The sequence below is a fragment of the Pseudomonas sp. GW822-FHT02E03 genome, assembly GCF_058802325.1.
Map to the genome: position 1 here is coordinate 56,493 of NZ_JBXAOA010000008.1, position 55,568 is coordinate 112,060.

Annotated in this window: 57 protein-coding genes, 1 tRNA gene and 1 riboswitch (2 of these 59 cut by a window edge); of the genes, 26 read left to right on the plus strand and 32 right to left on the minus strand. The window is 57.8% G+C overall.

Annotated features, from left to right (window positions below; genetic code table 11):
* The 4 genes from AC1RQB_RS08735 to AC1RQB_RS08750 form a co-directional block, all read left to right on the plus strand.
* A protein-coding gene (locus tag AC1RQB_RS08735) for a LysE family translocator (protein ID WP_007903290.1) crosses the window boundary here: on the plus strand, positions 1–10 show its 3' portion. Its footprint begins 629 nt before the window's first position; 10 of the gene's 639 nt are visible here — the last part of the coding sequence; the start codon falls outside the window, past its left edge; its stop codon occupies positions 8–10.
* A 102-nt stretch (positions 11–112) separates the two neighbouring features.
* Positions 113–1,462: a sensor domain-containing protein gene (locus tag AC1RQB_RS08740; protein ID WP_032830594.1), complete on the plus strand. Its 1,350-nt coding sequence runs from the start codon at positions 113–115 to the stop codon at positions 1,460–1,462.
* A gap of 116 nt (positions 1,463–1,578) precedes the next feature.
* Positions 1,579–1,734 carry a KGG domain-containing protein gene (locus tag AC1RQB_RS08745; protein WP_008014777.1) on the plus strand — a complete coding sequence of 52 codons (156 nt, stop codon included), beginning with the start codon at positions 1,579–1,581 and terminating at the stop codon, positions 1,732–1,734.
* 73 nt (positions 1,735–1,807) lie between these two features.
* Positions 1,808–2,311 (plus strand): DUF4142 domain-containing protein, encoded by a 504-nt coding sequence (locus AC1RQB_RS08750; protein ID WP_008074522.1) that lies wholly within the window; start codon positions 1,808–1,810, stop codon positions 2,309–2,311.
* A 56-nt stretch (positions 2,312–2,367) separates the two neighbouring features.
* Here the strand turns inward: AC1RQB_RS08750 and AC1RQB_RS08755 are convergent, their stop codons facing one another.
* Positions 2,368–2,766, minus strand: coding sequence for a low affinity iron permease family protein (locus tag AC1RQB_RS08755; protein ID WP_063342743.1), 399 nt, complete (start codon positions 2,764–2,766; stop codon positions 2,368–2,370).
* 324 nt (positions 2,767–3,090) lie between these two features.
* On the opposite strand from AC1RQB_RS08755, the gene AC1RQB_RS08760 reads away from it, so the two are divergent.
* Positions 3,091–4,176 carry a type I restriction endonuclease gene (locus AC1RQB_RS08760; protein WP_063342744.1) on the plus strand — a complete coding sequence of 362 codons (1,086 nt, stop codon included), beginning with the start codon at positions 3,091–3,093 and terminating at the stop codon, positions 4,174–4,176.
* A 202-nt stretch (positions 4,177–4,378) separates the two neighbouring features.
* Here AC1RQB_RS08760 and AC1RQB_RS08765 read toward each other — a convergent pair whose 3' ends face one another.
* Both AC1RQB_RS08765 and AC1RQB_RS08770 read right to left on the minus strand, forming a co-directional pair.
* Positions 4,379–4,918 (minus strand): AidA/PixA family protein, encoded by a 540-nt coding sequence (locus AC1RQB_RS08765; protein WP_063342745.1) that lies wholly within the window; start codon positions 4,916–4,918, stop codon positions 4,379–4,381.
* Between the two features lie 126 nt (positions 4,919–5,044).
* The gene (locus tag AC1RQB_RS08770) at positions 5,045–5,548 is read right to left on the minus strand and encodes an inclusion body family protein (protein ID WP_008074518.1); all 504 of its coding nucleotides are present in this window, start codon (positions 5,546–5,548) and stop codon (positions 5,045–5,047) included.
* Between the two features lie 389 nt (positions 5,549–5,937).
* Between AC1RQB_RS08770 and tam the strand changes: the two genes are divergently transcribed.
* Positions 5,938–6,708: a trans-aconitate 2-methyltransferase gene (gene tam, locus AC1RQB_RS08775; protein WP_063342746.1), complete on the plus strand. Its 771-nt coding sequence runs from the start codon at positions 5,938–5,940 to the stop codon at positions 6,706–6,708.
* Between the two features lie 56 nt (positions 6,709–6,764).
* On the opposite strand, the gene AC1RQB_RS08780 is transcribed toward tam, so the two are convergent.
* The 3 genes from AC1RQB_RS08780 to AC1RQB_RS08790 all read right to left on the minus strand — a co-directional run bounded on the left by AC1RQB_RS08780 (position 6,765) and on the right by AC1RQB_RS08790 (position 7,989).
* A complete protein-coding gene (locus AC1RQB_RS08780) occupies positions 6,765–7,172 on the minus strand; it encodes a type II toxin-antitoxin system HicB family antitoxin (protein WP_063342747.1) in 408 nt (135 codons plus the stop codon).
* Between the two features lie 36 nt (positions 7,173–7,208).
* Positions 7,209–7,388 carry a type II toxin-antitoxin system HicA family toxin gene (locus AC1RQB_RS08785; protein ID WP_048394018.1) on the minus strand — a complete coding sequence of 60 codons (180 nt, stop codon included), beginning with the start codon at positions 7,386–7,388 and terminating at the stop codon, positions 7,209–7,211.
* Positions 7,389–7,653: 265 nt separating this feature from the next.
* Positions 7,654–7,989 (minus strand): hypothetical protein, encoded by a 336-nt coding sequence (locus AC1RQB_RS08790; protein ID WP_008074515.1) that lies wholly within the window; start codon positions 7,987–7,989, stop codon positions 7,654–7,656.
* Between the two features lie 401 nt (positions 7,990–8,390).
* Between AC1RQB_RS08790 and AC1RQB_RS08795 the strand changes: the two genes are divergently transcribed.
* From AC1RQB_RS08795 to AC1RQB_RS08815, 5 genes are read left to right on the plus strand one after another with little or no spacing between them, the layout of a single operon-like run.
* A complete protein-coding gene (locus tag AC1RQB_RS08795; RefSeq protein ID WP_063342748.1) occupies positions 8,391–9,857 on the plus strand; it encodes a cytochrome c oxidase subunit II in 1,467 nt (488 codons plus the stop codon).
* A gap of 50 nt (positions 9,858–9,907) precedes the next feature.
* The gene (ctaD, locus tag AC1RQB_RS08800; protein WP_063343923.1) at positions 9,908–11,683 is read left to right on the plus strand and encodes a cytochrome c oxidase subunit I; all 1,776 of its coding nucleotides are present in this window, start codon (positions 9,908–9,910) and stop codon (positions 11,681–11,683) included.
* Positions 11,680–12,372: a cytochrome c oxidase subunit 3 gene (locus AC1RQB_RS08805; RefSeq protein ID WP_063342749.1), complete on the plus strand. Its 693-nt coding sequence runs from the start codon at positions 11,680–11,682 to the stop codon at positions 12,370–12,372. Before ctaD ends, AC1RQB_RS08805 begins: the two co-directional genes overlap by 4 nt.
* Before the next feature lie 6 nt (positions 12,373–12,378).
* On the plus strand, positions 12,379–13,092 hold the full coding sequence (locus AC1RQB_RS08810; protein ID WP_063342750.1) for a heme-copper oxidase subunit III family protein: 714 nt from the start codon (positions 12,379–12,381) through the stop codon (positions 13,090–13,092).
* A 13-nt stretch (positions 13,093–13,105) separates the two neighbouring features.
* Positions 13,106–13,423 carry a cytochrome C oxidase subunit IV family protein gene (locus AC1RQB_RS08815; RefSeq protein WP_008074510.1) on the plus strand — a complete coding sequence of 106 codons (318 nt, stop codon included), beginning with the start codon at positions 13,106–13,108 and terminating at the stop codon, positions 13,421–13,423.
* A gap of 38 nt (positions 13,424–13,461) precedes the next feature.
* On the opposite strand, the gene AC1RQB_RS08820 is transcribed toward AC1RQB_RS08815, so the two are convergent.
* Positions 13,462–14,022, minus strand: coding sequence for a hypothetical protein (locus AC1RQB_RS08820; protein ID WP_008074509.1), 561 nt, complete (start codon positions 14,020–14,022; stop codon positions 13,462–13,464).
* 681 nt (positions 14,023–14,703) lie between these two features.
* Between AC1RQB_RS08820 and AC1RQB_RS08825 the strand changes: the two genes are divergently transcribed.
* Positions 14,704–15,099, plus strand: a complete 396-nt coding sequence (locus tag AC1RQB_RS08825; RefSeq protein ID WP_259333057.1) for a hypothetical protein — start codon at positions 14,704–14,706, stop codon at positions 15,097–15,099.
* Between the two features lie 282 nt (positions 15,100–15,381).
* Here the strand turns inward: AC1RQB_RS08825 and AC1RQB_RS08830 are convergent, their stop codons facing one another.
* From AC1RQB_RS08830 to AC1RQB_RS08890, 13 genes are all read right to left on the minus strand, one after another.
* Entirely contained in the window at positions 15,382–16,554 is a 1,173-nt protein-coding gene (locus AC1RQB_RS08830; RefSeq protein WP_131816024.1) for a hypothetical protein, read from the minus strand.
* Between the two features lie 361 nt (positions 16,555–16,915).
* Positions 16,916–18,481, minus strand: a complete 1,566-nt coding sequence (locus tag AC1RQB_RS08835) for a Fic family protein (protein WP_063342752.1) — start codon at positions 18,479–18,481, stop codon at positions 16,916–16,918.
* A 330-nt stretch (positions 18,482–18,811) separates the two neighbouring features.
* A tRNA-Gly gene (locus AC1RQB_RS08840) sits at positions 18,812–18,885 on the minus strand.
* Positions 18,886–19,066: 181 nt separating this feature from the next.
* Entirely contained in the window at positions 19,067–19,951 is an 885-nt protein-coding gene (locus AC1RQB_RS08845) for an alpha/beta fold hydrolase (protein ID WP_007898567.1), read from the minus strand.
* A 314-nt stretch (positions 19,952–20,265) separates the two neighbouring features.
* A complete protein-coding gene (locus AC1RQB_RS08850) occupies positions 20,266–20,958 on the minus strand; it encodes a pseudouridine synthase (protein WP_063342753.1) in 693 nt (230 codons plus the stop codon).
* A gap of 32 nt (positions 20,959–20,990) precedes the next feature.
* Positions 20,991–21,209, minus strand: a complete 219-nt coding sequence (locus AC1RQB_RS08855) for a cysteine-rich CWC family protein (RefSeq protein ID WP_063343924.1) — start codon at positions 21,207–21,209, stop codon at positions 20,991–20,993.
* Positions 21,210–21,301: 92 nt separating this feature from the next.
* Positions 21,302–23,080, minus strand: coding sequence for an allophanate hydrolase (gene atzF / locus AC1RQB_RS08860; protein ID WP_063342754.1), 1,779 nt, complete (start codon positions 23,078–23,080; stop codon positions 21,302–21,304).
* 15 nt (positions 23,081–23,095) lie between these two features.
* Complete coding sequence (gene uca, locus AC1RQB_RS08865) at positions 23,096–26,737, minus strand: urea carboxylase (protein WP_063342755.1); 3,642 nt, start codon at positions 26,735–26,737, stop codon at positions 23,096–23,098.
* Between the two features lie 305 nt (positions 26,738–27,042).
* Entirely contained in the window at positions 27,043–27,684 is a 642-nt protein-coding gene (locus AC1RQB_RS08870) for an urea amidolyase associated protein UAAP2 (RefSeq protein ID WP_063342756.1), read from the minus strand.
* Positions 27,685–27,695: 11 nt separating this feature from the next.
* Positions 27,696–28,421, minus strand: coding sequence for an urea amidolyase associated protein UAAP1 (locus AC1RQB_RS08875; RefSeq protein WP_063342757.1), 726 nt, complete (start codon positions 28,419–28,421; stop codon positions 27,696–27,698).
* A 12-nt stretch (positions 28,422–28,433) separates the two neighbouring features.
* Positions 28,434–29,222 carry an ABC transporter ATP-binding protein gene (locus tag AC1RQB_RS08880; RefSeq protein WP_063342758.1) on the minus strand — a complete coding sequence of 263 codons (789 nt, stop codon included), beginning with the start codon at positions 29,220–29,222 and terminating at the stop codon, positions 28,434–28,436.
* Entirely contained in the window at positions 29,219–30,034 is an 816-nt protein-coding gene (locus AC1RQB_RS08885; RefSeq protein WP_063342759.1) for an ABC transporter permease, read from the minus strand. The genes AC1RQB_RS08880 and AC1RQB_RS08885 overlap by 4 nt, the downstream gene beginning before the upstream one ends.
* Positions 30,035–30,051: 17 nt before the next feature.
* On the minus strand, positions 30,052–31,119 hold the full coding sequence (locus AC1RQB_RS08890; RefSeq protein ID WP_008014821.1) for a putative urea ABC transporter substrate-binding protein: 1,068 nt from the start codon (positions 31,117–31,119) through the stop codon (positions 30,052–30,054).
* A gap of 62 nt (positions 31,120–31,181) precedes the next feature.
* A riboswitch (guanidine-I (ykkC/yxkD leader) is annotated at positions 31,182–31,282 on the minus strand.
* Positions 31,283–31,566: 284 nt separating this feature from the next.
* Here AC1RQB_RS08890 and AC1RQB_RS08895 point away from each other — a divergent pair.
* Positions 31,567–31,806, plus strand: coding sequence for a hypothetical protein (locus AC1RQB_RS08895; RefSeq protein ID WP_007898589.1), 240 nt, complete (start codon positions 31,567–31,569; stop codon positions 31,804–31,806).
* 215 nt (positions 31,807–32,021) lie between these two features.
* On the plus strand, positions 32,022–32,513 hold the full coding sequence (locus AC1RQB_RS08900) for a hypothetical protein (RefSeq protein ID WP_081235283.1): 492 nt from the start codon (positions 32,022–32,024) through the stop codon (positions 32,511–32,513).
* 50 nt (positions 32,514–32,563) lie between these two features.
* Here the strand turns inward: AC1RQB_RS08900 and dspII are convergent, their stop codons facing one another.
* Positions 32,564–33,676: an enoyl-CoA hydratase/isomerase DspII gene (gene dspII / locus AC1RQB_RS08905; RefSeq protein WP_063342761.1), complete on the minus strand. Its 1,113-nt coding sequence runs from the start codon at positions 33,674–33,676 to the stop codon at positions 32,564–32,566.
* Between the two features lie 132 nt (positions 33,677–33,808).
* Here dspII and ung point away from each other — a divergent pair, with 132 nt between their 5' ends.
* The gene (gene ung, locus AC1RQB_RS08910; protein WP_063342762.1) at positions 33,809–34,501 is read left to right on the plus strand and encodes a uracil-DNA glycosylase; all 693 of its coding nucleotides are present in this window, start codon (positions 33,809–33,811) and stop codon (positions 34,499–34,501) included.
* A gap of 115 nt (positions 34,502–34,616) precedes the next feature.
* Here ung and AC1RQB_RS08915 read toward each other — a convergent pair whose 3' ends face one another.
* From AC1RQB_RS08915 to AC1RQB_RS08935, 5 genes are read right to left on the minus strand one after another with little or no spacing between them, the layout of a single operon-like run.
* On the minus strand, positions 34,617–35,657 hold the full coding sequence (locus AC1RQB_RS08915) for an AbrB family transcriptional regulator (RefSeq protein WP_007898602.1): 1,041 nt from the start codon (positions 35,655–35,657) through the stop codon (positions 34,617–34,619).
* Positions 35,650–37,164 (minus strand): tripartite tricarboxylate transporter permease, encoded by a 1,515-nt coding sequence (locus AC1RQB_RS08920; RefSeq protein WP_008074482.1) that lies wholly within the window; start codon positions 37,162–37,164, stop codon positions 35,650–35,652. Before AC1RQB_RS08920 ends, AC1RQB_RS08915 begins: the two co-directional genes overlap by 8 nt.
* A gap of 1 nt (position 37,165) precedes the next feature.
* Positions 37,166–37,624: a tripartite tricarboxylate transporter TctB family protein gene (locus AC1RQB_RS08925; RefSeq protein WP_008074480.1), complete on the minus strand. Its 459-nt coding sequence runs from the start codon at positions 37,622–37,624 to the stop codon at positions 37,166–37,168.
* 58 nt (positions 37,625–37,682) lie between these two features.
* Entirely contained in the window at positions 37,683–38,660 is a 978-nt protein-coding gene (locus AC1RQB_RS08930) for a Bug family tripartite tricarboxylate transporter substrate binding protein (protein ID WP_007898608.1), read from the minus strand.
* A 38-nt stretch (positions 38,661–38,698) separates the two neighbouring features.
* Complete coding sequence (locus AC1RQB_RS08935; RefSeq protein ID WP_063342763.1) at positions 38,699–39,991, minus strand: OprD family porin; 1,293 nt, start codon at positions 39,989–39,991, stop codon at positions 38,699–38,701.
* Between the two features lie 221 nt (positions 39,992–40,212).
* On the opposite strand from AC1RQB_RS08935, the gene AC1RQB_RS08940 reads away from it, so the two are divergent.
* Positions 40,213–40,884 carry a response regulator gene (locus AC1RQB_RS08940; protein WP_063342764.1) on the plus strand — a complete coding sequence of 224 codons (672 nt, stop codon included), beginning with the start codon at positions 40,213–40,215 and terminating at the stop codon, positions 40,882–40,884.
* Complete coding sequence (locus tag AC1RQB_RS08945; RefSeq protein ID WP_063342765.1) at positions 40,877–42,265, plus strand: sensor histidine kinase; 1,389 nt, start codon at positions 40,877–40,879, stop codon at positions 42,263–42,265. The genes AC1RQB_RS08940 and AC1RQB_RS08945 overlap by 8 nt, the downstream gene beginning before the upstream one ends.
* Positions 42,266–42,424: 159 nt before the next feature.
* Here AC1RQB_RS08945 and AC1RQB_RS08950 read toward each other — a convergent pair whose 3' ends face one another.
* Both AC1RQB_RS08950 and ygfZ read right to left on the minus strand, forming a co-directional pair.
* A complete protein-coding gene (locus AC1RQB_RS08950; RefSeq protein ID WP_008014843.1) occupies positions 42,425–43,246 on the minus strand; it encodes an HDOD domain-containing protein in 822 nt (273 codons plus the stop codon).
* Between the two features lie 35 nt (positions 43,247–43,281).
* Positions 43,282–44,223, minus strand: a complete 942-nt coding sequence (gene ygfZ / locus AC1RQB_RS08955; protein ID WP_063342766.1) for a CAF17-like 4Fe-4S cluster assembly/insertion protein YgfZ — start codon at positions 44,221–44,223, stop codon at positions 43,282–43,284.
* A gap of 147 nt (positions 44,224–44,370) precedes the next feature.
* Here ygfZ and AC1RQB_RS08960 point away from each other — a divergent pair, with 147 nt between their 5' ends.
* Positions 44,371–44,625: an FAD assembly factor SdhE gene (locus AC1RQB_RS08960; protein ID WP_007898624.1), complete on the plus strand. Its 255-nt coding sequence runs from the start codon at positions 44,371–44,373 to the stop codon at positions 44,623–44,625.
* Entirely contained in the window at positions 44,609–45,061 is a 453-nt protein-coding gene (locus AC1RQB_RS08965) for a protein YgfX (RefSeq protein ID WP_063342767.1), read from the plus strand. The genes AC1RQB_RS08960 and AC1RQB_RS08965 overlap by 17 nt, the downstream gene beginning before the upstream one ends.
* Here the strand turns inward: AC1RQB_RS08965 and nadB are convergent.
* Entirely contained in the window at positions 45,030–46,646 is a 1,617-nt protein-coding gene (nadB, locus tag AC1RQB_RS08970) for an L-aspartate oxidase (RefSeq protein WP_008074472.1), read from the minus strand. The genes AC1RQB_RS08965 and nadB overlap by 32 nt on opposite strands.
* Positions 46,647–47,203: 557 nt before the next feature.
* Between nadB and rpoE the strand changes: the two genes are divergently transcribed.
* From rpoE to AC1RQB_RS08990, 4 genes are all read left to right on the plus strand, one after another.
* Complete coding sequence (rpoE, locus tag AC1RQB_RS08975) at positions 47,204–47,785, plus strand: RNA polymerase sigma factor RpoE/AlgU (protein ID WP_003172477.1); 582 nt, start codon at positions 47,204–47,206, stop codon at positions 47,783–47,785.
* A gap of 30 nt (positions 47,786–47,815) precedes the next feature.
* The gene (locus tag AC1RQB_RS08980; RefSeq protein ID WP_007898648.1) at positions 47,816–48,403 is read left to right on the plus strand and encodes a sigma-E factor negative regulatory protein; all 588 of its coding nucleotides are present in this window, start codon (positions 47,816–47,818) and stop codon (positions 48,401–48,403) included.
* Between the two features lie 8 nt (positions 48,404–48,411).
* The gene (locus AC1RQB_RS08985) at positions 48,412–49,374 is read left to right on the plus strand and encodes a MucB/RseB C-terminal domain-containing protein (protein WP_063342768.1); all 963 of its coding nucleotides are present in this window, start codon (positions 48,412–48,414) and stop codon (positions 49,372–49,374) included.
* 243 nt (positions 49,375–49,617) lie between these two features.
* Positions 49,618–51,048, plus strand: coding sequence for a DegQ family serine endoprotease (locus AC1RQB_RS08990; RefSeq protein ID WP_008014849.1), 1,431 nt, complete (start codon positions 49,618–49,620; stop codon positions 51,046–51,048).
* A gap of 77 nt (positions 51,049–51,125) precedes the next feature.
* Here AC1RQB_RS08990 and AC1RQB_RS08995 read toward each other — a convergent pair whose 3' ends face one another.
* Positions 51,126–52,559 (minus strand): M48 family metalloprotease, encoded by a 1,434-nt coding sequence (locus tag AC1RQB_RS08995; protein WP_063342769.1) that lies wholly within the window; start codon positions 52,557–52,559, stop codon positions 51,126–51,128.
* A 97-nt stretch (positions 52,560–52,656) separates the two neighbouring features.
* Here AC1RQB_RS08995 and AC1RQB_RS09000 point away from each other — a divergent pair, with 97 nt between their 5' ends.
* Together AC1RQB_RS09000 and AC1RQB_RS09005 are read left to right on the plus strand one after the other, a co-directional pair.
* Complete coding sequence (locus AC1RQB_RS09000; protein ID WP_008074470.1) at positions 52,657–52,896, plus strand: sulfurtransferase TusA family protein; 240 nt, start codon at positions 52,657–52,659, stop codon at positions 52,894–52,896.
* A gap of 31 nt (positions 52,897–52,927) precedes the next feature.
* Positions 52,928–53,998, plus strand: coding sequence for an AI-2E family transporter (locus tag AC1RQB_RS09005; RefSeq protein WP_008074469.1), 1,071 nt, complete (start codon positions 52,928–52,930; stop codon positions 53,996–53,998).
* Between the two features lie 112 nt (positions 53,999–54,110).
* On the opposite strand, the gene AC1RQB_RS09010 is transcribed toward AC1RQB_RS09005, so the two are convergent.
* Together AC1RQB_RS09010 and AC1RQB_RS09015 are read right to left on the minus strand one after the other, a co-directional pair.
* Positions 54,111–54,584, minus strand: coding sequence for a peroxiredoxin (locus AC1RQB_RS09010; RefSeq protein ID WP_007898660.1), 474 nt, complete (start codon positions 54,582–54,584; stop codon positions 54,111–54,113).
* 10 nt (positions 54,585–54,594) lie between these two features.
* The gene (locus AC1RQB_RS09015) at positions 54,595–55,155 is read right to left on the minus strand and encodes a glycine cleavage system transcriptional repressor (protein ID WP_007898662.1); all 561 of its coding nucleotides are present in this window, start codon (positions 55,153–55,155) and stop codon (positions 54,595–54,597) included.
* A gap of 326 nt (positions 55,156–55,481) precedes the next feature.
* On the opposite strand from AC1RQB_RS09015, the gene dapA reads away from it, so the two are divergent.
* Positions 55,482–55,568: the start of a 4-hydroxy-tetrahydrodipicolinate synthase gene (dapA, locus tag AC1RQB_RS09020; RefSeq protein ID WP_007898664.1), read on the plus strand. 792 nt of this gene lie beyond the right edge of the window; 87 of the gene's 879 nt are visible here — the first part of the coding sequence; the start codon lies at positions 55,482–55,484; its stop codon lies off the right edge, out of view.

The window sequence follows — 55,568 nt, forward strand, 5'->3', positions numbered from 1 at the left end:
CAAGGCTTGAGGCTGATCGCAGGGAAGCGACAGCGTACAGTCAACGCTCGGGCGTATGACCGGTCAGGGAGGGTTGTTCAATGTTGCATTGTCCGGACACGCGCTCGGCATTATGGAAACCAGAAATTCCGCCCCACTGGCGAGCTACATTGACCTCTTGCTGGACGCCGTCTGTGCGGTGGATAAACAAGGTCGCTTCGTATTTGTCAGCGCGGCCTGCGAGCGCATTTTCGGTTACACCCCCGACGAGCTGATCGGCCAGCCGATGATCGATCTGGTACATCCCGCCGACCGACAGCGTACCCTCGACGCCGCACGGGAGATCATGGGCGGCGAGCCCAAGCTCAATTTTGAAAATCGTTACCTGTGCAAGGACGGCCGGGTGGTGCACATTCTCTGGTCGGCGCGCTGGTCGGAGGTCGATCAGTTGCGCATTGCCGTGGCGCGTGACATCACCGAGCGCAAGCAGGCCGAGTCCCGGCAAGCGGCGCTGTATGCAATCTCCGAAGCGGCCCACGCGGCGGAAGATCTGCTGGCGCTGTTCAAACGCATTCATTCGATCATCGGTGAATGGCTTCCGGCGTTGAATTTCTCCGTGGCGCTGCATGACGAGCACTGTGCGCAGCTGAATTTCCCCTATCACGTCGACGACCATGAACCGCAACCCGAAGAGCCCGGGACTGTGACCGGGCGTCTTTGCAGTGAAGTGATTCGCAGCGGCTTGCCGATCCTGCTGACTCCGGATCAGGACAATCCGCCGGCGGGGTTTGCGGCACTGGTCGCGGGCCAGGATTCGCCCTGCTGGCTGGGTGTGCCATTGAGTTCGAAGAACGGCACCATTGGCGCGTTGATCGTTAAAAGCGTACCGGGCGGCGAGCGTTATACCGAGCAAGACAAGGAACTGCTGCAGTATGTTTGCGCACAGGTCGCGACCGCTATCGAGCGCAAGCAATTGCATGCCCGGCTCCAGCGCATGGCTCAATACGACCAACTGACTCAGTTGCCCAATCGCGAATTGCTGCGCGAACGCCTCAAAGCCTCGCTGGAGCTGGCCCGAACAGGCTCCGGCCGAATGGCTTTACTCTACGTCGACCTCGACCGCTTCAAGCATGTCAACGACACCCACGGTCATACGGTTGGCGACATGCTGCTACAAGCGGTCGCCAATCGGCTCAAGGGCTGCGTGCGTGAAAGCGACACGGTGGCGCGCATCGGCGGTGATGAATTTGTGGTGTTGTTGCACAGCATCCATGCCGCGGAGGATGCCGAGCGTGTGGCGGGAAAAATCCGTCAGGTACTGGTTCAGCCCCTGCGCCTGGATGGGCATAACCTGAGCATCCAGCCGAGCATTGGCGTTGCGCGCTACCCCGAACACGGGACCGAAGAAAATCAGTTGTTCAGGCATGCCGACGAGGCGATGTACAGCGCCAAGCGCCAGCATCACCTGCGTCTCGGGGCCTGAAAGCCCGTCACCGTTCGTCGCGGCGTTGCCAGTTTTTCTAAACCTTTTTGACGATGGAAATTCTTATTCTATGCGGGCGGCTGCTCGCTGCTCTCATCATCAAGAGGATGAAAACCATGCCTACTTCAAAAAATCCGAGTCCGGGTAGTGCCCATGATCGAACGAAGGCGTCTGAAGCCGGTCGCAAAGGTGGGAAAACCACCACGACGACCGTTGATAAAGATTCCGCGAAAGGCGGCATGGGCCGCAAAGGTGGTCAGAAATCCCGGTAATAGTGAAGTTGGTTTTATTAAAAGACGGGGGCGAAAGCTCCCGTTTGAATTTTCAAAGAAGGAGGGCGCGACCATGAGCCGGATGGCCACCCGTTTACGCAATGCCAGTTTTGTCACGTTACTAGGGCTGTTTGCCAGCAGTGCCTTTGCCCAGTCAGCCACAGAATTCATCAACGAAGCGTCAGCCAAAGGCATGGCTGACATCGAAGCCAATCGCCTGGCGCACCAGAAAACCGAGTCCAAAGAGGTCAAGGATTACACCATCGTGGTAATCAACGACCTCACCACCGCCAACCAGCATCTGGCGAAAATTGCCAAGCAACTTGATTTACCGGTCGCGCCACGCGAAGAGGTGATGGATAAGGCCAAAACGTTGATCCCGGAGGTGAAGGACGACGCCTCCTTCGATCAGGCATACGCTGCTAACCAGGTGAAAACCACACAAGAATCCATCGAGCAGCTTCAACAACAAGCGCAGACCACGGACGTACCGCAAATCAAAGCGTTCGCCGAAGAAACCTTGCCCAAACTGCAAAACCACCTGCAAATGGCCAGGGCGCTGCAAGCCAGTCGTTAGCACCAATGGCGCGGGTGACGTCGCCGGTCACCCGCGGGGCTTGGATCAACATTCATTCAATCCTGTTCCTTTGTTTCAGGGACGACAGTGCCGTCCAGAGGAATCGTTTCGCCCTCGCCGAGGTTGCGATATTTCTTTCTCAATTCTTCCAGCTGTTTGAGATCCAGTGATTCGAGCCCCAGCATCGCGTTCTGCGCTTCTTTCGTTACTCGCAATAACTCATCGATCTTCAAGTGCAAAATGTCCGTGTCGCGGTTCTGGGTGTTCTGGATCAGGAACACCATCAGGAAGGTGATGATGGTGGTCGAGGTGTTGATGATCAGCTGCCAGGTATCGTCGAAATGAAAAATCGGCCCGCTCAAACCCCACAGGATAATCAGAACGATCGCTCCCAGAAATGTCCGGGGCAGGCCGGCCCACAGGGAGAGTTTCTGTGCAATTTTTGCGAATTTCATTGCCGTGTTCCTCGTAGGGATGCGCCTGATTTTCAGACAGCACGGGCATAACGAAAATTCTGCTGAATATTGGCTGCGGGATGGAAGGCTGGTGTGGCTGAAGCCTCTGTCAGTGCTCGTCGCTCGGGGTTGAGTAGGTCGCAACCATTTCTACTGCCGAGGGAGTTGATCGATCGCGCTTTTCATCGGAATGCGGCCTATGGCTTGCCGCGTCTGGAATCTTTGGTTGGAATCTTTCTTTGTGCCGGTTTGTGTCTAGTATCAAATGGTGGTCAATTTGCCAGCATGCAAACACACGGATCGAAACCAAGTAAGAGGTCACTCATGGAATTCTTTGAGAAGTTAGCAAGCCTAGCCGCCAAGGTTCGTTTGCAAAGCGCAGCAATTCAGACGGAGGAGGCGACCAAGAATGCTTTCGTCATGCCTTTCATCAGTACGGTGCTGGGCTATGATGTCTTTGATCCGAGTGAGGTGACTCCAGAATTCGTTTGCGATATCGGAACGAAAAAAGGAGAAAAAATTGACTACGCAATCATGAAGGAAGGGGAGGTACAGATCCTCATCGAGTGCAAAAAAATAGGCGAATCGCTGCACATCAATCACGCCTCCCAGCTATTTCGCTATTTCCATGTCACCAGCGCTCGAATCTCTATCCTCACCAACGGCCAGGTCTATAAGTTCTTCACCGATCTGGATGCGCCCAACAAGATGGATGAGAAACCGTTTCTTGAACTCGATCTTCTGGATATCGATGAGTACTCCGTCCCCGAATTGATCAAGCTAACCAAGTCTGCATTCGACGTGGATTCGATCATCAATGCTGCAGGTGAGCTGAAATACGTCAGTCAGATCAAAAAGGTCATTGCTTCGCAGGTCATCAAACCTGATGACGACTTTGTAAAAGTCTTCGCCTCCCGAGTGTACGACGGGGTCATAACTCAGAAAGTCCGTGAGCAGTTCCACGAGCTGACGAGAAAAGCAGTCGTGCAGTTTCTCAATGATCAGATCAATGACCGACTCAAATCAGCTATGAGTGGTGCCATTCAGCCTGCGCTGGCATCGAGATCGGTTCCTGCCGGCGGCGGTGATCCGACAGATCAGCGTGACGAATCAGAGGATAAAGTGCTGACGACCCTGGAAGAATTGGAGGGTTATCACATTGTCCGTGCGGTGGTTCGTTCGGTTGTGGACGCTAAACGGATAGTGCAGCGCGATACGCAAAGCTATTTTGGGATCTTGCTCGATGACAACAATCGCAAGCCGATTTGTCGCCTTCATTTCAATCGTTCACAAAAGTACATTGGGATTTTTGACGAAGAGAAAAATGAAACGCGGCATCCGATTGGCTCGGTTGATGAGATTTACGATTATTCTGATCACTTGAAGAAGACAGTTGGATACTACGACTGACCTAAACAGCGTACAAAGAACCGGCTCCTTGAGGCTAATGCCAGTCAGTTAAGGACAAATCGGACCTGTAGGAGCCAGGCTTGCCGGCGAAAGCGCACTTAAGGACGCCTTCGCCGGCAAACCTGGCTCCTACGAAAAGCGGTTTGCTCGCTTAACTGAGCGGCATTAGGCCCTTGAGGCCGGTTTTTTTGTGCATATCTATTCACGCCGACAGCGTCACCTCAGTCTTCCATCTGAAGTACCCCACCGCTTCACAGCGCTGGTTGATCAGCATGAAATTCAGTTCGCAGGCTGTCACGCCCGTGCTCAGTTGCGAACACTCCCAATAATGATCATCGGCGCTGTGGCTGCCAGGCTGGGTCGGGTTGGCGGGGTCGGGTGCGGGGACTGTCTGGTCGCTGTGAACGATCAGTTTGGGCGGCGAAAGAACCCCGGCGTCGTCCACCGTCAGGTCGTGAAATACCACCGTATGTTCGGTCAGCAGGCTGACGGTTCTGCCGCGAATATGGAAGACCTTTCCGTTGCTGGCGGTCAGCGTTATTTTACTGTCATTTTCAGCACTTTGTGTCGTCGTGCTACTAGTCACGGGGAAGATGAAACCATCTTCAATCACCGTCGGCTTTTGCGGTTCAAGGCTGGGTTGCGGGTAGCGGGAAAGCAGCGATTCGGCATCGACGATCAGCAGCACGCTATTGGCTGTCACAGTACTCGCCGAAGGGGAGGTAATCGGTTCGGAAGTCATCATGGATTCCTTTCATGATGTTGACGCAAAACGGTAGCCGCTTCGGTTTCAAGCAAGACATCCTGTTCCGGCCGAGGCGGCAACGAACTGGGGTGACCCCTCGTTGCCAAGGGGTCGATTCCATCATCAGTTATGGATGGAAATGAACGGGTCCCACGAGCAGCAGCCGATAATCTGGCAGTTGCGGTCGACGATCAGGAAGTTGAAGTGATAGGTCACACGACCACACGCCAGGGTTTCCGAGGACCAGTAATGGTTGTCGACTTTCTGGCAGCTAGGCACTGACGGATTGCTGGTGTTGGGTACCGCAACGCAAGCGGTAGCGCGGCGCGGTGAAGGTGGGGAGATCAGCTCGTTGCCTGCGTTGCCGATGAACTTGTAGAAAATCACCGCGGTTTCGAAGCTCTGGGACAGGCTGGTTTCACGCCAGCGAATCAGATCGCCGACCTGGGCCTTGAGGTCCAGTTCGCCACCGGCCTGGCCGCTGACCACGTTATCCTGATTGGTGACCATGTAGACGTGCTTCCAGTCGATCAGCGTCGGCGAAGCAGGGTTTTTGCTGATGTTCGGGTAGTTTTTCAGAATGGTTTCGGTGTCGATGGAAACAAGTACATCCGTGACTCGAGACATAGTAAAGCTCCTTTGATAGTGATTACCTGGCTACCTACCAGGCACAACGCTTTGCCTTGCGGCCGTTGCGAACACACTACTGGGGGAACCCACTCGATCACGGGATACGAGCTGGCCTTGCTCCTTGCCTTGAAATGACGGGTTGGGTTCCTTCCAACAGGCCGCGAGTAGGACTATAGATGTCATTTTTATACTGTCAAAATCGCTTTGCTTGTCTGTCGACGAACGGTCCTTTCGGTTATTACTTTCACTGAATTGGCGATAAGAAAATGGCCATTCAGATTCCTGTGCCCTCCGAAGTCGGGTTAGGGCAGAGTTCATCGCTCGATGTATCGTAGCGAACCGGTTGTCTGCCGCTGGCGACAACCATGCACCAGCAGGAGAGCGATATGAGTTGGTCCGCCAAACAATACGTAGCGTTTGAAGATGAGCGCACGCGCCCGGCGCGTGACTTGCTGGCCGCCATCCCCCCGATGGACGTCCAATCGGCAATCGACATCGGTTGCGGCCCCGGTAATTCCACCGAGCTGCTGGTGCAGCGCTTTCCCAATGCCGCGGTGCGAGGGGTGGACAGTTCACCCGATATGATCGAGGCCGCTCGCAAGCGCTTGCCTCACCTGCGTTTCGACACTGCAGACATTGATGCCTGGAACGAGACCGGCCCGTTCGACGTGATTTTCGCCAACGCCGTGTTGCAGTGGCTGCCCGATCACGCCCGGTTGCTGCCGTCATTGGTGGCCAAGCTCGCGCCCGGCGGCAGCCTGGCGATTCAGATGCCCGACAACCTCAACGAACCGTCGCACAGGTTGATGCGCGAGATCGCAGCGAACGGCCCTTGGGCTGACAAACTGGCAAGGGCCGCGGGCCTGCGAACGGAAATGGAGGATGCGGGTGGTTACTACTCGATGCTGCGTGCCCATTGCACCCGCGTCGATGTATGGCGCACCACTTACTATCATCCCCTCGCGGACGGCGCATCGGGCGTGGTCGAGTGGTTCAAGGGCAGCGGTTTACGGCCTTTTCTTGAGCCGCTGAATGAAGCGGAGCGGGTGGAGTATCTCAAGCAGTATCAGGCGGCGATCGAGCAGGCCTATCCGGCGCTGAGCGATGGTTCGGTACTGTTGCCATTTCCGCGGTTGTTCTTGGTGGCGACGCGCTGACCTACAAAGGGACATTCGTGGTCGTTTGTCCCTTTGATTGATCAACCTCCGAACCATCAGCCCTGCTGCAAAACCTTGAGCGCCGCCGAGGCCAGAAACCCGGAGCGACTTTTCTCTTCCGGATGATGCAGTACGTATTCGTCGATACGGTTGAGCAAGTAGCCGGGCAAGGTGATGTTGAGTTTCTGGGCCTTGCCCAGGTATTTGGTGACATCGATGTCCACCACAGCCCACGTACACCCTGCGTACTGTGGATTGGCCGCATGCAGGGTCACTTTGTTGGCGGGTGGAATCGGTGATCCGTCTTCGGCCAGTATTTCGAAATGGCCTTCGATGGCTTCGCGCGCCATGGCCATGGCGTCATCCAGATCCTCCCCAGCGGAGAAACAACCCGGAATATCCGGTACGTCAACACCCCAGGCGTGTTCATCATCGCCCATGGAGATTGCAATTGGGTAAAGCATGTTCGTCATTCTCCGAAGGCGCTGTCCATCGACTCGTCATAGCAGCGCCTGTTGCAAAATACTGATGGCCGTTTTTTTGAGCAGATCCTTTTTCGGATGGGGAACCGTTACCAGTCCCGGCTTGGTCGGGTGCTTGAAATGGTGATGGCTCCCCTTGATTCGTACCAGATACCAGCCATCTGCAACGATTTGGCTTATCAAAAACCGGCTATTCACATCACCTCCCTGTGGTGTGCTTGTGGTTACTATACCTACTGAAATCCACTAATCAACACTATAACCACCAATGCATCCTGAGCACTGATGTGTTAACGGCGTGAAATGAGTCTAGGAGGGCAATTGGCGATGGCTTGGGGAGGTGCGGCTTTCTGTATTGCAGGGTTTTGCCACGGTGCTGAAGAGCAAGAGGCGCTCAAATTTCAGGTATAAAAAAACCGGCCACTTCGGACCGGTTCTTGTGTTCCCTGACACGCAGTAGCTTCTAAATCAGCTGATCAATCAAAACCGCGTTGGTATAGATCAAGCTTCCATCGCTCGCTCGATGCCCGACCAAATGGAACTGACCGCGACCGTGCTGCAAGTAGACGCGCATTTGGCAGTCGGACAAGGGGTCGTATCCCTCTGGCAAGACCAAATCCATTGAGCTCATGTCGACATCGACCATGGCTTCAGGCTCATGGGTTTTCTGTAGGCGTTCTTCAGCTTCCTCCAGACGCAGATGGAGGGGGCCATCGACATCAAAACTGATCTCACCCACCGGGGTGGACTTTGGGGCGCCGCTGGGTTTGCACCAGCCTTCGATCGTCAGGTTACTCATGACGAAACCTCCGTCGTGGACTGCTGGACTCTGTAGCTCTTGTCTCTTCTCAAGCCATCCGCTTCTGGCCAGTTCTGCCATCCGTCATCAGAATTGAGTATAGCTGGCAACCCGGCCTCGCTTGCGGTACCCGTGTCAATTCGCTACGCCCATTTAGTCTTGAGAGACGTAATGCTGAATATCCATAGTTATATGTAGCGAATAGCTTTAAACGATTAACTTAATGTTCGAATTGGAATATCTGGCCAACAGGTTTTTCAGAAAAAGCGCGTGTTCCGTCCGTGCACTATACTTCCTGCTGACTTTACCGTCGGAATGGATGGTGTTTGTCTGCCCTGCTTGGACGTCAGTGGCGATGCGCTTGCATAACCAGTGAACAACAGGAATAGGATGAAGAGAAAATGGCAATAGCAATTATCTTGATACTAATCGTTATTGCATCAGTGTTGTTCCATGTACTAGCGCCTTGGCATGCGACACCGGCAGCCTCCAACTGGGGGTCCATAGACACCACCCTGTTCATCACCCTGATCATTAGCGGAATATTTTTCATCGCCATCACGGTATTTATGGCGGTAGCCGTGATGCGTTATCGTCACAAGGAGGGTTCCAGGGCGCACTACCAGCCAGAAAGTAAAAAACTGGAAACATGGTTAATTATCGTGACCTCGATAGGGATTGCCGCGATGTTGGCGCCAGGTCTGGTTGTTTACAGTGATTTCATCAATGTGCCGAAAAATGCTTATGAACTTGAAGTGGTCGCCCAGCAGTGGCAGTGGGCCTTTCGTTTTGCCGGCCAGGACGGGAAGCTGGGGAAATCGGATATCAAGTTTGTTGATTTCACCAACCCCCTCGGCCTTGATCCCAAGGACCCTGTCGGGCAGGACGATGTGCTTATAAAGAGCAATGAAGTTCGCCTTCCGCTCGATCAGCCAGTTAAAGTTTTACTGCGCTCTAAAGATGTGCTGCACAATTTTTATATCCCGCAAATTCGCAGCAAGATGGACATGGTGCCGGGGATGGTGTCGTACTTTTGGTTTACACCAACTAAAACCGGGAAATATGAAATCCTTTGTGCTGAATATTGTGGTTTAGGTCATTACAACATGCGCGGCCAGATGATCGTGGAAGAGCAGGGCGCCTTCGATCAATGGCTGAACAGCCAACCGACTTTTGCGCAGACATTAACGACAGCTGCCAAACCCAGTCAGGACAGCGTGCTGGAAAAAGGTCGCTTGTTGGTCGAAAAATACGGCTGCGGTGCCTGCCATAGCCAGGATGGCAGTACCCGTCTCGGCCCGGGATGGAAGGGGCTTTACGGCCGCACTGAACAGTTTGCCGATGGCACCCGTGCGCTGGTCGATGAGGCTTACCTGAAAGAGTCGATCCTCGATCCGAAGGCCCGGCTGGTACAGGGCTACCCGCCAGTCATGGTGGCCTATACTCTCACTGAAGATGAACTGGGTGCTGTCGTCGCCCTGATCAAATCACTGGGTGCCGCGCAGCAAGAACCTTCTGCCAGCGAAAAACTGGACAGAGGTGATGACTTGGCGACGCAGGGGCAGCGGCTGGCCGAGTCGCTCGGCTGTCTGGCCTGCCACAGTGTCGATGGCAGCAAGGGCGTCGGCCCCAGCTGGCAGGGCCTGTATGGCGAGACCGTAACCCTTGCCGACGGCACGAGTATCAAAGCCGATGAGGGCTATATAAAGGATTCGATTCTTAATCCCGGCGCCAAAATCGTCAAAGGCTACGCAGCCGTCATGCCGGCCTTTACCCTGAGTGATCAGGAGTTGAACGCACTGATCGCTTTTATCAAATCCAAAGCGAAAGCCGACGCTGATGCGAGCAAGGCGGAGCCAGGGAAGTAGCCGTAAAGCAGCCAGGAATGCACCGAAACTTCGAACAGGAGGATGACGTGATGGCCTATGCGGAGCAAGCCGAAACAGAAGCACTACACGAGCCCAAAAGCTTCCTGACCAAATATATCTGGAGTCAGGACCACAAGGTCATAGCCATTCAATATTCCTTGACGGCTTTATTCGTGGGCGTTATCGCCGTGGTGTTGTCCGGCTTGATGCGCATACAGATTGGCTTCCCCGGCGCTTTGGAGTTCATGGACGCCAGTGCTTACTATCAGGCGATGACCATGCACGGCATGATCATGGTCATTTACTTGCTGACGGCCTTGTTTCTGGGTGGCTTCGGTAACTATCTGATCCCGCTGATGGTGGGCGCCCGCGACATGGTCTTCCCCTATGTCAACATGCTGAGTTACTGGTTCTACCTGGTAGCGGTAGTGGTGTTGCTCTCCAGTTTCTTTGTTCCTGGCGGCCCCACCGGTTCGGGCTGGACGCTCTATCCGCCGCAGTCCATTTCTCAGGGGACACCGGGGGTCGAGTGGGGCATCGTCCTGATGCTCGTCTCACTGGCAATTTTTATTGTCGCGGCCACCATGGGCGGGTTGAACTACGTCACCACGGTGTTGCAGGCGCGCACGCACGGCATGACATTGTTTCGCATGCCGCTCTCCGTATGGGGAATCTTCATGGCCTCGATTATGGCCTTGCTGGCTTTCCCTGCGTTGTTCGTCAGCGCGGTCATGATGCTGTTTGACAAGCTATTGGGCACCAGCTTCTTTATGCCGGCGATGATCTCGCTGGGGCAGCAGCTCGATCACCAGGGTGGCAGCCCGATATTATTTCAGCACCTGTTCTGGTTCTTCGGCCACCCGGAGGTCTACATCGTTGCTCTCCCTGCGTTTGGTCTGGTCTCCGACTTGATCAGCACGCATGCGCGTAAAAATATCTTCGGCTACCGAATGATGGTGTGGGCCATTATTGCGATTGGCGTACTCAGCTTTGTGGTCTGGGCGCACCATATGTATGTCAGCGGAATGAACCCTTACTTTGGCTTTTTCTTCGCCGTTACCACCTTGATCATCGCGGTGCCGACCGCACTGAAAGTCTACAACTGGGTGCTGACCCTGTGGCGCGGCGACATTCATCTGACCGTGCCGATGCTGTTTGCCCTGGCCTTTATCATCACCTTCCTGGTCGGCGGTCTGACCGGGTTGTTTCTCGGCAATGTGATCGTGGATATTCCGCTCTCGGACACCTATTTCGTCGTCGCCCATTTTCATATGGTCATGGGGGTCGCGCCGGTACTGGTGGTGTTCGGCGGTATTTATCATTGGTTCCCGAAAGTCACCGGGCGCATGTTGAACGACACCCTGGGCAAGCTGCATTTCTGGATTACCTTTCTGGGTACCTACGCCATCTTCTTCCCCATGCACTACCTCGGTTTTCAGGGCATGCCTCGCCGCTACTACGCCTATGAAAACTACGCGTTCATCCCGCAGTCGGCGCAAGAATTGAATGCCTTCATTACGGTGATCGCATTGACCGTCGGCGTTTCCCAGTTGCTGTTTCTGTTCAACCTGGCCTGGAGCGCATTCAAGGGCAGGCCTGCAGGCAGTAACCCCTGGGGTGCGGCCAGTCTGGAATGGCAAACGCCGAACACCCCGCCGATACACGGTAACTGGGGAGCGAAGCTGCCGGTCGTGCATCGCTGGGCCTATGACTACAGTGTGCCGGGGATAGAACAGGATTTCGTTCCGCAAACGGTCTCCGCCGAGGAGCTTGAGCAAATGCGGCAACTCAGTGCCGAAGCCAAGATAGCGGACGTTAAAACATGAGCAGACTGCTATTGAGAAACGCCGACGGTGCTGACCCCGGCGGCAGTTGGAGTCGCGACCCAGGAAGTCTCCAGGCCCCCGAGGGTGCCGATAGAGGCCAAATCGCAAGAGTGGGCCTGCGCTTGTTTCTGGTCGTGGTGAGTTCGTTATTCTTTCTCTTCCTTTTCGCCTTTATTGCCCGTTCACAAATGGCCGACTGGCTACCCCTGACAGACCCCTTGGCGCCGTTAGCCAATCTCTGGCAGCTATGGCTGAATTCGGCTTTTCTGGTATTCAGTTGCGTCGCACTGCAGTGGTCGCGTATGGCCGCCCGGCAGGCTCGGCTGGACGCTACGATCATTGGTTTTGCATTGGGGGGCGTGTTTGCCATCGCCTTTCTGGTGGGGCAACTCTGGGTCTGGCAGCAGTTTGTGGCCTGGGGCTACTTTGTCGCCAGCAATCCGGCCAACAGTTTCTTCTACCTGTTGACTGGCCTGCATGGGCTCCACCTGCTGGGCGGGCTGATAGCCTGGAGCATAATCGTCGCTAAATTCCTGCGTCGCGTGCCGTTGCCGCAACTGCGCGTCAGCGTAGAACTCTGTACCACCTATTGGCACTACTTACTGGGTCTTTGGTTCGTGCTATTCGCTTTGCTGGCCAGCACGCCGCAAACCTATGAAGCGATCGCCAGATTCTGCGGCCTGAGGTGAAAATCCATGGCATCGCCCCCACTTGCCCCAGTCGAATCCAGTTCATCCAATCCACCAGACTCACCGCCTGCACTGGGATGGCAGGGCATCGCCAGCGACTGGTCCTCGGATAGAGAGGCCTTCAAGCAGGTCCCTTGGGGCAAGGCGATGATGTGGATATTCCTGCTCAGCGATACGTTCATATTCACCTGTTTTTTGACCGGCTACATGTCGGTACGCATGACCATCACCACCGACTGGCCGAACCCCAGCGAAGTGTTCGCATTGACGATTGGCGGTAAAGAAATCCCGCTTATTCTGATCGCCATCATGACCTTTGTGCTGATCAGTAGCAGTGGCACCATGGCCATGGCCGTTAATTTCGCCTATCGCCGTGATCGCGCGAAAACCACTGCCCTGATGCTGGCGACCGCCGCCTTGGGTGTGACCTTCGTCGGCATGCAGGCATTTGAATGGAGCAAGCTCATCGCAGAAGGGGTGCGTCCTTGGGGGAACCCCATGGGGGCGGCGCAATTTGGTGCCAGCTTTTTCATGATTACCGGTTTCCACGGACTGCATGTGTCAATCGGCGCCCTCTACCTCAGCATTGTGGCGTTGAAAGTACTGCGGGGAGATTATGAGCGTTCCGGAAACTATCAAAACGTCGAGATAGCCGGGCTTTACTGGCACTTCGTGGATTTGGTGTGGGTGTTTATTTTTGCATTCTTCTATTTATGGTAGAGGAGCACGGGTGATGGCACATGCTCAGGGTCAGCAACATCCAATCAGCTTGTACCTTAAAATCTGGGGGCTGTTATTCGTCCTCAGCACGCTGTCGTACCTTGTCGACTACTTCCACTTCCATGGCTACCTTCGGTGGTCCCTGATTATCACTTTCATGTTGTTGAAGGCAGGTTTGATTGTCTCCATCTTCATGCATATGGCCTGGGAACGGTTGGCCATGGTCTACGCCATATTGGTGCCACCGTTATGTTTACTGGTGCTCGTCGGACTGATGGCCACCGAGGCGGACTATGTTTTCCTCAGCCGGGTCATTTCCTTCGGCCAGTAAGCAGCTTCCAGCTTTCAGATGGCCATGAGTCTTCAGGGCTAACCCGATATCACTCGCTTGAACTGATGCCATTTGTGCTGCCAGGCCACTGTCCAGTGGGGGGCTGCCGTTCCCGTGCCGGCGATCGTCAGCGTTGGATGATGTTCGATTACCCGGTCCAATATCGGTTCCTGATTCGGTTCAACATCCACGAAGAAGATATGTTTTCCCTCTTCTACCATCTGTTTAAAACTGCGGAAGTGAGCGTTCGGTACCTGGATGCCAAAAAAACCGCCTTCCCAGATGCAGAAGCCAAATATAACGATGGCCAGGAAGATAAAAGGCACCCAGCCTGCGGCGGATTCGGTCCAGCCCATCCAATAGGCGCCGCCAAGGACCAGCGCCGCGAGTGGCACGCCGACCACAGCTCCAATCTCGCCAGAGTGAACAACATCCTGTTTCATCAACGAGTTAACCTCGTGGAGGTGATGTTCTTCAACATCAGCCACTTGTTCACTGAGCACATGAATTTGTTCGGTATTGATGCCGTTGGCTTCCAGTTCATTTTCAACGGCCTCGAGATCGTCGAGATTGTCACTGATGTAATAGTGCCGATTCATGCCACACCTCCCATCTCGTGTTGGCTGTAGACCTCCTTTGTCCTGCAGCCGTTAACTGAGATTTGCAGTCGATGTCTGTGCACGTGGGGAACGCTGCACGCTTGATGCAATTCGTAGGAAGTATAGCATTCGCTAGCATGCTGAGTTGACGGCGTCAAGGTCTGGAGGATCACCAAACCCCAGACACAAAAAAACCGCCCATCAAGGCCGGTTTTTCTTTACCTGCATCCCCCGTCAAAAAACGACGTGAGACAAAAATTCGATTGGAGCGGGTGAAGGGAATCGAACCCTCGTTATCAGCTTGGGAAGCTATTATTGGCGTAATGCCATCATCTGCCGGGGAATATTATTAACCCCCCTTGGCCCAGTAGAATCTAGCCTTTCAGCGTGGTGCGGCATTCAGTACTTGTTCAGCTCGGACCAGAGTGTCCAGCGAACTGTCACCACGAACTGTCACCAACTACTAGAACGAGACATCGATGCTCACGGATAAGCAGATACGGGCGCTGCAGCCACGGGAAAAGCTATACGTCATATCGGACGGGCGTAGCGCGAGGGGAGAGGGGGTGTTGCTACTCAAGATCCGCTATCTGCAGAACAAGGTCCAGTTCGGGCTGCTAAGCAATCCGGTGGCCAGTATCCCCGTACAGGGCCGACTGGGAGCAACCGGGTAATCGGGCGTTGTCCGTTGCTGAACTCAAATCCCTATGGAATCTGCTGCCTGAACAGCTTTCCCTTGTGACGTCTGAGTTGATCAAGTTCCTGATTGCATCAGGTGGCCAGCGCCCCCAGCAATTACTGGGCACCACGCGAAAGCAATATTTCGACGATCACCTGGTCATCCGTAGTCTCAAGGGTGTCGACGGTGAGCGGATCTTGCACGCGGTGCCCTACAACAGATTGATGCGACAAAGCCTCAAGACGCTGGATGAGATCAGCGAAACGAGCGCGTATCGTTTCATGGGGAAGATGGAAGACAAGCCGCTGCACACGCAGTCATTGTCCAGGGCCGTGACTAAACTCTACAGCCGACACACAAAGCATTTCGACGGGCCGTTTACGCTGAGGGATCTTTGAAGAACTTGTAAAACACTAATGGGAGTAGCAGGTTTGGAGAAAGAATTGCGCGATCGTATTCAGGGGCACGCATTTAACGATGTGTCATCCAAACATTACGATCGTTATGACTACTTCAAAGAGAAGCAATACGGGCTGCAACGTTGGGGGGGGATGGCTTGAAAAGAATATTATTGAAGCTTAGTAATTGTCAGAGATAAAGGCTGGCTGATTGCCAAAAGTTCTTGGTGGTTATCAGCCAAATCCAGTATTTTTCTCATGGCTCGCACTATTAGGTGGTGCCTAGTTCGTTGTGTCGTTTTCAGGTTTTTTTGACTTTGAGAGTTTTTGAAAAGATTCGGCAAACTGTAGAGCTTTGTCCATCATTTTCGGATCGAACTTGTCAGGATCGTGCCCTGAAAATGCGGATGCCGAATTTATGTTCCAGTGTTCGAAAGCTTCTTTTACCTGTGACCATTCTGCGTCTACTCCGTATGACTGGAGATAGAATTTCCCAAAGTTGATAGCATGTTTGCGCTCGCCGTTTTTTATTGATTCATGCATGAATGATTGTCCGTACATAAAACAATATTTCGAGAGTGCAACAAATAATCCGATTACGATAACACCTTTAAAAGCGAAAAATACTACCTGGGACCATTCTACGATTTCTTTCCCTTCAACAGGTGATAGGCCTTTAGCACCGAAAAAAATGCCAGTAGCGACTCCCAATATCAATGCGATCGTGCCGGCGATTGACCAGTTACGAGATATTTTATGATATTTCGTTGCCGCAGAGTCTAGTGATGTAATGGATTCGTTAACGTATTCGCTGGATCTGCGTTCAATGTTTCGTCGTGTTTCCTCTTTGTATTTTTCTTTCTCACGCTCTAACTCTGCGTACTCACTAGATATTTTGGCTTGATGGGCTTCGACTTGGATTTCTAAGCTCTTTTTCTCTTCCTCTAGTATGTTGGCTCTTTGTTGGAGTACTGCCTGCTCAGCATTAAATTTATCTAGTAGAGTCAGTTCTTTTTTACGGAGCTCTTCAGTTAGATGGTTTGCCTCGTTGCTAAATTTTTTGTCTCTTGCTTTGTGTTCGGAAATCAACTTGTCTCTGAGCTGTTCTAGCTCTTTACGCTGTTGTTCTACTTGTTCTCGGTAAGTTCGCTCGCGATCATAGTTTAGTTTTTCTTGAGCTTCAAGTTCGCTAATTCTGTTTTCAAGTTCAGTCTCAAGTGCTCTAGATCTTTTAGATAATACTGACGAAGAAGAGGTTTCCAGATCTTTGTGTATTAGGACGAAATCATCAGGGTTGAAGATTTCACGGCCGTCATCGCCGAAAGCTTGCAGGCTCTCATTTTTTACTTTATATAGTTTGAGCTCGCCTAAGTTTGCGACTTCCTTGCCGGTGAATTTACATTTTAATCCATCTCTTTTTGAGATAATTGATTTAAGTTGTCTTTCACTATTCATGCTTTTCGTCGCGTAATTGGTGTGGGTTTTGGGGGCGTTACTCGAATAGCGATATGTTCGACGGTGCATTCGCACAAGTCAATGGCTCATTGCTATCAGAAATCTTTGAATTCAGCACGGGACAATGCTGAATTCAGATCGATAAGTCAGTGGGATAGCTACGATGCGGCGGTCACCGGGACTCCTGTGCTTTCCATTTTTCAGGGTTTTCCTGCCACGAAATAATCGCGGACTCTCGCCATCGGGGAAAAAGGTGACGGATTTATTTATCAGCAAACAACTAGACCGGTCACGACTCGACCAAATCCCGGGTACAAAAAAACGGCTATCAAGGCCGTTTTTTCTAATCCACCCCTGCGCCTTATCCAGATTCGCCGAAAGATCCTTCTTCGCCTGCACCCATCTCTCGATCCTCAAACGCAGAACGCACGGCCTCCACGACGCGTCCCGCCATGCGCTCATCTTCAAGCTGCGGGTACCCTTTCTTTAGCTTGCCGGACACCACCCAGCCGTTCTCCTTGAGGGAGCGGATGATGCGGTTCGCATCCAGGTCTGGCATTTCCAGTACCTCTTTCAGCTGCTCCTGAGCTCGCTGAAAGATCATCAGTACTCTGGCTTCATCCGCCATTTCCTTTCGAATCGTGTGCTCGACGACGCGTGCGGTGTACAGGACATGTTCGGTCAGATCGGGATACCGCCAGGCAAAGCACGCGTCCTCGTACTCATCGAAGATGAAGTTGCTGCGAGTCCCGTCCTCGTAGGTCACGAGTTCGCCGAACCGATAGGCCGCTGCGTAACGTCGCATGAACGGTCGCGAGAACACTTCGAGCGTACGGTCATAGCCGGCCCTGAAGTCGATCGAACTCGTGATTGTGGCTGACACCGGCAGTATCACGCCGTCGGGCACGGCCTTATCGCGAATCAGGGAGTCGTTGATCAGGAAGCGATGAATCCGGCCATTGCCATCGCGCATGGGATGGATGTACACGAAGCCAAATGCCAACACAGCGGCACGTGCCAAGGATTCCGCACCACGCGTTGCAACTTCAAACTCGTTGAGTCCTGCCAATAGCTGTGCAAGATCCGCGAAATGGGGGGCAATGTAATGCACGATGTCCTCGCGCATCGTGGCCTGCCCCACAAACACAGGGGAGCGCCGCAAGCCCAGTCCAATAGCATCACGCCCCAGAATGCCGGCTTGCAGGGAGTGCAGGCTGTCGTTGCTCAACGGGTCTTTGATATGTCCGCAATACTGGGCGATGACATGGGCAAACCGCTGGATGCGATCGGCCTGGTCGGCTTCCTTTTCGATGAGAAAGCTCGCGCGCGATTCCTTGAATGTCAGCCAACTGGCGGTACGCATCAGGATGTCGGGGCCAAAGGCCTGATCTAATTCATCCAATGCCTCGCGTAGATCGAATTGCAGGGCCTCCTGCACTGGCGCCGTACGACGAACCAAGGGGCAGAACCCAGCCGTCCCCGGCAGGTTGTTATTGACTCGCCAACGCCGCGTTCGCAGTGCCTCGCGACGAGTCAGGTAATCTTGTGGCGAAAGTACATCAACATAGCCGCCATTGGTCACGTCTGGCACATCCAGACGTTCCCCTGTCAGCCATTCGTAGAGGAATCCCGTGCGACGGGCATACTGGCCGAATGGCTCCCGTCGACACCAGTCTTCGACAGGCTGCGGACCTATGGCCGCAAACAGGCGGGCGAAGAACTCGAGATGGATCTCTTCGTATTTGAGGCCGAATTCGAAGTGTCCTGCGAAATCGTCTGCGGGCCGATAGCTTGCCGGATACCGGTTCTCCACATTTCCGTCACTTTCGCGACTGACGCGTACAGTGCCGATCATCGAGTCGACGCGTAGGGGCTGTGCCAGTGCGATGTCGTAACGGTTCGCGAGGGCCTTGAAACCGACTTGCATTGACGAAATCCTTTACTGGGGCAAGAAAAACGCTAACAGAACGTCGATCATATGCGAAAACGCTAATTTCCGTAGATATGAAAATATTAATACTTGATGAAATTCGATAATAAATCCGTGTTTTTCGAAAAAAACGCTAACAGACTTCAGGGTAGTCGCTAACGCCCCGAGAGCACTTACTCATCGATCAGTGGACAATGGACGAAAATGGGGAGATGACTCAGAGCCCGATTCCACCAAACCCCAGACACAAAAAAACCGGCCATCAAGGCCGGTTTTCCTTTACCTGCATCCCCCGCCAAAAAAACTGACGTGAGACAAAAATTCGATTGGAGCGGGTGAAGGGAATCGAACCCTCGTTATCAGCTTGGGAAGCTGGAGTAATGCCATTATACGACACCCGCTCAGAGCGGCTGACTTTGTACCAGATGTGCGCGTGAAAATGAAGTTTTTCTTTGCACGCGATGGCTTTAGCACGGGGAAAACGAAAGCAGAGACCGCATTGCGGTCATTCGCGGGCAAGCCTCGCTCCTACAGGAATGCGCTTAACGCTGCAGGGCTGAGCTTGCTCGCGATGACTCTGTTTCAGATTGCCAATGCATGCTGGTCCTGGACGTAGTGGTAACGCGGTCGGCTTTCGTGTTGCGCCGGTTTCAGGAAGCCCAGCAGTGCGTTGCGGCTGTCCCGGCAGGCGGCTTTGTGCTCCATGTCGAGAAAGTGGCCGGTGGCCTGAAGGGTGCTGAAGGTGCTGTGCTGCACGTGGCCGGCGAACAGCCTGGCATCGGCGGCGGCGGTGTACTCGTCCCATTCGCCGTTCATGAACAGCACTGGCACGTTGATTTTCTTTGCCGCATTCAGATAGCAGTTGCGATCACTGTTGAGCACGTCGCTGATGTGAAAGTGCATCTGCCCGTATTCATGTTCGGCCAACGAACTGACGTGACGGTAGTTGAAACGCTTGAACAGCGAGGGCAGGTGTTTGCCGATGGTGCTGTTCACCAAGTCACCGACCCGGTTACCGTCCCGGCTGCCGAGATAATCGACACCGCGTTCAAGGTAGTCGAGCATGTGCTCGTTGACCACCGGCGAGAACGAGCTGATCACGGCCTTTTCGATGCGCCGTGGCCGTTGGGCCAGGGCGACGAGCGTGGCGGCGCCACCAAAGGAAAACGACAGCACGTGTTCGGCGGCGAAGTGGTCGATCAACTCAAGGAGGATCTGCCCTTCGATTTCCTTGGTCAGCATTTTCTCATGCAGGTTGTGGGCCTTCGACTTGCCCGCGTAGGGCTGGTCGTAGCACACCACATTGAACTGCGGATAAAGGTTTTTCACGGTTTGGGCAAACGACGCAGTCGTGGACATCGAGCCGTTGACCAGAATAATGGTCTTCTCTGCGGCGTCTGCGCGATAGAACTCCGTGTAAACCCGGTACTGACCCTGTATATCCAGCACAGCGATTTCTGGCCTCATGTCATAAGACTCCTGGCAAGCGGGTATGCGCGCAAATCAGATTGCACGAGCTTTGTGACAGGTAGGCATACGCCTGGAATTTTGAAGGCCCATGTCGATCCATTGCTGGCTGGTCGACGGGTATTGTTATAAGCGGGCAGTTTGCCGGGGGAAGGCGGAACCTGAGGGTTCTCTGCCGGCAAAAAGTTTCTTAGAGTAGTTTTGTGACTCGTCGGTCACGTTTCGCGCCGACGTCCTGATTCAAGCAGGGGTCACGTCATCGCGCAAGTATCTTTCGTAAAATTTTCAGCGGCTTCTGCTGAGCGGTCGCCTGCTTAGATCATTCGGATCTCTTCGCTGCTCAACGGCCGGTATTCGCCGGGCTTCAACACAGCGTCGAGCGCCAGTGGCCCCATGCGCTCGCGGTGCAGGCGTATCACCTTGTTATCGAAGTGGCCGAACATCCGTTTAACCTGATGATAGCGGCCCTCGACGATGCTCAGGCGCGCAGATGTTGGCCCGAGTACGACCAGTTCGGCAGGTTGTGTGATGAGGTCTTCGAAGGCGAAATACAGCCCTTTGGCGAAGGTGATCGCGTATTCGGCAGTGATGTCCTGCTCGGTCTCGACGTAGTAGACCTTGGGCAGTTTGGTCTGCGGTTGGGTCAGGCGTCGCGACCAGTTGCCATCGTTGGTGATCAGCATCAGGCCGGTGGTGTTGAAGTCCAGGCGACCGGCGATGTGCAAGTCTTCCTTGTCCGGTTCGTCGATCAGGTCGAGCACCGTCGGGTGTTGCGGGTCGCGGGTGGCACTGACGCAGCCGGGTGGTTTGTGCAGCATGAAGTAGCGGGCCGGCTTGCCAGCTTGCAGCACCTCGTCGTCGACTTCCACGCGGCTGAATTCCAGTACCTCGGCGTGAGGGTCGCTGACGACTTCTCCGTCGACCCTGACGCGTTTTTCCACCAGCAACAGGCGTACCTGCTTACGGTTGAAGCGGGGCAGGTTGCTGAGGAAGCGGTCAACGCGCATGACGAGTGTTCGATGGAAAAGGATCGTGCATCTTAGGTGATCGGCCAGGCGGCTACTTGCAACTGCATCTCGACTTGGGCGCAGGCCGGGCACAGGCAGGACTTGTCGCGCAACTCGGCGGGCAACGCCTGGAGCACCGCCGGATCGATGCTGACGCCGTAGCACCAGCAGGCACGATCGACGGTTCGCGGGTCAGCCAGGCTGCAGTCGTTGGAGGCGCCGCAAGCCGGGCAGAGGTCAGGTTTATTCATGAAGGAGCATTCGATTACGGCCGGTTTGCTTGGCCCGAGACCGCGCATGATCGGCCGGCAAGCACTCCTGCGCAAGCCGGCGATCCTGGAAATCAACGCCGATCGTTCAGATACGCACGCCACCCGCCCAAATGACTGATATCCACCGCCCCCTCCAGCCCATAAGGCTCACAGATAAACCCACTCTCCCACCGCCCATCCGCCAGTTGTACCTTGCCCAACCCCAGCGGCGCAGGAATGGCGGTCAGGAACGAACCCAACTCGCTGCTTGGCAACTCCCATACTTCCACCGCAATCGCTGCGCCACCTTCTTTCACTCGGACCATGCCAGGGCGATAGGGTGGGCCACCGGCCAGGGCATACAGCTGATAGTCGGGGGAACTGTGAGTGGCTTCGAGCAAACGGGCTCCACGCTGCTTGAGTTGCCAGTTCAGCGCCAGCCCATCCAGATGTGCTCCGCAGACCACCAGCCGTGCGCGATCATTGCGCGCAATATTTGTCGGCGCAGGCGCGGCCAACCCTTGCTGACGTTGCAAGGTATCCGCCACGCTCAACAGATATTGATCGGTAAACACCCGTCCGAACAACGTCACGCCCCATGGCAAACCATTGCCCATGAACCCGCTGGGCACGGCGACGGCGGCGTAATCGAGCAGGTTCATGAAGTTGGTGTAGTAGCCCAGTTCCGAGTTGCGCAGCACCGGTTCGGCCGCAAGCTCCGCCCGTGTCACCGGGCGGCCGATGGTTGGCGTGACCACGCAATCAAGGCCTTCCAGAGCTTTGTCGCACAGTGCTTTCAAAGCCTGCAGACGGTATTGGGCACGGAAGGTTTGCACGCCGGTCACCGCTGGCGCCTTGTCCAATACGGCGCGAATCACCGGCAGCACGGCTTGAGGATGTTGCTCCATCAACTCGCCGGCCACGCTGTAACGCTCCGCCACCCACGGCCCTTCATAGAGCAACCGCGCCGCTTCGAGAAACGGCGACAAATCCAGTTCGACCGCTTCGCCGCCCATGGCTTTGAGCTGGTCGATGGCGTCACCGAAGAGCAACGGGCCTTCAGGACAGCCGAAGAACGCCAGATCCTGCGCACGGGGTACGCCGAAACGCAATGGACGCGGTGTGCCGAAGGCCGAACCATCATTCCACAGCGGATTACTGCGGCTGTATTCGTCCCGTGGATCGAGATGAGCGGTGAGCGCGAGCAACTGACTGGCTTCCCGTGCCGTGGCTGTGAAGGTCGTGACGCAATCGAGCGTTCGACAGGCTGGAACCACTCCGGCCGTGGAGATCAGCCCTTTGCTGGCTTTCAAACCGACCAGATTATTCAATGCCGCCGGCACGCGACCGGAGCCAGCCGTGTCCGTGCCCAAGGAAAAACTCGCCACGCCGAGTGCCACCGCCAATGAAGATCCGGCGCTGGAACCGCCCGACGGATACTCCGGCAACACGCTGTTCGGGCAAGCGCCATACGGCGAGCGGCTGCCATTGAGGCCAGTGGCGAACTGGTCGAGATTGGTCTTGCCCAACGGAATCGCACCCAGCGCCAGCAGTTGCTCGACGACGGTTGCCGAGCGCTCCGGCACATAGGCAAACGCCGGGCACGCTGCCGTGGTGGGAATGCCCGCCAGGTCGATGTTGTCCTTGATCGCGAACGGCACGCCGTACAGCGGCAGGCTGCCTGGGTCACGACCGTCGAGTGCGGCGAGGTACGGTTCCAGTTCCTCGACACTGAGCAAATGGATGAACAGGTGATAGTCCGGGTTCAGTGCCGCGGCTTTTTCCCGCAGGTTCAACAGCAGTTGCCGAGGCGTGATTTGGCCTTGGTGGTAAGCGTTGCGCAGGGCGTCGAGTTGCAGATTGATGTTCATGGCGTTAATCCTTTTCTAATGGCTTGAGTCGAGTTCCAGCACCACCACACGCTGCCCGGCGCGCACCGGCGAACCCGGTTGCACGCGAATCTCGCGCACCACGCCCGCCATGGGCGCGAGCAGCGGGATTTCCATCTTCATCGACTCCAGAATCACCAGCACATCCCCCGCCGCGACCCGGCTGCCAGCCTGCACCTGAACCTGCCAGAGGTTGCCGGCGATGTGGCTGTCGATGCTCTGCTGACCGTCGGCCAGCGGTGCATCTTCGGTCACTTCCGGAGCCAGCTCTTCGCTGTCGAAATGCGCCTGGCCGCTGGCTATCCAGCGTTCGCGCTCGGCGTTGAACGCGCTTTTTTGCTGATCCCGAAATGCCGCGATGCCCTGGGCTTCTTTCGCCAAAAACGCCTGGTAATCCGCCAGATTCAGCTGACTGTGTTCGATGTTCAGATCAAAACGCCCAAGCGGGAAATCCCGACGAATGCGCAGCAGTTCATCGGCGCTCACCGGGTAGAAGCGGATCTGATCGAAGAAGCGCAGCAGCCACGGCTTGCCGTCGAACGCTGCAACCTCACGGTAGCGGTTCCACATCTGCAAGGTGCGGCCGACGAACTGATAACCACCGGGGCCTTCCATGCCGTACACGCACATGTAGGCGCCGCCGATGCCTACTGAGTTTTCCGCGGTCCAGGTGCGGGCCGGGTTGTACTTGGTCGTCACCAGGCGATGCCGAGGATCGAGCGGGGTGGCGACCGGTGCGCCGAGGTAAACATCGCCCAGGCCCATCACCAGATAACTGGCGTCGAACACTGTGCGTTGCACTTCGTCGAGGTTCGGCAGGTCGTTGATGCGGCGGATGAACTCCAGATTGCTCGGGCACCAGGGTGCGTCCTTGCGTACGGTGGTCATGTATTTCTCGATCGCCAATTGGCAGGCCGGGTCATCCCAGGACAGTGGCAGATGGACGATGCGCGAGGGCACCTGCAGGTCTTTGGCGGCGCACACGGCGTCCCATTCGCCGGCGACAATCCCCAGCAGATCGGCCAGCGGCAGTTGCTCCGGTTGGTAGTGCACTTGCAGCGAGCGGATGCCCGGTGTCAGGTCGATCACGCCGTGCAGGTGTTTGCTTTCCAATGCCTGCATTAGCGCGTGGGCGCGAAAGCGCAAGACCAGGTCCAGTTCGGGGGCACCGATTTCCAACAACAAATGGGTGTCGCCCGACAGACGTGCAACCAGCCGCGTATCCCCCTGACCAAAATCCAACACCACAGGCGACGCAAGCCCTTGTGGGAGCTGGCTTGCCTGCGATGAAGTTGATGCGGTGTCTGGTTGGGCCTCATCGCAGGCAAGCCAGCTCCCACAGGAGTCCCATTTCAAGGCGAGATTGCGAGCGGTCTTGAGATCGACCGGGACGAACTGCACCTTGTCCCCAGCCTTGAGCTGCCCCAGCTGCCAAAGGTCCGCCTCGATCACCGTCACCGGGCAGACAAACCCGCCCAAGCTCGGGCCATCCGGCCCCAGAATCACCGGCATGTCACCGGTGAAATCCACCGCGCCAATCGCGTACGGATTGTCGTGAATGTTCGACGGATGCAGCCCGGCTTCACCCCCATCGGCCCGCACCCATTCAGGCTTCGGCCCGATCAGCCGCACGCCGGTGCGGCTGGAGTTGAAGTGCACTTCCCACTGCGTGGCGAAGAAGGTGCCGATGTAGTTTTCGGTGAAATATTCCGGGGCACCGTGAGGGCCGTAGATCACCCGAATCTGCCGCACGGCGGGCAACTCGGTAACGTGTTGTGTCATCAGGTTTTGCCCGGCGCTGTGGTCGCTCAAGGCCGGAATATGCAATACGTCCCCAGCACGCAATGCACGACCGGCATGGCCACCAAACTGGCCGAGGGTGAAGGTACTTTTGCTACCCAGATAATCCGGCACTTGCAGGCCGCCGCGCAGGCACAGATAGCTGCGCGCGCCTGCACCGCCAATGGTGCCGAGGCTCAAAGTGGCACCGGCGGGAATCAACAGTGCGGTATTCATCGGCACCGCTTCACCGTTCAGCATCAACGCAATCACCGCACCCGTAGCGGCCACCACTGCCTCACAATTGAAGCGCAGCAGCGGCCCGCTCATGGTGATTTCCAGCGCTGCTGCACCTTCATCATTACCCAGCAAGCGATTGCCCAGACGCAGTGCCCGGCTGTCCATCGGCCCCGACGGCGGCACGCCTACCGCCCAGTAACCGAGGCGTCCCGGATAGTCCTGAACACTGGTCTGCGTGCCGGCGCTGAGCACTTCAAGGGTGTTGGCTTGATAGACCAGGCCTTCCAGGCAACGGGTCCACGGCTGGCCGCTGGCAAAGGGTGTATCGAGCAGAATCTGCCGCAAATAATCGCGGTTGGTTTCCACCCCGTACAACAGGCTGTCGCCCAGAGCCTGATGCAGATCGACGCGCGCTGCTTCGCGAGTCGGTGCCCAGCTGATGACCTTGGCGATCATCGGATCGAAGTACGGCGGGATCTCGCAACCGGCCTCGACCCAAGTGTCGATGCGCAGGTGTTTGCCATCGGTAACCGGGAAATTGACGGCAGTGAGCAGACCGGGACTCGGCTGGAAATCCCGACCCGGATCTTCGGCATAGAGTCGTGCCTGAATCGCATGACCGTCGGCTTTCAATCCCTGGCTCAACTCGCGCAGCGGCGGCAAATCACCGGCCGCCAGTTCCACCATCCAGCGCACCAGATCCACGCCCCACACTTGTTCGGTGACGCCGTGCTCCACCTGCAAACGAGTGTTCACTTCAAGAAAATAGAAGCGCTGGGCATCGCTGTCGAAGACGAACTCAACAGTGCCCGCGCTGCGGTAATTCACCGCTTTGGCCAGTTTGATGGCCGCTGCACAGAGTTCCTCGGCCATGCCCTCGGGCAGGTTCGGCGCCGGGGTTTCTTCGAGGACTTTCTGGTTGCGTCGCTGCACTGAGCAGTCGCGTACGCCGAGGGCAAGCACCTCGCCCTGGCCGTCGCCGAAGACCTGCACTTCCAGATGCCGGGCACGCTGGATGTACTTCTCGATGAACACGCCGGCGTCGCTGAAATTGTTCTGACCGAGGCGTTTGACGGCTTCGAAGGACTCGCTCAGTTCAGCAGCGCTGCGGCACACGCGCATACCGATCCCGCCCCCGCCGGCGGTGCTTTTGAGCATCACCGGGTAGCCGACCTGTTCGCCCGCTATCAACGCTGCATCGAGGCTATCGAGCAGCTCGGTACCTTCGAGCATTGGCACGCCGTGTTGCTTGGCCAGCGCACGGGCGGTGTGCTTGAGGCCGAACACCCGCAGGTGCTCCGGTGTGGGGCCGATGAAGGCGATGTCGGCCGCTTCGCAGGCTTGGGCGAATGCGGCGTTTTCCGAGAGAAAACCGTAGCCGGGATGAATCGCGGTGGCGCCGGTGGCTTTGGCGATGGCGAGGATTTTGTCGACCGCCAGATAAGTGCCGGCGGCCGCGCCTTCGCCGAGGCTGTGGGATTCAAAGGCTTGCAGGATGTGCAGGCTGGCGGCATCGGCTTCGGAGTAAACGGCAACGCCCTTGACCTGCAATTCATCCAAGGTACGCAAGATGCGACAGGCAATGGCGCCGCGGTTGGCAATGAGGACTTTTTCGAACATGGCATAACCCCCGGAGGCGATAAAACATCAGCCTCGACCTGGGATGCGGGCCGTCCCGCAGTTTTTCGATAGGCGCCGGGGTCGTCCCAGGCGGCAGAATCAACTTTCTTCAAAACTCCGCCGATCCTTGTGGGAGCGGGCTTGCCCGCGATGGCGGACTGTCAGTCGACATCGATGTTGAATGTGCTGGCCTCATCGCGGGCAAGCCCGCTCCCACAGGTTTCAGTGGTGTTTAGGAGGTTTGAGGCACTGACCTGAACGGGCCTGACACAAGACAAACAACCACCGCCGCAAACGCGAAAATTTCAGTTCCATACCAGCAGCTCCGCAGGCGTCGGGTTGTAGGCGTTGCACGGATTGTTCAGTTGCGGGCAGTTGGAGATCAGCACGATCACGTCCATCTCGGCCCGCAGGTCGACGTATTTGCCCGGCGCCGAAATCCCGTCTTCGAACGTCAGCCCGCCGTCGGCCGTCACCGGCACGTTCATGAAGAAGTTGATGTTCGGCCCGATGTCTCCCTTGCCCAGCCGACCATCGTGGGCACAGGCGCGCAGGTAGTTGTCGCGGCAGCTGTGCATGTAGCGTTTCTCCAGTGCATAACGCACGGTGTTGCTCTCCTGGGCGCAGGCACCGCCGAGGGTGTCGTGACGCCCGCAAGTGTCGGCGACGATGGTCAGCATCGGTTTGCCGAGGTTGGAATAGAGCACGCTGCCGGTACTCAGGTAGACGCTGTCCTGCCGACGCAACGTGCGCTGTACGTCATAGCGCTCCTTGGGATTGGCGAGGCTGTAGAACAGAGTGTCGACCGCCTGATTGCCTTCCAGGTCGAGGATGCGCAAGGTCTGGCCGGCCTTGACCTCCATCAGCCAGGGTTCGCCGGCGGGGATGGTGGCGCGGTACACCGCGGTTTCAGGTAGCTGTTGAGCAGTGGCGATAGCGAGTGACATGGCAGCGATCCTCAGGCGAACAGGCGGTCGGTGTTGATGAAGCCGCGCTCGTTTTCCGGGCGTGAGGTGCGGCAGTGTTCGGCGACACTGGGATCGGCGTTCATCCAGCTGAGCTTCAGCGGTTTCGGCGCATATTCGGGGGATGGATCCATCGGGTGTTGCAGAGCGGTGAGCACCACCAGGGTATCCATCGGCGCGTACAACTCGATGTAATCACCGGCCTTGGAATGGCCTTCGACGAAGTGGAAGCGCCCGGCCTCATCGACGTTCACACGGCTGAACAGGTTGAGGGTCATCAACAGATCGGACAGGCCCAGACCCCACTTACCCAACTCCACCAACAGGTTGTCGGTGCCGTTGCGGAAGAAGCCGTTACGCAGTTCCTGATAGCGGCCCGCGCCGTATTTTTGCGCGACTTCTTCAGCGCAGAGAACACCACCGAGACTGTCGCTCCAGCCGCAGGTGTCGGCAGTGATGGCCGCCAGTACCCGACCCATGTCCGAGAAAAGGCAATGGCCGGTGGTGAGCTTGGCGGTGTGTTGGCATTTGAGGCTGTCGGGCAGGTTCAGGCGTTCGGTTTTTTCATGGGCGTTGAGCAGCGTCAGGCTGACATTGGCACCGCCGCGCAGGTCGGTCAGGCGCAGTAATTGGCCACGTTTCAGAACGAAGGAGCGATGGCCGCCGCCGGGGAGCATTTCTTCGGCGAAGGGCGGGAACAGCTGGGTCGAATCAGTCATGTGCAAATCCTCTTAAGCGGTACGAAGCGTGCCTGCCAACTGAGCCGGCAGGGCGTCGACGGCGGCGCGATTGGCGCGGCGGTCGCTGTTCAAAGGGATGTCGTAGGTGATGCGTGCGCCATAGGCGCCGGGGGCGTGCGGGTCGATGCGGACTTTGTCGAACACCAGCAAACGGGTGCCGAGGCTGAAACCTTCGGACAGGTCATGGGTGACCATGAACACTGTCAGCTGGGTCTCGCGCCACAGTTCCAGCAGCAAGCCATGCATGTCCTTGCGGATGCCCGGATCGAGCGCGCCGAAGGGTTCGTCGAGCAGCAGCACGCGCGGCTTCATGATCAGCGCCTGGGCGATCGCCAGCCGCTGTTGCATACCGCCGGAGAGCTGCGCCGGGTACTTGTCCAGCGAGTGACCGAGGCCGACTTTGTGCAGCAACACTGAGGCTTGTTTGCGTGCGTCTTTTTTAGCGCTGCCGAACAACCGCCCAAGTAGCGGTGAACGCGGCAGTTCGAGGCCGAGGGCGACGTTGTCCAGCACCGTTAAATGCGGGAACACCGAGTAGCGCTGGAACACCACGCCGCGGCTCGAATCCGGTTCGCCAGCCAGTGCCTGACCGTCCAACAGAATCTCGCCGCGACTAGCGCGTTCCTGACCCAGTAATAGCCGCAGGAAAGTCGACTTGCCGCAACCCGACGCGCCGACCAAGGTGCAGAACTCACCCTCGTTGACGCTCAGGTTCAGCCCTTCAAGCACTACCTGATCGGCATATTGCTGCCAGACGTTTTTTACCGTGATGAAGCTCATGCGCGGGCCCCTTCATACCAAGGGAACGCCCGTTGGGTCAGGCGTTTCAGACCCCAGTCCATCAGCCAGGCGAGCAGGGTGATCCACACCACGTAGGGCAAAATCACGTCCATCGCCAGGTAGCGGCGCACCAGGAAAATCCGGTAGCCGAGACCATCGGTGGAGGCGATAGCTTCGGCAGCGATCAGGAACAACCACGCCGAACCCAGCATCAGTCGCAGCGAGATCAACAGGCGCGGCAACAATTGCGGCAGCACCACGCGCAGCATCAAGGTCCAGGTCGAAGCGCCAAGCGTCTGTGCCTTGATCAGCAACTCGACGGGAATTTCCCGGGCGCGCTGTTCCAGATCCCGGGCCAGGCACGGGGTGATGCCGATCACGATCAGCATCACTTTCGACAACTCCCCCAGCCCGAACACGATGAACAGAATCGGCAGGATCGCCAGTGGCGGCACCATCGACAGCACGGTGAGTACCGGCGACAACGGTGCGCCAAACAGCGGCAGGGTCCCGGCGGCGATGCCCAGGCACAGCCCGGTCAATGCACTGATGCCGAGGCCGATGGCCAGCCGTCGCAGGCTGGCGGCACTGTCTTGCCAGAGCAGGTATTCACCGGTGCGGGTGTCGGCGGTGAAGGCTAGGCGTTTCACTGCGTCAGTCATCTGCACGGCACTGGGCAGCAGTTTGTCGTTGGGGTTGTCCGTCAGCCGATCGGCCGAGCCCATGAAGTAGGCGAACAACACCAGGGCGAACGGCAGGATCACCAACAGCAGGCGACTCGGGCGATCCGGGTGGCGATTGATCAGGCGCATGGCCTAGTCCTCCGTTGTTACAACGTGGAGTCGGCAGCCATCTGCACATAGCTCGGGTCGAAGCGCAGCTTGAGGTTGGTCTTGTCGCCGCTGGTCACGCCATTGGCGAAGGCCATGCCGATGGCACTGGTGTCCTTGGCGCCTTCACCCAGCAAGCCGTGCTGGAACGAGAACTCGGCGACCTTGCGCATGGTGTCGGGCAGTTGCTTGCTGGTGGAAAACGCCAAGGCTTCCTGGGGGGTGGCGAACAGCTTGGTGGTGTCGAGTTGCGCCTGGAAACCGGCCAGGTCGGTGCCCGAGGCTTTGGCCATGTGTTCGAGGGCGGCTTTGCTGGCGGCGTTTTTGGCGTTCATTAATGCCACCACTTCGAACCAGGCGCCGGTCAGCGCTTTGCCCAGCGCCGGGTTGTCTTTGAGGGTGGCGCTGTTGACCACCATCATGTCCATGATTTCGCCGGGAACCTGGCTGGAGTTGAAGACTTCAGTCACGCCAGGCTTGGCCTTGATGTCCGAAAGCATCGGGTTCCAGGTGGTGACGGCGTTGACCTGATCGGTGTTGAAGGCGGCCGAAATGTCGGCGTCGGAAGTGTTGACCACTTTCAGGTCTTTCTCGGTGAGGTCCACCGAATCGAGTGCCCGGGCCAATAGATAGTGGGACACCGAGAGTTCAACCAGATTGACGTCCATGCCCTTGAGGTCGGCGACTTTCTTGCCTTCGCCTTTGAGCACGATGCCGTCGTTGCCGTTGGAGAAGTCGCTGACGATCAGCGCTGTGCTGTCGACGCCACCGGCCGCCGGAATGGTCAGCGCGTCCATGTTGGTCATGGTGCAGCCGTCGAACTGGCCGGCGGTGTATTGGTTGATGGATTCGACGTAATCGTTGAGCTGCACCACATCGATCTTGATGCCGTACTTTTTCGCCCATTTGTCGACGATGCCTTGGCTGCCGGCGTATTCCCAGGGCATCCAGCCGGCATAAATAGTCCAGCAGACGCTGAAATGGTCTTTTTGTGCGGCCTGGGACGAGACGCTCACGAGGGCTGCAAAAGCAGCGGCGAGCAGGGCGGGTAAACGAAGTCGGGACATGGTGTGGTTCTCCAGTTGATCAAGGGCGGACAGGAAGGCAGCGGCACCGCGAACGGTGGCTTGTCTCCCGGGCTTTTGTCCCGCCGTGTAACCTCAACTGGAGGTCGCCAACTCTCGGACCAGCCACTCGCGATAGCGAGCCGGAACCCTAGTCAGCCATTGCAAATTGTGGTGCCGCGAACCTGTGATGACTCCTGCACGCCTTTGGTTAAGCGAGAGCCGTGCCAAGTCGGCTTGAACCCTCTGGGTGGGGGCATGCAGGGAGGAGGGCGGATAAAGGGGGGGGGGCGCCTTGCCTTGTCATGGTGCGTTGGCGCGCAACCGTGCACCGTAGATGGACGGGCTGGCCGCTGATCTGAAGGTCGATACCGTCTGGCACTCGGTGCAGGTTTGAAAGTCAAAACAGGTGTCAGTCGACTGCTGTTGCAGGTCTTTCAGGAGGCCTCCATGTTCTGTCAAAAAAAGCTCCGCCAAATATTCCTCAGCGTGTGTTTTGGTTTGGGCCTGTCCGGCTGTTACTACTATGCAGGTGGCGCTGATATTTATCCGACACCCTATTACTATCCTGGCTATTACTACTCACCTTACTACTACGGCGGCCCGCGTTTTTACGGGGGCTATCGTTACTATTATTTCAGTGGTCCCCGCCATCACCATCGCGGTGGACACTATCGCGGGCACCGCTGATCAGCTCATTGGATACCACGGCGCATCCGGCTTCCCGGACGCGCCGTTTTTCTTATGGGAAAGATGAAAAACCTTTCATCGGCTACTTGTTTCAACGTGTTGCAGGAACGCACCAGATTCCGAATTCACTGTCTGATATTTCGACAGTCGCCGAACCATTGACTGTCGCCTGCCAGCGTCGCTGGCATGGCTCACTCGCGGTCCAGGAGGCCGCTATGCTCTGTCAAAAAAAGCTCCGCCAAATTCTGCTGATTGTTTTATCGGGATTGTCTCTTGGTGCATGCGTGCCCTATTCCGATGGAGGATCCAGCTACTACCGTTCCGAGGTCTACACATCCCCAGCGCCGTACTACTCCGGTGGCGGGTCTTACTACTCTGATGGCCGTTACTATTCGGCCCCGCGCAGGTATTACTCGCCGCCTGCACGGTATTACCAGCCATCGCCGCGTTATTACTACCAGCCGCGGGTTTATCAACCGGCACCGCGCTATTACCAGCCGGCGCCACGAGCTGACTACCGCGTCTACCAGAACCGTGGATGGGACCGTCATGACCGCGGCGGTTGGGACGGTCGTAACCGGGGCGATTGGGACGGCCGGAACCGAGGCGGCCGGGGCGATGGCTATCGAGGCCACAGGGATCACCGTGATGGAAGAGGCGATCACCGCGGTCGGGGCGATCACGATGGCCGAGACGGCCACCGTTAACCATTCAATTAAAAACGGCGCATGAAGCGCCGTTTTTTTGTGCCTGGATTTCAGTACTCAGACAGATCGGCCAGAGGGTGCCGACCTTCCCATACCTTGCGAAAATGCGCCTCCACCGCCGCTTCCGGCACATTGTTGATGTCCGGCCAGTGCCAGTGAGGTTTATGGTCCTTGTCGATCAACCGCGCGCGAACGCCCTCGCTGAACTCCGGATGACGGCAGCAATTGAGGCTCATGGTGTATTCCATCTGAAAGACTTGAGCCAACGATAAATGCCGGGCGCGAACGATCTGTTCCCACACCAGATGAGCGGTCAGGGGCGAGCCTTCAGCCATGGTTTTGGCGGCACGACCGAGCAGCGGGTCGGAATGATCGCGCAGCGCACTGATGGCCTTCCAGGCGCAACGAACGTCGCTGACATCCAACAGTTCGTCGATCAGCTCGCGTCGAGGCAACCACTGCGCTTGCGGCATCTGCGCGATCGCTTCCTGCTGCAAGGCCTTGAGCAGGCTGTTGAGCTGCATGGCTGTCTGTTCCTGCCAGTTCAATTGCAGCAAACCTTCGATCAGCTCATGCTGTTGATCATCGCGCAGGAAGCGGTCGGCGAGGTCCAGATCGATCGCATCGCGACCGTTCATCTGGGCGCCGGTCAGGCCCAGAAACAATCCGAGCTTGCCGGGCAACCGCGACAGAAACCAGCTGGCGCCGACGTCCGGGTACAAGCCGATGCCGATCTCCGGCATCGCCAGCCGGCTGCTTGGCGTGACGATCCGAATGCTCGCCCCTTGCAGCAGCCCCATGCCACCGCCCAGCACGTAACCATGCCCCCAGCAGATCAGCGGTTTTGGGTAGGTGTGCAGGTTGAAGTCGAGGCGATATTCTGCCGCAAAGAAGTGTGCAGCCAAGGGCGGCACTTCTCCGGGAAGGGCGCGACACGCCTCCACCAGGCTGCGTACTTCCCCGCCGGCGCAAAAAGCCTTGGTGCCATTGCCGCGCAGCAGCACGCAAACGATCTGTGGCTCCTTGGCCCAGGCGTCCAGTTGATCGCGCAGGGCGTTGATCATCGGCAAGGAGAGGGCGTTGAGGGACTTTTCGGCATCCAGGCTGGCGATGCCGATGCGTGCGCCGTCGGTGCCGGTGAGTTCTTCGAAGTGCAGATTCATCATGACCTCGATCGGTAAATTGAGCGTTTAGTATGATCGCTCTATAGGAAAGTGCCGGATCTGTATCAGATCAATTGACAAGGGAGATAGGGTTTCCTAGGGTTCGCCCCATTGTTTTTGCCGGATGTAACCATGACTGCTGACGACCGTATCAAACTCGAACCGAGCTGGAAGGAGGCATTGCGTGCCGAATTCGACCAGCCTTACATGGCAGAGTTGCGCACATTCCTGCAACAGGAGCGCGCGGCGGGCAAAGAGATCTATCCTCCCGGACCAATGATCTTCAACGCGCTCAATTCCACGCCGCTGGACAAGGTCAAAGTGGTCATTCTCGGTCAAGACCCTTACCACGGCCCGGGTCAGGCCCATGGGTTGTGCTTCTCGGTGCAACCAGGCGTACCGGCGCCGCCATCGCTGGTGAACATTTACAAAGAGTTGAAGCGCGATCTGAACATCGACATTCCCAGCCATGGCTACCTGCAGAGTTGGGCAGAGCAGGGCGTGTTGATGCTCAACACCACCATGACCGTGGAACGCGCGAATGCCAACGCCCATGCGGGCAAGGGCTGGCAGTACTTCACCGATCGGATTATCGAAGTGGTCAGCGAGCACCAGCCACATCTGGTATTCCTGCTGTGGGGCGCGCATGCCCAGAGCAAGCAGAAACTCATCGATGCCACCAAACACCTGGTGCTGACTTCGGTCCATCCGTCGCCGCTATCCGCCTATCGCGGCTTCCTCGGCTGCGGGCACTTCAGCCGGGCGAACAAGTTTCTGGAGCAGAATGGCGAGACGCCGATCGAGTGGCGATTGCCGTCGGTCTGAAGATTGCCTTCGCGGGCAAGCCTCGCTCCTACAGATTTTGTGCCGGACGCAAACCCGCGACTAGCCGAAATCCTGTAGGAGCGAGGCTTGCCCGCGAAGAAGGCGACTCGGTCTATCAGGGAGAATCCGGCTCCCGGTTCCAATACCGAAACAACGGCTCCGCCAGAAACAATACAAACAACAACCGCATCACCTGCATTGCCGTCACCAACGGTACCGACAATTGCAGGGTTTCTGCCGTCAAACTCATCTCGGCAATCCCGCCGGGCATCATGCCCAAGGTCAGCGAACGCAGATCCAGCTGAGTCAGCGCACTCAAACCCAATGCCGCCAGGGTTGCGATCAACATGGTCAACACCGTGCCGAGCAGGGTTCGGCCCATGAAGGACGGCGCCCGCCGGAAGAACTGCCGATTGAAGTGACACCCCAACCCGCTGCCAATCAGCCACTGGCCAATCTGACTGCCGCCATTGGGCAGACCGATGTGCAGGTCCCAACCAATGCTCACCGCCGCACTCACCAGCAACGGTCCGAACAGCCACGGATTGGGCTGGCGCAGACGTTGCCAGATCCAGGCGGCAAGGGCGCCCGCCGGGAACAGAATCGCCAGCCAGCGCCAGTCGACGCTGCCGGCATGGGCGATCGGCGCACCGTCGCCCAACAGATATTTGAACGCCGCCGGCACACACAGCACCACCACCAACACCCGCAAACTCTGCCCCGCCGCGACACGGCTGAGCACCGCGCCGTTGCGGGCGCCGAGGTTGACCATCTCCCCGGAGCCACCGGGCATGCTGGAAAAGAATGCGGTGGCGCGATCTTCCCCGGTACGCCGCATCAACCAGACCCCGACCACCGCGGACAGGCTAGTGACCAACGCACCGAAGAAGATCAGACCGAAGTGGCTCAACACCTGCTCCATCACCACCGGGGTGAAGTGCAGGCCGATGCCGATGCCGACGATCCACTGGCCGCACTTGCGCCCGCCAGGGATTTCCGCCAATTGCCAGGGAGTCAGGCAGCGCACCAGGATAATCGCCAGCAACGAGCCGACCATCCACGGTAGCGGCCAGCCGATCTGGCTGGCGAGGTAACCGCCCAGCAGACCGACCAGCGGTGTTCCCCACCAGCTTTTGAACGGGGTGCGATCAGACATCGGCGATAGCGCGCCGGGCGACTGCACGTTTGCGCCAGATCCGCAGCAGCGGCATCAGCAACATGATTGCAGTCAACACCCAGCAACCGAACGTGATTGGGCTCGACCAGAGGATTTCCAGCGCACCGTTGGAAATCGACAGGGCGCGACGCAGGTTTTGTTCCATCAGGCCACCGAGGATGAAGCCCAGCAGCACGGGCGACAACGGGAAGTCTAGCTTGCGCAAGATATAGCCGAAGATGCCGATGCCGATCATCAGGAACAGGTCGAACGTGGTGGCATGGACCGCGTAGACACCGATCCCGGTGATGATCGCGATCACCGGCACCAGTGCCCAGTTCGGCACAGCGAGGATGCGGGTAAAGATGCGGATCATCGGAATGTTGAGGATCACCAGCATCACGTTGGCGATGAACAACGACGCGATCAGGCCCCAGACGATATCCGGTTGCTGCTGGAACAACAGCGGGCCCGGGGTGATGTTGTACAGCGACAGTGCGCCGATCATCACCGCCGTGGTACCCGAACCCGGAACGCCGAGGGTCAGCATCGGTACGAGCGCACCGCAGGCGGCGCCACCGATGGCGGTTTCCGGCGCCGCGAGGCCGCGCATGTCGCCTTGTCCGAACGTGCCCTTGGCGCCGGCAATACGTTTCTCGGTCATGTAGGCCACAGCGCTGGCCAGCGTCGCACCGGCACCCGGCAACACGCCCATGATGAAGCCCAGTAAACCGCAACGGATGTTCACCACGAACACCGCCGAGGCTTCCTTGAAGTTGAACATCATGCGCCCGGTGGCTTTCACCGCTTCCTGGCCGCGGTGGGTTTTTTCCAGCAGCAGGAGGATTTCGCTGATGGAGAACAGGCCCAACACCAACACGACAAACTGAATGCCGTCCGTCAGGTGAATGTTATCCCCGGTGAAACGGTACACGCCGCTGTTGGCATCGATCCCGACGCTGGACAGAAACAGGCCGATCAGCGCTGCAATGAAGGTCTTGAGCGGTCGGTCGCCGGCCATGCCGCCGAGACACACAATCGCAAACACCATCAACACGAAATACTCCGCCGGTCCGAAGGCAATTGCCCACTTCGCCAGCAACGGGGCGAACAGCACCATGCCGCAGGTCGCGATGAACGCACCAATGAACGAACTCCACGCCGACAGCGACAGCGCTACACCGGCCAGGCCTTTGCGGGCCATCGGGTAACCGTCGAGGGTGGTCATTACGGTGGAGGCTTCGCCCGGAATGTTCAGCAGGATCGAGCTGATTCGGCCGCCGTATTCGCAACCCAGGTACACCGCCGCCAGCAGGATCAGCGCCGACTCCGGTGGCAGACCGAGGGCGAATGCGATCGGGATCAGCAACGCCACGCCATTGATCGGACCCAATCCGGGCAACAGCCCGACGACGGTGCCGATCAGGGTGCCGCACAGCGCGGTCACCAGGTTGTACGGGCTCAGCGCGACGCCGAAGCCCTGACCCAAATAGCCAAGAGTATCCATATCAGTTCTCCAGAACGTCGAGCACGCCCAGCGGCAGTGGCACGTCCATCAACTTGTCGAACAGCAGATAAAGACCGATGGCCATCAGGCTGATGATCACCGTACTGGGCAGCCAGCGGCCGCCATACAGGCGTGCCATCGGGACGCCGATCAGAATGCTGGCGACGATGAAACCAAGAGGTTCGAAGGTCCCGGCGAACACCAGCAACAGCAGCACACAGATGCCGATTTTGCTCAGGGTTTCGCGGTCCAGTTTCGGGTCATCGTCGCTGTGCACGATCGGCGCCGGTCGAAACACCATGTACAGCAACGCCAGGCCCATCAGGCCGAGCATTAGCAAAGGGAAGGCCCGAGGCCCGACCGGTTCGTAGGAAAAAGCCGCCTGATACGGCCATGCCATCAGGGCCAGGCCGATACAGGCCAGCAATAGCACCGAAGCAAAAATGCGTTGTATGAGCATGAGGAACTCCTGGGCCACGACCCCGAGAACCAGGGTCGTAGCCGCTAGACAGAGGCGATCACTGGATCAGGCCGAACTCTTTGGCCAGCACTTTGTAGTCCGCGACCTGCTTCTTCACGTAGGTGTCGAGCTCCGGGCCGGTCATGGCGAACGGGAACAGTTCACGCTGATCGCGCAGCTTGGCGAAGTCCTCGGAGGCGAGCAGTTTGTCGAAGGCGTCTTTCCACCAGGCGTAATCTTCGTCGCTGACTTTTGGCCCGAGGTAGAAGCCGCGAACCACCGGCCAGACGATGTCGTAGCCCTGCTCTTTAGCCGTCGGAATGTTTTTCATTTCCGGCTCGTCCAGACGCTTCTCGGAGAACACCGCGAGCAGACGCATGTCGCCGCTCTGGATGTGTGGCATGGAGTCGGAGATGTCGGTGCTGCCGACCTGGATGTGGCCACCGAGCAGGGCGGTGGCGATCTCACCACCGCCTTCGAGGGCGACATAACGCAGGTCGCGCGGGTTGATCCCGGCTGCCTTGGCGATCAGTGCGGTTTGCATCCAGTCCTGGCTGCCGACGGTGCCGCCGGAACCGATCACCACTTTGCTCGGATCTTTCTTCAGCGCCTGAACCAGATCGTCCAGGGTCTTGTAAGGCGAATCGCTTTTCACCGCGATGGCGCCATAGCTGGTGCCAACAGCGGCCAGCCAACGAACGTTGGTTTCATCGAAACGACCGAACTTGCCTTGCGCCAGGTTCAGCAGCGAACCGCTGGACCACGCCACCAGCGTGCCGGCATCGGCTGGACGCTGGGCGACCACCGCGTTGTACGCCACCGCGCCGACACCGCCGGGCATGTAGGTCACGCGCATCGGTTTGGTCAGCAGTTTTTCATTCACCAGCGCGCTTTGCGCCAGTTTGCAGGTCAGGTCGAAACCGCCGCCTGGCGAAGCCGGGGCGATGCATTCCGGACGTTTCGGTTCGGCCATCAATTGGCCGGCGAACAGCATGACGCCAGCGGCCAGAGCAACTTTACGCAGTGACAGGTTCATTCAAGTCTCCTTGGGATTTTTGTTATGGACGTACTGAATTACCAAAGGGCAACGCTATAGCTCACCAGCAGACGTACTTCATCGGCATCGCGAGCGGAATAGTTGGAACGGTAGGTGGCATTACGCAGGCGCACAGCGACGTCTTTCAGGGCGCCGCTTTGTACGACATATTTGATCTCGGTGTTGCGTTCCCACTCTTTGCCTTCATCACCGTTCTTGAGCTTGATGTTGTCACCGCTCAGGTAACGGCTCATGAAACTCAGGCCGGGAATGCCGAGTTTGGCGAAGTCATAGTCGTAACGTGCCTGCCAGGAACGTTCTTCGGCGCCGGCAAAATCATTGATTTGCACGAAGTTGACCAGGTACGGATCGCTGCCATCGACGTAGGGGAAGGCACTGTCACCGGACATGTGTTGATAGCCGGCGCTGAGTTTATGCCCGTTCAAGGCATAGCTCACCAGCCCGTTCAGGGATTGGTTGTCGATATTGCCGCCCCGGGCCGCGCCCTCGTCGTCACTGATGGCCAATCGCAGATCGGTTCCGAACGTGCCGGGGCCGAACGGTTGCGACGCGACAACGCCGATAAAGTGCTGGTTGTAGACTTCATCGAGTTGGGCGAAGTGGTAGCTGCCGGTGATCTTGTCGGTGAACTTGTAGTCCACGCCGCCAAAGTCAAAGTGCTTGCCGGCCACGGTACCGGCGAAGCGGCTGTTCTTGTTGTTGAGGGCGATGTCCTCGAAGTCGGTGCTGTCGCGGTCCTTGGCTTTCTCCAGCCGCCCGCCGGTGAAGGTCAGGTTCTTGATCTCTTTGGAGGTCAGCAGGCCGCCTTCAAAGGTCTGCGGCAGAATGCGCCCGTCGTTGGGTTTGAGGATCGGCAGTTCTGGAATCAGGCTGCCGATTTTCAGTTCCGTGGCGGAGATTTTCATTTTGCCGGTCAGGCCGAGCTTGGAATACTCGTCAGCCGCGCGACCGTCGTCATGGGTCGGCAACAGGCCGGTGCCGGTGCGATCCGGACTCGAATCGAGTTTTACCCCCAGCATGCCCAGCGCATCGACACCGAACCCCACGGTGCCGTCGGTGTAACCCGATTGCAGATTGAGCATGAACCCCTGGGCCCATTCGTCCCGCTTGGATTGCTGAGCGCTGGTGCCGTCGCGAAAGTCGCGGTTGAAATACATGTTGCGGGTTTCGAAGGTTGCCGTACTGTCTTCGAAGAAGGCAGCCTGGCTCAACGGCGAAAAGCCGGCGAGGGCGGCGGCACTGGCAAGGGCGGTGTGGCTGAGGCGGGAAAAACGAACAGGCGGGCGAGCCTGAAGCTGCATGGACAGCATGGTGACGTACTCCGTTTATTGTTCTTATTGGCGAAAACGCTTCGAGGCGTTTTTCGTACAGCGACGGCAGTCGAAACTGTCCGTGGCTGGACTCTAACCGGCCAACCTTTCGCTAACCTTTCAGCTGACTTTCACGGTTTTCGGGCTTCACAGCGACGGATGCGGCTGTAAACTCCGCGCCAAAGAATGGCGTCGACCATCCCTGAATGAGGTAAAGATCCATGCGTGTTCTGCTCGTCGAAGACCACCTGCAGCTTGCCGAAAGTGTCGCCCAGGCGCTCAAGGGCACCGGCCTGACCGTGGATGTGCTGCACGACGGTGTGGCAGCCGACCTGGCCTTGAGCAGCGAGGAATACGCCGTGGCGATCCTCGATGTCGGCCTGCCGCGCATGGATGGCTTCGAAGTGCTGGCGCGCTTGCGGGCCCGGGGCAAGAACCTGCCGGTGCTGATGCTGACCGCCCGCAGCGACGTCAAGGATCGGGTCCATGGCCTGAACCTTGGGGCTGACGATTACCTGGCCAAACCCTTCGAACTGACAGAGCTCGAAGCCCGGGTCAAAGCCTTGCTGCGCCGCAGTGTGCTTGGCGGTGAACGCCTGCAGCGTTGTGGCGTGCTGGCCTATGATCTGGACACCCGGCGCTTCACCCTTGGCGAAGAATTGCTGACCCTGACCTCCCGCGAGCAGGCGGTGCTCGAGGCCCTGATCGCCCGTCCCGGTCGGGTGATGAGCAAGGAACAACTGGCCGCCCAGGTTTTCGGTCTGGACGAGGAGGCCAGTCCCGATGCCATCGAAATCTATGTTCACCGCTTGCGCAAGAAACTCGACGGCCAGCCGGTGGCCATCGTGACCTTCCGCGGCCTTGGCTATCTGCTGGAAAGCCGCGATGCATAGGCTCAGCAGCCTGCGTTGGCGGTTGCTGTGGAACCTCGCGCTGCTGTTGGTGGTGTTGATGCTCGCCAGTGGTTTGAGCGCGTACTGGAACGGTCGCGAAGCCGCCGACACCGCTTATGACCGGACCTTGCTGGCCTCGGCGCGCACCATCGCCGCCGGCCTGTCCCAGCGCGACGGCAGCCTCAGCGCCAACGTGCCTTACGTGGCCCTCGATACATTCGCCTACGACAGCGCCGGGCGAATTTTTTACCTGGTCAACGACATCAACCAGAAACTGATCTCGGGCTACGAAAACCTGCCGGCACCGCCGCCGGGAACGCCGCGCACCGATGATTATCCGGCGCTGGCGCGTTTCTATAACGCCACTTATCAAGGGCAGAACGTGCGAGTGGTCAGCCTGCTCAAAGCGGTCAGCGAGCCGAACATGAACGGCATGGCGGAAATCCGCGTGGCGGAAACCGATGAGGCACGGGTCCGCATGGCTCGCAGCCTGATGGCCGACACCTTGTTGCGTCTGGGCATGTTGGCGATCGGTGCGCTGCTGCTGGTGTGGTTTGCGGTCAGTGCGGCGCTGCGTCCGCTGGAGCGCTTGCGCACGGCGGTGGAAGAACGTCAGCCCGATGACTTGCGACCCTTGCCCCTGGTGGAAGTGCAACATGAGTTGGGGCCACTGGTGCGTGCGCTCAATCACTTTACCGAGCGTTTGCGCGGACAGTTCGAGCGCCAGGCGCAGTTCATCGCTGACGCCGCCCACGAATTGCGTACTCCGTTAGCGGCGCTCAAGGCACGGCTCGAACTGGGCTTGCGCTCGAACGAACCCGACACCTGGCGCAGCACCCTGGAAACCGCCGCCCAAGGCACAGATCGCCTGACTCACCTGGCCAATCAATTGCTCTCGCTGGCCCGGGTCGAGAATGGCGCCCGGGCAATCGCCGAGGGCGGTGCGCAGTTGCTCGACCTCAGTCAGTTGGCCCGTGAGCTGGGCATGGCCATGGCGCCGTTGGCACATGCACGTGGCGTGGCGTTGGCGCTGGAAGCCGACGAACCGGTGTGGCTGCGTGGCGAGCCGACATTGTTGAATGAACTGTTGAGTAACCTGGTGGACAACGCGCTGGCCCACACGCCGCCGGGCGGCAATGTGATCTTGCGGGTCATGGCACCGGCGGTGCTGGAGGTTGAGGACGATGGCCCGGGAATTCCCCTTGAAGAGCGGGATCGGGTGTTCGAGCGTTTTTATCGACGTAACGAGCAGGTCGCCGGATCGGGACTTGGATTGGCCATCGTCGGCGAGATCTGCCGCGCCCACCTGGCACAGATCAGCCTGCATGATGGCGAGCGGGCGGGGTTGAAGGTGCGGGTGAGTTTTATCGCAGGAGAGTGAACACAGGACCTGTGGCGAGGGAGCTTGCTCCCGCTGGGCTGCGAAGCAGCCCCAAAACCATACACCGCAGTATTTCAGTTAAACCGTGTTGTCTGGATTACGACTGCTGCGCAGCCGAGCGGGAGCAAGCTCCCTCGCCACAGTTGCTCGTGCTCACAATCAGTAAAACATCGACCGAGACTCTTCCAGATCCTTGCACATCGCCTTGTTCTCCGGATCGATCCCCAGCTTCTTGAAGGCCGGTACGCTGAATGGATCAATACGGGCCAGTGGATGATCGGTGTCCTTGTGGCAATACAGGCTGGCCACTTGCACCAGATCGACATAATCGACCCGTTCCGATTGCCGCTTGAAATCCAGATACAGCCCCGGCAATTGCACCAGCATTTCCGGAAACTCCCAGACCCTGAGCAATTTATCGCCGAGCAGCGGGTGAATCCGGTCGATCACATGGTTGAGGCTGACCGGGTCAGACAGCAATTCATAGTGATCTTCGGCGTAGGTCAGGATTGGCAGTACACCAATCTGATGCACGAGCCCGCCGAGCGCCGCCTGATCGGGCTTGAGTTGCGTATAACTGCGGCACAACGCGTAGCTGACACCGGCGATTTCCAGGCTTTTGCGCCAGACTTCGCGCATTTTCTGTTCCACCACTTCGGAACGGGCGTTGAAAATCTGTTCCATCACCAGGCCGATGGCCAGGTTGCTGCTGTAATTGACGCCCAGCCGGGTGATGGCCGTGTGCAAATCAGTCACTTCCTGGGTCGCGCGCAGCAACGGGCTGTTGACCACTTTGATCAGGCGCGCCGACAGCGCGGTATCGCGGCCAATCACTTTGCTCAGTGTGCTGACACTGATTTCCGGGTCTTCGGCGGCCTTGCGAATCTGCAGGGCCACTTCCGGTAACGTTGGCAGAACCAGGTCATCGTTATCGATGGCCTCAACCAAATCCTGTTGGACCTTATCCGCCAGCTCGCTCATTTCTTTTCTCTAGGGTATTGCGACAAGTACTGCTGTTAACGCTGGATTTCGCGATCGCGATCCAGTTGGTAAGGCAGGTCGAGCAGATGCAGGCCCGGACCTTCGAGTGCGCCAAGGTGCAGGTTGCCATCTTCTGCAGCTTCGGCTTGCAGCACGGCCAGGAGTTCAATGTTTTGCTCGGCGCGGGCGGCCAGCACCACTTCACCGATCGAACTGCCGTGGGTCGGGGAGAACAGTTGGGTGCCGGGCTCCGGTAATTCGCTGGCTTCCAGCTGCAGGCGATACAGACGGCGCTTGAGCTTGCCCAGGTACTGCATGCGCGCGACGATTTCCTGTCCGGTGTAGCAACCTTTCTTGAAACTCACGCCACCGACCGCTTGCAGGTTGAGCATCTGCGGGATGAACAGCTCGCGGGTGCTCGGCATGACCTGACCGATCCCGGCGCGGATCTGGCCCAGCAGCCATTGATTCAACTCACCTTCGGCCAACAGAGCGGACAGCTTGCCCTTGATGGTGTCGGCTTGATCGGCACGAACCCAGAGTTCAGCGCGATCCGGCGAGACGCGAAGGGCAACCAGGCCGTCATTGCGCACCACGCTGTCGGTTTCTGCCGGTAGTTCCAGGCCCAGGCTGGTCAGTGCCGCATCGCCATGCTCAAGGCCAAAGCGAACCCAGCAGGCACTTTCATCGGTCAGTTTCGACTTGGAGAACACCGCGTACTTTTTCAGGTCCGCCAGTTGCGGCTCCAGCAGCTCGCTGGCCATTGCCATGAGCACACCGTCGCCTTCCAGCAGAATGCGGAAACTCGACTGCATCCGGCCTTTCTGCGTGCAACGCGCGCCAAGGCTGGCCTGGGTGTCGCTCAGGTAATTAAGGTTGCAAGTCAATTGGCCTTGCAGGAATTTGCCGGCATCCGCGCCGCGTACCGCGAGAACGCCTTCGTGAGACAGGGTGCAGAAAAAAGCAGAATCGGCCATGGGTCATCGCAGGGTAAAGAGTCCGATGGACATCATAAGGGGGCGCCCATGAAATGGGTAGTTCACAAAGGATCGATGGGGCGACCAAAGCCGACTGTTCGAGCGGGCCCGGGGCTGTATACTTGCCGCCTATTTGAGGAGCGCTCCATGGTCGAAGATGTTGAACTGAATCGCCTCTACTGGCACAGCCGCCGCGGCATGCTTGAGCTTGACGTGTTGCTGGTGCCGTTTGTGAAAGAGGTTTACCCGCACCTCAACGAGGTCGATCGCGCGTGCTACGTCAGGCTGCTCGAATGCGAAGATCAGGACATGTTTGGCTGGTTCATGGAGCGTGCCGAGTCGGAAGATCCGGAGCTTCAGCGCATGGTTCGCATGATCCTGGATCGTGTCCAGCCCAAGTAACGTGTTCGAATGCCGCTGGCATGCCTCACGGCAGTTGCTGGCGGCGTATCTTCTGGCCCAGCTTTTCGCGCTGGGTTCGTTGTTTCTTCTTTCCATACCGGTCTGGGCCAGTTTGCTCGGCGCTTTTTGCTGTCTGGCTCATGGCGTCTGGGCATTGCCGCGACAGATTTTGCTGACACACCCGCAGGCGTTTAGCGGCTTGCGTCGCGATGCCGATGGCTGGCAGTTGTGGAATCAGGCGGTGGGTTGGCAGCCCGTGCAGCTGCGGCCGGACAGTCTGGCGTTGCCATTGATTGTGGTACTGCGTTTTCGTCTGCGCGATGAGCGACGGATCAGGGCGATCTGTGTGCCGCGCGATTCGCAGGCGGCGGATGTGCACCGACGCCTGCGGGTTCGGCTCAAGTTCAGTCGGCGTAGGTGGGCGGCACCAGAATAGTATCCAGGGCGACCGGCAACATGTTCGGATAGTCGAGGGTGTAATGCAGGCCGCGACTTTCCTTGCGCTCCATGGCTGACCGGATCATCAGGTCTGCTACCTGAGCAAGGTTGCGCAGCTCGATCAAATCCCGGCTGACCTTGTAGTTACTGTAGAACTCGTCGATTTCGTCCAGCAACAGTTGCACTCGGTGCTGAGCCCGTTGCAGGCGCTTGTTGGTGCGCACGATGCCGACGTAGTCCCACATGAAACGCCGCAGTTCATCCCAGTTGTGCGCAATGATCACGTCTTCGTCCGAATCGGTGACCTGGCTCGCATCCCAAACGGGCAGGGCGGTTGGAATCGATACTTCTGGCAACTGCTCAAGAATGTCCGCCGCCGCCGAACGAGCGTAAACGAAACACTCCAGCAGCGAGTTGCTGGCCATGCGGTTGGCGCCATGCAGGCCGGTGAAGCTGGTTTCGCCAATCGCATACAGGCCCGGCACATCGGTGCGCCCCCGCTGATCGACCATCACGCCGCCGCAGGTGTAGTGCGCCGCCGGTACCACCGGGATCGGTTGCTTGGTGATATCGATGGAGAATTCCAGGCAGCGCTCATAGACCGTCGGGAAGTGCGTCTTGATGAAGTCTTCGGGCTTGTGGCTGATATCCAGGTAGACGCAGTCGATACCCAAGCGCTTCATCTCATGGTCGATGGCGCGGGCGACGATGTCCCGTGGTGCCAGCTCGGCCCGTGGGTCGAAACGCTGCATGAAGCGCTCACCGTTGGGCAGCTTCAGGTGGCCACCTTCGCCGCGCAGGGCTTCGGTGATCAGGAAGCTCTTGGCTTGCGGGTGATAAAGGCAGGTGGGGTGGAACTGGTTGAACTCCAGGTTCGCCACCCGGCAGCCCGAACGCCAGGCCATGGCGATACCATCACCGCAAGCACCGTCGGGGTTGCTGGTATAGAGGTAGACTTTTGCCGCGCCGCCCGAGGCAAGGATCACGAAGCGTGCGCCGTAGGTATCGACTTCACCGGTACCGCGGTTGAGCACATAGGCGCCGAGGCAACGGTCGCCTTCAAGACCCAGGCGCTTTTCGGTGATCAGGTCGACCGCGACCCGCTGCTCCAGCAGTTCGATGTTGGGACGCTGCTTGGCCTGATCGAGCAGGGTTCTGAAGATCGCCGCGCCCGTCGCATCGGCAGCGTGGATGATGCGCCGATGGCTGTGACCGCCTTCGCGAGTCAGGTGAAACTCGAAACCACCATCTTCGGTGCCGGACTGTTCATCGCGGGTAAAGGGCACGCCTTGGTCGATCAGCCATTGAATCGCCTCTCTGCTGTGCTCGACAGTAAAGCGCACAGCGTCTTCATGGCACAGGCCACCGCCGGCGTTGAGGGTGTCATCGACATGGGATTCGACAGTGTCAGTGTCATCCAGAACGGCAGCGACACCGCCCTGGGCCCAGAAGGTCGAGCCATTGGCGAGGTCGCCTTTGCTCAATACGGCGATGCGCAAATGACCGGGCAAGGTCAGCGCAAGGCTCAAGCCGGCAGCACCGCTGCCAATTACCAGAACATCGTGTTGAAACTGTTGGCTCATTTCAGGATTCCGCTCAAAGCGACCCGGGACGGGGTTGGCGCAAGACAGCTGGATCGGCGAGTCAAGACAGCCACACAGCCCACTAGTATATAGAGGGGGGGAGCGGCACAATAGCCGGGCTCACATGGCATTGTGAAACTACTGTGACGGAAAAGGCTGGGCGCTTCGTCGGAAGTTTTTTTGACGGCTTCGGCGACAAGGCAACTGTATCGTGGATTTAACAGTCTTTTTCTCTTCACAGTTGCGCAATGCCGGTTTCGGGCAGCTATAAATATGGAACTTTTGCCAAAGGCTCAAGATCAATAGACGGTTGCCTGAAACAAGGGACAGTGTCGGCTTCGGTGCGGGACTTGCGGTTGGGTCCTTGCTGACGAATCCGATGACAAGATTATTCGCGCAGCCGGGTTATCCCGCGCTGCGCTTTTCGTGCGTGCCAAATCAGAGCGCGCCGGAAACTTGCTTGAAGGGGGAGAACTTTTGCGAAAAGCCCGAGTCTATGTTTGCAAGTCTGGTCGTTCAGTAATGCAAGCCTCCTTCGAGCTTATCGAGGAGTGTTCATGCTAACCCAGGAAGAGGATCAGCAGCTGGTCGAGCGCGTTCAACGCGGCGACAAGCGAGCTTTCGATCTGCTAGTGCTGAAATACCAGCACAAAATTCTCGGGTTGATCGTGCGGTTCGTGCACGACACCCATGAAGCCCAGGATGTCGCACAGGAAGCCTTTATCAAGGCATACCGTGCACTTGGTAATTTTCGCGGAGACAGCGCGTTTTATACGTGGCTTTACCGCATCGCCATCAACACGGCGAAAAACTATCTGGTTTCACGCGGCCGCCGGCCGCCGGATAGCGATGTCAGTTCCGAGGATGCAGAGTTCTACGACGGCGATCATGGCCTCAAGGATCTCGAGTCGCCAGAACGTGCATTGCTGCGGGATGAGATCGAAGGCACCGTCCATCGAACCATTCAGCAACTGCCAGAAGATTTGCGTACGGCTTTAACTTTACGTGAATTCGATGGTCTGAGTTACGAGGACATTGCCAGCGTCATGCAGTGTCCGGTGGGTACCGTGCGCTCCCGGATTTTCCGCGCCCGGGAAGCCATCGATAAAGCCCTGCAGCCGTTGTTGCAGGAAAACTGAGACAGCGGCGACAGCCAAGAGAGGAACGCCATGAGTCGTGAAGCCCTGCAGGAATCGCTGTCCGCAGTGATGGATAACGAAGCGGACGAATTGGAATTGCGTCGGGTGTTGAATGCCTTCGACGATGTTGAAACCCGCGATACCTGGGCTCGTTACCAGATCGCTCGGGCAGTTATGCACAAAGATTTGTTGCTTCCTCGTCTGGACATCGCTGCGGCAGTCTCTGCTGCGCTGGCTGACGAAGCCGTACCGGCAAAAGCTTCTCGCGGTCCATGGCGCAGCCTGGGTCGTCTGGCAGTTGCTGCTTCGGTGACCGTTGCCGTGCTGGCGGGTGTTCGTCTGTACAACCAGGACGAGATCGCCGGTGTCGAGTTGGCCCAGCAATCCAGTCAACCGGGTCTGACCGCTCCTCAGGTCAAGGGTCCCGCTGTATTGGCAGGCTACAATGAGAGTTCGGAAGCCACTGGCCCTATGGCCAACGGCGTATTGCAAGGTCAGCCAGGCTGGCACGATCAGCGTCTGCCAGGTTACTTGCGCCAACATGCTCAACAGGCTGCATTGAAAGGTACTGAGAGCGCTCTGCCTTACGCTCGTGCAGCAAGTCTGGAAAACCGTTAAGGAGGATCATGCGCGCCATACCTCTACTTACGCTTCTGCTCAGCGGCTGGTTTGTTGTTCCAGCCCACGCCGATGAAGCCCAGGACTGGCTGAAGCGTCTGGGACAGGCGGAGCAAACGCAGAGCTTCCACGGTACTTTCGTCTACGAGCGTAACGGTAGTTTCTCTACCCATAACATCTGGCATCGCGTCCAGGATGGCAAGGTCCGCGAGCGTTTACTCCAGCTCGACGGCTCGGCACAGGAAGTCGTGCGCATTGATGGGCATACTCAATGCGTGAGCGGCACCCTGATAGCAGGGCTGGGGGACTCACCCAACTCCACCGCTCGTGCACTCGATCCACAAAAGCTAAAGAATTGGTATGACCTTGCCGTCATTGGCAAGTCGCGTGTGGCCGGGCGTGCGGCGGTGATCGTGTCGTTAAAGCCTCGCGATCAGCATCGTTACGGTTTTGAGCTGCATCTGGACAAGGAAACCGGTTTGCCGTTGAAGTCATTGTTGCTCAATGACAAAGGGCAACTGCTGGAGCGGTTCCAGTTCACCCGACTGGATACTGCCGAGGTGCCTTCCGACAGCGATTTGCAGGCAGGCCCTGATTGCAAAACCATTACCCTCGACAGTGACAAGGCTTCCGCCGTCAAAACTGCGCAGGTCTGGCATTCGGACTGGTTACCGGCAGGTTTCGAGCTGACCAGCAGTACCTCTCACAAGGACCCGGAGACCAAAGCCCAGGTCAACAGTCTGATGTTCGACGACGGTCTGGCCCGATTCTCGGTATTCCTTGAGCCGTTGAATGGCGCAACAGTCACTGATACGCGCACCCAGCTGGGGCCAACCGTTGCTGTCTCCCGGCGATTGACTACACCGCAAGGCGAGATGATGGTGACCGTGGTCGGTGAAATACCGATTGGCACCGCCGAACGGATTGCGCTGTCTATGCGCAACGATGCCGCGGCTACCAGCAAGCAGTGAGCTGATCAGCCTCGCCCATCTGGGGCTGGTTGGAGCGGGGATCGGTAATGGCTGTCGCGCCATTAATGTCTCGAAATGTTTTGCCGAGCATTTTCATTTGCAAATATCCCGAAAATTTTTTATAGGTCAGAGCCCCCTCGGCTCTGGCCTTGTTTGTTGTTCCCGGAACAAAAATACCGGCGTATCGTTTCCGGTGTTCCTTGCTCCATATCGCTTAACCATGCTCGTCGTAACGGGAGCCGTATGTCGATACCACGCTTGAAGTCTTATCTCTCCATTTTTGCCACCGTGCTAGTGCTCGGTCAGGCGGTCGCTGCGCAAGCGGTCGAGTTGCCTGACTTCACGCAGTTGGTCGAGCAAGCCTCGCCCGCGGTGGTTAACATCAGTACTACCCAGAAGTTGCCGGACCGTAAGGTGTCCAGCGAACAAATGCCTGACCTTGAAGGCTTGCCGCCGATGCTGCGCGAGTTCTTTGAACGGGGCATGCCGCAGCAGCCGCGTTCCCCCCGTGGCGATCGTCAGCGTGAAGCGCAATCCCTGGGCTCGGGCTTTATCATTTCGTCCGACGGTTACATCCTGACCAACAACCATGTGATTGCCGATGCCGACGAGATTCTCGTGCGCCTCGCCGATCGCAGTGAGTTGAAGGCCAAGCTGATCGGTACCGATCCGCGCTCCGACGTTGCTTTGCTGAAAATCGAAGGCAAGGACCTGCCGGTTCTGAAGCTTGGCAAGTCGCAGGACCTGAAAGCCGGTCAGTGGGTCGTGGCCATCGGTTCGCCGTTCGGCTTTGATCACACGGTGACCCAAGGTATCGTCAGCGCCATCGGCCGTAGCCTGCCAAACGAAAACTATGTGCCGTTCATCCAGACCGACGTGCCAATCAACCCGGGCAACTCCGGTGGTCCGCTGTTCAACCTGGCCGGTGAAGTGGTCGGCATCAACTCGCAGATCTACACCCGTTCCGGCGGCTTCATGGGCGTGTCGTTCGCGATCCCTATCGATGTGGCGATGGACGTTTCCAATCAGCTGAAAAGCGGCGGTAAAGTCAGTCGTGGCTGGTTGGGCGTAGTCATCCAGGAAGTGAACAAGGATCTGGCCGAGTCGTTCGGTCTCGAGAAGCCGGCCGGTGCGCTGGTGGCTCAGATCCAGGATGATGGTCCGGCTGCCAAGGGTGGTCTGCAAGTGGGTGACGTGATCCTCAGCATGAACGGTCAACCGATCGTCATGTCCGCCGATCTGCCGCACCTGGTAGGCGCGCTGAAGGCTGGCTCGAAAGCCGATCTTGAAGTGATCCGCGAAGGCAAGCGCAAGAACGTCGAGCTGACCGTCGGCGCTATCCCTGAGGAAGGCAAAGAGCTGGAAGCCCTGCCTAAATCCAGCGTCGAGCGCAGCAGCAATCGCCTGGGTGTTTCCGTGGCCGAGTTGACCGAAGAACAGAAGAAAACCCTCGACCTCAAGGGTGGCGTGGTTATCAAGGAAGTTCAGGATGGCCCTGCTGCCCTGATCGGCTTGCAGCCGGGCGACGTGATCACTCACCTGAACAACCAGGCGATTGGCTCCTCCAAGGAGTTCACGGACATTGCCAAGGCACTGCCGAAGAACCGCTCGGTGTCGATGCGGGTTCTGCGTCAAGGTCGCGCCAGCTTCATCACCTTCAAACTTGCTGAATAAACCGGTTGTCGGCTGAATAAAAAACCGCCTCGAAAGAGGCGGTTTTTTTGTAACTGGATTTTCTGTTTCTGAAGCGGTCAGCCCATCATGTCCTTGACCATGCGTTCCTGCTCCATCAACTCACGTTGCCGTGCGTCGATCCGCGACGACAGCGGGAAGTTGCTGCCAGCCTTTCGCTTGGCGAAGTCCAGTTGCTGGATTGCCTGGCGATAGTCGCCGACCAGCGCAAAGTACTCTGCGCGAGCTTGATGCAGGCCGATGATGTTGCCCGACAGGCCACGAGTCTCGGCCACCATGTACCAGACGTCCGGATCATCGGGTCGGCTCTTGAGCAGGGTCTCCAGTGCTTTTTCCGCTTCGACCGCTCGATTCTGCTTGAGCAACAGGTCGACGCGCACCTGATTCAGCGGGTAGTTGCCGGGGTATTGAGTGAGCATTCGGTCGACCCGAGATTGAGCATCGGGCAGACGATTATTGGTGATGTCCAGATCGACCTGCGCCAGGTTGTAGATGATCTCGTTCGGCGATTTGGCCAGCAGCAGCTTGAGGTTCTCCCGAGCCTCATTTAGCTGGCCACCCTTGATCTGGGCGATTGCCAAGCCATAGCGCGCGACATCGTTTTTCGGGTTTTCATCGAGTTGGGCCCGAAAGCGCTTGGCGCCCAGGCCTGGGGTTTCTTCATAGATCAGTTGCACGCGCGCCCGAATCAGCTGATAACGCATGCTGTCTTCGATACCGCCCGACTTGGCCTGTTCGGCGCGGTTGCGGGTGTCGGCGATCCGCGATTCGGTTACCGGGTGAGTCAGCAGGAATTCTGGTGGCTTGGCGTCGAAGCGGTACTGGCGCATCAGCCGTTCGAACATGGTCGGCATCGAGCGCGGGTCGTAACCGGCCTTTTCCAGATTCATGATGCCGATACGGTCGGCTTCCTGTTCATTCTGGCGCGAGAAGCGTCGTTGTTCCTGAATCGCCGCTGCCTGGGTACCGGCAATGGCCGCGATCCCTGCATCACCTGCACCGGCCGCGGCAATCACGATGCCAGCCAGCAGCGCAGCCATCATGGGCACTTGCATGCGTTGCGACGCTTCGACACCGCGGGCGAAGTGACGCTGCGACAAGTGAGCCAGTTCGTGGGCCATTACCGAAGCATATTCACCCTCGGTCTGGGCATTGAGGAACAAGCCACCGTTGACGCCGACGATTCCGCCCGGCGCGGCAAAAGCGTTGAGCTGCGGGCTGTTGATCAGGATGAACTCCAGGCGCCGGTCATTGACCTGGCTGGTTTCCACCAGCCGGTAGACGCTGGATTCGACGTAATCCTTGAGTTGCGGATCGTTGAGCTGCGACACCTGACTGCGCAACAGCGCCAGCCAGGCACGGCCCAATTGGTGTTCCTGTTGCGGCGAGACGATGGCAGAACTGGCGTCACCAAGTGACGGCAAGTCGTCGGCGAAGCCCGGTGAGGCGAGCAGGCAAGCGAGCGTCAGCAGGGTAGGGCGCAAAAAAGTCATGCACAAAGCCTTAGTCGACAAAGACCTTACTGTAGCCGGACACTACGCTTGGGACCAGATATTCTAAGCGGCTTAACCCCCGCCCCGGAGTGATTCAATGACTGACACAGTAACCCACGACGCCGAACTGGACGCCAGCGGTCTGAATTGCCCGTTGCCGTTGCTCAAAGCCAAACTGGAGCTCAATCGACTGGCCAGCGGTGCGGTACTCAAGGTGATCGCCACCGATGCAGGTTCCCAGCGCGACTTTCGCACCTTTGCCCGATTGGCCGGTCATACGCTGCTTCGTGAAGAAGATGAGGCGGGTGTTTACCGCTATTGGTTGAAAAAAGCCTGAAACCTGCTGCGTTCGTTTCTAAGGATTATTGATGTTCAAGGTGTTACGCGACTGGATTCAGCGCTACTTCTCGGATGAAGAAGCCGTGGTGCTGGCGGTGCTGCTGTTTCTGGCATTTACCGCGGTGCTCACCCTGGGTGGAATGCTCGCGCCCGTACTGGCCGGTATGGTGCTGGCGTATCTGATGCAGGGGCTGGTAGTGACCCTCGAGCGCCTGCGCGTGCCGGGTGGCGCGGCGGTGGGGCTGGTTTTCGCGTTATTCATGGGGTTGTTGCTGGTTTTTATCATCATCGTGGTACCACTGCTCTGGCACCAATTGATCACGCTGTTCAACGAATTGCCCGGCATGCTCGCCAAATGGCAGTCGCTGCTGTTGCTGCTGCCCGAGCGCTATCCGCATCTGGTGTCGGATGAGCAAGTGCTGCAGGCGATCGAAGTGGCACGGGGCGAGATCGGCAAGTTCGGCCAGTGGGCGCTGACATTCTCGCTGTCGAGCCTGCCGCTGCTGGTGAACATCATGATCTACCTGGTGCTGGTGCCGATCCTGGTGTTCTTCTTTCTCAAGGACCGGGAGATGATCGGCCAGTGGGTCCGCGGTTATCTGCCGCGTGAGCGGGCGCTGATTACCCGGGTCGCCCAGGAAATGAATCGGCAGATCGCCAATTATATTCGTGGCAAGGTCATCGAAATCTTCATTTGCGGTGGCGTGACTTACATCGCCTTCGTGGCGCTGGGGCTCAACTATTCGGCGCTGCTGGCGTTGCTGGTGGGTGTGTCGGTGGTGGTGCCTTACGTCGGGGCGGTGGTGGTGACCGTGCCAGTGCTGCTGATTGCACTGTTCCAGTGGGGCTGGAGCGATCAGTTCATCTATTTGATGGCGGTCTACGGGATCATCCAGACACTGGACGGCAACGTGCTGGTGCCGCTGCTGTTCTCGGAAGCGGTCAATCTGCACCCGGTGGCGATCATTTGCGCGGTGCTGTTGTTTGGTGGGTTGTGGGGCTTTTGGGGCGTATTCTTTGCGATTCCCCTGGCGACGCTGTTCAAGGCTGTGCTCGATGCCTGGCCGCGCAAAGAACCGGTGGTGGCACCGCTGCTTTAATTGTCAGCCTCGAGGGCCTCTTCGCGGGCAAGCCTCGCTCCTACATCCAGGGTTTGAAATCTTGTAGGAGCGAGGCTTGCCCGCGAAGGCGTCCGGACAGACGCCCAAATGATCAGGCCTTGTTCAGCGCCTGAGCCGCAGCCAAAACCGCATCCACATGCCCCGGTACCTTCACACCGCGCCATTCCTGACGCAGCACGCCGTTCTTGTCGATCAGGAACGTGCTGCGATCAACGCCCATGTATTCCTTGCCGTAGAGCTTTTTCAGCTTGATCACGTCGAACAGCTGGCACAGCGCTTCTTCTTTGTCACTGATCAGCTCAAAGGTGAACGCCTGCTTGGCCTTGAAGTTTTCATGGGATTTCAGGCTGTCGCGAGACACGCCGAAGACTTCAGTATTGGCGGCTTTAAAGGCGTCAAGCTGATCACGAAAACCCTGACCCTGGGTGGTGCAGCCCGGCGTGCTGTCCTTCGGATAGAAGTAAATCACCACTTGCTTGCCTTTGAGGCCCGCGAGGCTGACGGATTGCCCGCTGGTGGCGGGTGCTTCGAAGTCGGCAACCGGTTGGTCGATGGCTACGGCCATGAAAGCTTCCTTACATTGGGTTTTGTGGGCGCCACGGCTCAATCAGTGCGTCCAGGTTCATGGCGTCGGCAAAATCCAGGAACTGGTCACGCAACCAGCTGATCTGGGTGCCGGCCGGCAAGGTCACGGTGAACGTGGCGTTGAGCATGGTGCCGCCGGTCTGCGGGGCCTGATAGGTGTCGCAGGTCAGGTTCTCCAGTTCGACGTTGTGATCCATGAAGAACTGGCACAGCTCGTTGATAATGTCCGGGCGGTAGGCCGAGCTGACGTAGGCAACGTATGGCAGGGCCTGGGGACGGTTCTCCAGGGCAGCGCTGCGGACCACGTTAACGGTAAAGGCGTGCCGTTTGGCCAGCACTGGCAGGCTGCCCTCGAGGCGCGCCAGGGCGTCCCAGCTGCCCGAGATTTCAAGGATCAACGCACTGCATTCGCCATGACGCGTCAGGCGAGAGGTGACCACGGCGCAGCGGTTTTCATGGCTGGCGCGGCACAGGACGTTAGTCAGCTCCATGGGGTTGGCGCCGAGGGCACTGATGACAAGGAATTGTTCGCGAACTGTGGGGGTGGACATGCAGCATTCCTAAAGCGATGAGCGGTCGATACTTTTATGGGCTTTTTTTACCGGGACGAGCCTGCGGATGCGAATTCAGAAAACCCGGCCGAAGGTTGCGACGTGCTCCAGAGTGGCGAGAGCGAGGGGTGGCAACGCTGGATCGGGGCTTGTGATGCCGAAAATGGAGGCTGGAACGCGGCGTACGAGCTTATCAGTACCGATCAAAGTCTGAAGGGTAGCGAAAAGCAGCGCCAAGGGGAATGGCAGCAGCGCAGTACTTCGCTTGTACAAGCATCTTGGCGCCAGTACCATTACCGCTCTCTTTTTCCGGCAGGAGCGGTTGCATGATTGCGGGCAGTATGGTGGCACTGGTCACACCCATGGATGCACAGGGTCGTCTCGACTGGGACAGCCTGAGCAAACTGGTGGAC

Coding starts and splice junctions, on each gene's coding strand:
- AC1RQB_RS08820 (WP_008074509.1), bottom strand. CDS start 14,022: ATGAATCGGCACTATTACATCAGTGACAATCTCGACGATCTCGAGGCC.
- AC1RQB_RS09010 (WP_007898660.1), bottom strand. CDS start 54,584: ATGGCCGTAGCCATCGACCAACCGGTTGCCGACTTCGAAGCACCCGCC.
- tam (WP_063342746.1), top strand. CDS start 5,938: ATGAGTTGGTCCGCCAAACAATACGTAGCGTTTGAAGATGAGCGCACG.
- AC1RQB_RS08935 (WP_063342763.1), bottom strand. CDS start 39,991: ATGCTGTCCATGCAGCTTCAGGCTCGCCCGCCTGTTCGTTTTTCCCGC.
- AC1RQB_RS09000 (WP_008074470.1), top strand. CDS start 52,657: ATGACTGACACAGTAACCCACGACGCCGAACTGGACGCCAGCGGTCTG.
- AC1RQB_RS08915 (WP_007898602.1), bottom strand. CDS start 35,657: ATGTCTGATCGCACCCCGTTCAAAAGCTGGTGGGGAACACCGCTGGTC.
- AC1RQB_RS08855 (WP_063343924.1), bottom strand. CDS start 21,209: ATGAATAAACCTGACCTCTGCCCGGCTTGCGGCGCCTCCAACGACTGC.
- AC1RQB_RS08925 (WP_008074480.1), bottom strand. CDS start 37,624: ATGCTCATACAACGCATTTTTGCTTCGGTGCTATTGCTGGCCTGTATC.
- AC1RQB_RS08885 (WP_063342759.1), bottom strand. CDS start 30,034: ATGCGCCTGATCAATCGCCACCCGGATCGCCCGAGTCGCCTGCTGTTG.
- AC1RQB_RS09005 (WP_008074469.1), top strand. CDS start 52,928: ATGTTCAAGGTGTTACGCGACTGGATTCAGCGCTACTTCTCGGATGAA.
- AC1RQB_RS08830 (WP_131816024.1), bottom strand. CDS start 16,554: ATGAATAGTGAAAGACAACTTAAATCAATTATCTCAAAAAGAGATGGA.
- AC1RQB_RS08845 (WP_007898567.1), bottom strand. CDS start 19,951: ATGAGGCCAGAAATCGCTGTGCTGGATATACAGGGTCAGTACCGGGTT.
- AC1RQB_RS08990 (WP_008014849.1), top strand. CDS start 49,618: ATGTCGATACCACGCTTGAAGTCTTATCTCTCCATTTTTGCCACCGTG.
- AC1RQB_RS08900 (WP_081235283.1), top strand. CDS start 32,022: ATGCTCTGTCAAAAAAAGCTCCGCCAAATTCTGCTGATTGTTTTATCG.
- AC1RQB_RS08805 (WP_063342749.1), top strand. CDS start 11,680: ATGAGCAGACTGCTATTGAGAAACGCCGACGGTGCTGACCCCGGCGGC.
- AC1RQB_RS08940 (WP_063342764.1), top strand. CDS start 40,213: ATGCGTGTTCTGCTCGTCGAAGACCACCTGCAGCTTGCCGAAAGTGTC.
- ctaD (WP_063343923.1), top strand. CDS start 9,908: ATGGCCTATGCGGAGCAAGCCGAAACAGAAGCACTACACGAGCCCAAA.
- AC1RQB_RS08750 (WP_008074522.1), top strand. CDS start 1,808: ATGAGCCGGATGGCCACCCGTTTACGCAATGCCAGTTTTGTCACGTTA.
- AC1RQB_RS08815 (WP_008074510.1), top strand. CDS start 13,106: ATGGCACATGCTCAGGGTCAGCAACATCCAATCAGCTTGTACCTTAAA.
- AC1RQB_RS08960 (WP_007898624.1), top strand. CDS start 44,371: ATGGTCGAAGATGTTGAACTGAATCGCCTCTACTGGCACAGCCGCCGC.
- AC1RQB_RS08760 (WP_063342744.1), top strand. CDS start 3,091: ATGGAATTCTTTGAGAAGTTAGCAAGCCTAGCCGCCAAGGTTCGTTTG.
- atzF (WP_063342754.1), bottom strand. CDS start 23,080: ATGAACATCAATCTGCAACTCGACGCCCTGCGCAACGCTTACCACCAA.
- AC1RQB_RS08895 (WP_007898589.1), top strand. CDS start 31,567: ATGTTCTGTCAAAAAAAGCTCCGCCAAATATTCCTCAGCGTGTGTTTT.
- ygfZ (WP_063342766.1), bottom strand. CDS start 44,223: ATGGCCGATTCTGCTTTTTTCTGCACCCTGTCTCACGAAGGCGTTCTC.
- AC1RQB_RS08810 (WP_063342750.1), top strand. CDS start 12,379: ATGGCATCGCCCCCACTTGCCCCAGTCGAATCCAGTTCATCCAATCCA.
- AC1RQB_RS08875 (WP_063342757.1), bottom strand. CDS start 28,421: ATGACTGATTCGACCCAGCTGTTCCCGCCCTTCGCCGAAGAAATGCTC.
- AC1RQB_RS08790 (WP_008074515.1), bottom strand. CDS start 7,989: ATGAGTAACCTGACGATCGAAGGCTGGTGCAAACCCAGCGGCGCCCCA.
- AC1RQB_RS08780 (WP_063342747.1), bottom strand. CDS start 7,172: ATGCTTTACCCAATTGCAATCTCCATGGGCGATGATGAACACGCCTGG.
- AC1RQB_RS08950 (WP_008014843.1), bottom strand. CDS start 43,246: ATGAGCGAGCTGGCGGATAAGGTCCAACAGGATTTGGTTGAGGCCATC.
- nadB (WP_008074472.1), bottom strand. CDS start 46,646: ATGAGCCAACAGTTTCAACACGATGTTCTGGTAATTGGCAGCGGTGCT.
- AC1RQB_RS08890 (WP_008014821.1), bottom strand. CDS start 31,119: ATGTCCCGACTTCGTTTACCCGCCCTGCTCGCCGCTGCTTTTGCAGCC.
- AC1RQB_RS08985 (WP_063342768.1), top strand. CDS start 48,412: ATGCGCGCCATACCTCTACTTACGCTTCTGCTCAGCGGCTGGTTTGTT.
- AC1RQB_RS08835 (WP_063342752.1), bottom strand. CDS start 18,481: ATGCAAGTCGGTTTCAAGGCCCTCGCGAACCGTTACGACATCGCACTG.
- AC1RQB_RS08880 (WP_063342758.1), bottom strand. CDS start 29,222: ATGAGCTTCATCACGGTAAAAAACGTCTGGCAGCAATATGCCGATCAG.
- AC1RQB_RS08980 (WP_007898648.1), top strand. CDS start 47,816: ATGAGTCGTGAAGCCCTGCAGGAATCGCTGTCCGCAGTGATGGATAAC.
- AC1RQB_RS08795 (WP_063342748.1), top strand. CDS start 8,391: ATGGCAATAGCAATTATCTTGATACTAATCGTTATTGCATCAGTGTTG.
- AC1RQB_RS08740 (WP_032830594.1), top strand. CDS start 113: ATGGAAACCAGAAATTCCGCCCCACTGGCGAGCTACATTGACCTCTTG.
- AC1RQB_RS08870 (WP_063342756.1), bottom strand. CDS start 27,684: ATGTCACTCGCTATCGCCACTGCTCAACAGCTACCTGAAACCGCGGTG.
- AC1RQB_RS08745 (WP_008014777.1), top strand. CDS start 1,579: ATGCCTACTTCAAAAAATCCGAGTCCGGGTAGTGCCCATGATCGAACG.
- dspII (WP_063342761.1), bottom strand. CDS start 33,676: ATGAATCTGCACTTCGAAGAACTCACCGGCACCGACGGCGCACGCATC.
- AC1RQB_RS08850 (WP_063342753.1), bottom strand. CDS start 20,958: ATGCGCGTTGACCGCTTCCTCAGCAACCTGCCCCGCTTCAACCGTAAG.
- AC1RQB_RS08765 (WP_063342745.1), bottom strand. CDS start 4,918: ATGACTTCCGAACCGATTACCTCCCCTTCGGCGAGTACTGTGACAGCC.
- AC1RQB_RS08930 (WP_007898608.1), bottom strand. CDS start 38,660: ATGAACCTGTCACTGCGTAAAGTTGCTCTGGCCGCTGGCGTCATGCTG.
- ung (WP_063342762.1), top strand. CDS start 33,809: ATGACTGCTGACGACCGTATCAAACTCGAACCGAGCTGGAAGGAGGCA.
- AC1RQB_RS08945 (WP_063342765.1), top strand. CDS start 40,877: ATGCATAGGCTCAGCAGCCTGCGTTGGCGGTTGCTGTGGAACCTCGCG.
- AC1RQB_RS08920 (WP_008074482.1), bottom strand. CDS start 37,164: ATGGATACTCTTGGCTATTTGGGTCAGGGCTTCGGCGTCGCGCTGAGC.
- AC1RQB_RS08995 (WP_063342769.1), bottom strand. CDS start 52,559: ATGACTTTTTTGCGCCCTACCCTGCTGACGCTCGCTTGCCTGCTCGCC.
- AC1RQB_RS08770 (WP_008074518.1), bottom strand. CDS start 5,548: ATGTCTCGAGTCACGGATGTACTTGTTTCCATCGACACCGAAACCATT.
- uca (WP_063342755.1), bottom strand. CDS start 26,737: ATGTTCGAAAAAGTCCTCATTGCCAACCGCGGCGCCATTGCCTGTCGC.
- AC1RQB_RS09015 (WP_007898662.1), bottom strand. CDS start 55,155: ATGTCCACCCCCACAGTTCGCGAACAATTCCTTGTCATCAGTGCCCTC.
- AC1RQB_RS08755 (WP_063342743.1), bottom strand. CDS start 2,766: ATGAAATTCGCAAAAATTGCACAGAAACTCTCCCTGTGGGCCGGCCTG.
- rpoE (WP_003172477.1), top strand. CDS start 47,204: ATGCTAACCCAGGAAGAGGATCAGCAGCTGGTCGAGCGCGTTCAACGC.